The following is a 57,018-nucleotide window of genomic DNA, read 5'->3' as shown; positions in this document are numbered from 1 at the left end:
AGTTCCACATCCGGACGGGCCAACGCCAGCGATCGCAGCCACTCTTCGATATGCCCCAGCTCGGTACGTTCGGCGCGCAGGAACTTGCGCCGTGCCGGCACGTTGTAGAACAGTTCGCGGACTTCCACGGTGGTTCCCGGCGCATGCGCACGCGGCAGCACCTCGCCGAGCTTGCCGCCTTCGATCTGCAGCGCCGAGCCGTGTTCGTCCTGCGCGCGCCGGGAGGCGAGCGTGAAGCGGCTCACCGATGCGATGGACGGCAGGGCTTCGCCGCGGAAGCCGAGCGTGGCCACCGCTTCCAGGTCGTCCAGGCTGGCGATCTTGCTGGTGGCATGGCGGGAAACCGCCAGCGGCAACTGCTCGGCGGCGATGCCACTGCCGTTGTCGCGGATCCGGATCAGCCGTACACCGCCTTCTTCCAGTTCGATATCCACGCGGGTGGCGCCGGCATCAATGGCATTCTCGACCAGCTCCTTGACCACCGATGCGGGCCGCTCGACCACTTCGCCGGCGGCGATCTGGTTGATCAGGATCTCCGGCAGCGGACGGATGGTGGCGCTCATGCGCCACCCCACGGACAGGCAATGGAGGCGGGAGGGTTGGGGAGGGAAACGTGTGCTGACTTCATCCGCCGATGATAGCGGATGGCTGGCTCCCGCCGCGCCGCGCGCCGGTAGTGACGGCCGCTGGCCGTCAGTGCTCCACCGCTTTGCCGCTGCGCTCGCCGAGCGTGGCTCGGCGCTACCGCTTCGCCGTTCGCCTGCGGTAGTGACGGCCGCTGGCCGTCAATGCTTCTCCGCTTTGCCGCTGCGCTCGCCGAGCGTGGCTCGGCGCTACCGTGTTCCGGCGGGGTTACTTGCTGCCGCCGGCCACGGTGCTGGCCGCTTCCATCTCTGCCTGTGCGCGCGCGGCGTACAGGGTTCCCGGCGGCGGCTGGCGGGTGAAGAACACATTGACGCCATCCAGCACGGCCGCCGCGATCTTGCGCTGGTAGGCAGGATCCATCAGCCGGCGCTCTTCGTCCGGATTGGAAATAAAGGCGGTTTCCACCAGCATCGCCGGCATGTCCGAAGTGCGCAGCACGGCGAAGTTGGCGCGTTCGATGTTCGGCTTGTGGTTGTTGCCGATCCGCTTCAGCCCGCCCAGCACATGGCTGGCGGCATCTTCGGACGCCTTCATGTAACCGCTCTGGGCCAGGTCCAGCAGCACGTTGGCCAGCGTGCCTTCGGTGCGCTGCAGGCTGACGCCACCGATCAGGTCGGCCGCGTTTTCCTTGTCCGCCAGCCAGCGGGCGCGCTGCGAGGACGCGCCCTTGGTCGACAGCACATACACCGACGAACCCCGCGCAGCGCGGTTTTCCGCGGCGTCGGCGTGGATCGAAATGAAGATGTCCGCCTTCGCCGCACGCGCTTTCTGCGCGCGCATCGGCAGGGGAATGAACACATCGCTGTCGCGGGTCAGGTAGGCCTTCAGGCCGGGGGTCGAGTTGACCTGGCGTGCGAGTTCGCGCGCCACCGACAGGGTGATGTCTTTCTCACGCTTGCCGCTGGGACCGACGGCGCCCGGATCCTGGCCACCATGGCCGGGATCGATGGCCACCACCAGCGACCGCATGCCCGGCTTCATGCTCACGCGCGCAACGTCGCTCGGCAGGCTGGGGCGTGGCGCGACAGGGGCGGCTTCGGGCGGCTGCGACGTGTTGCCGGAAGGCGCCGCAACGGCGGCAGCACCGGTTCGCGTCGGCAGGGTGCCGGCGATGGTGGTGCGCACGGGTGCCTGGGTCGGCTGGCCGGCCAGGATGGCCGCCGGTGACGGCGTGGCCGCTTCGGTGCCTGCGCCGGTTCCGGCGACGGTGGCCGTGGTGGTGCTCGGTAGCGTGGCCGGTGCGGCCGGCGCAACGGCGACAGCCGTGGCCTGCTGCTGGACCTGTGCGGTGAGCAGTGCGGTGGCCCGCGCCGCATCGCTGCGGGTTTGCGCGGTATTCACTGCCGTAGCCGGCGGCGGCGCGGCAACCGGCGTGGCTGGCGTAGGCGTCTGCGCAGGCGCGGTCGCCGGGGACGGCGTGTTGGTTGCCGTGGCCGGCGCATCGCCGGGCCATTCGATGACCAGCTTGGACTGTCCGCCCTGCTGCTGCATCTGCGGCTTGAACGGCGCCACCTTGTCGGCCAGGTCGAACACCACCCGGAAGGTGCCCGGGACCGGCTGTCCGGTACGTACCGCGGTGACCACGCCCTGGGCGGCCGGCAGCTTCAATCCGCGCACCGCGGAAGAGTCCGGGAAATCCACCACCAGCCGGTTGGGACCGGACAACGCGATGGTCTTGTAGCCGCCAGCACCGGCCAGTGAAATCTCGGCCCGGGTACCGGTGGCCCCGGCATCCAGGCGCACCTGGTTGATCTCACCCGCCCACGCATCGGCACCCGCCAGGGCGAGTCCGGCGGCAGTGCACAGAGCAAGGGTTCGGATGGTTAAGCGCATGGCTCAGGATTCAATCACTGCGCTGAACAGATTGCAAACCTTTTCCCTTAATAATCCGTAACTTTCATCGGTTTGTTATGGTCGATCTACAGAAAGCGAACCTAACTCGCCTCCCTCACACAATCGCTTCACCCAGGCTTCACCAGAATCGCTCAGCGGAATGAGACTGGCGCGGCGACCCGTGCCGGCCATCTGCAGTTCCAGGCGCAGATCGGTCGCCGGCAGTGCCCCTGCCCCGCGTTCCGGCCACTCCACCAGCCACAGCGAAGCGGTGCCCTCGTCCAGGCCCAGGAAGTCCAGTTCCGCCGCGCCCCCGATCCGGTACAGGTCCATGTGCCACGCCTCGCTGCCATCGGCCAGCGGATAGCGCTCCACCAGCGTGTAGGTGGGGCTGCGGATCGCACCGGTGACGCCGAGTGCGCGCAGCAGCGCGCGGGCGGTGGTGGATTTACCCGCGCCCAGGTCACCCTGCAGTTCCAGCAGCGCCTGCGCCGGGCGGGTGGCCGCCAGCGCCTGGCCCAGCAGGTCGGTGTGTTCGGGGGTGGGGAGATGCAGTTCAAGCATGGACAGGATCCGGATTGCAGAGCCGGCGCAGCGGCGCCAGCAGGTCGGTGGGAAGCAGGCCGCGCTGGCCGTCGGCGGCAGCCACGTCGCCAGCCAGCCCGTGCAGCAGGGCGCCGCCGGCTGCTGCCTCGAACGGCGCCAGCCCCTGGGCACGCAGGGCGGCAATGATGCCGGTGAGCAGGTCGCCCATGCCACCGACCGCCATGCCGGGATTTCCGGCGCCGATCACTGCGGTCCGCCTGCCCGGCGCTGCCACCAGGCTGCCAGCGCCCTTCAACACCACCACCGCATGGAAGCGATCGGCCAGTGCAGTGGCGGCGGCGAACCGGTCGGCCTGTACGGCAGCCGTGGTGGTGTCCAGCAGGCGTGCTGCCTCACCGGGGTGCGGGGTGAGGATCGCCTGCGGCAGAGCCTGCGGAGCGCGCGCCAGCAGGTTCAACGCATCGGCGTCCACCACCAGCGGCTTGCCGCTGTCACGTGCATCGTGCCATAGCGCCTGCGCCCACTCGTCCTGCCCCAGCCCGGGACCGATCGCCACCACGCTGGCCCGTTGCAGCAGTGCCTGCAGGTCCGCCTTGCAGTCCACCGCATGGCTCATCGCTTCGGGTAGCCGAACCAGCGCCGCGCCGATGTGGTCGGCACGCGTGGCCAGGCTGGCAAGGCCCGCACCGGCTCGCAACGCGGCGTGTGCTGTCATCAACAGTGCACCGCCGCTGCCATGGTTGCCGCCCACGCACAGCACGTGTCCGGACGTTCCTTTGTGCGCGTTGCGGCGACGCGGCGGCAGCAACGCCGGCAGGCGGTCGCTCTGCCAAAGGTCGGCCGACGCCTGCATGCCGTCCCATGCGGACGCCGGGACCGGCAAGGGCGCCAGGGCGCACTGGCCGGCATGTTCCAGTCCGCCGCCGGTATGCAGGCCACGATGGGCAGCCAGGAACTGCAGCGTCACCGTGGCGCGCACCGCCACGCCCGGCGCACTGCCGCGGTCGGCATCGATGCCACTGGGCACATCCAGCGCCAGCACCGGCGCGGCCTGCGCGTTGATCGCTTCGATCAGCGCCTGGGCCGCGGGCCGCGGCGCCTGCCGCAGGCCGAGTCCGAACAGCGCATCGACCAGCACATCGGCCGTCGGCAGGCTGCCATCGAATACGCTGCTGTGCCCGCCCGCCTGCTGGAACCCGGCGGCCGCCTGCATGCACAGGGCCGTCGCCGGCGCCGTGCCCGGCAGGGTCAGCACGCTGACCTGGCGGCCGGCCTGCAGCGCGTGCAGCGCCAGCACGTAGCCATCGCCGCCGTTGTTGCCCGGCCCCACCACCACGGCGATGTGCCGGGCATCGGGCCAGTGCTGCAGCAGGCAGTGCCACGCCGCCTTGCCGGCGGCGGCCATCAGCGACCAACCGCCGTCAGCGGCCAGCGCGGAAGCGCGCGCATCCAATGAACGGGCGGCAGCGGAATCGAACAGAGCGGAAGGGTCCAGCATGCAGGGATTCTATACTTGTGCGCATGCATCCCGATTCCCCCACCCTGCCCGCCGGCCTGGATCCGGCGCTCGCCGTCCAGCGCATCCGTGCACTGGCGCGTGCGCATGGCTTCCAGCGCTGCGGCATCGCCGGGGTGGACCTGGCCGGAGACGAGGCGCACCTGGCCGACTGGCTGGGCCAGGGGCTGTACGGCACGATGGACTGGATGGCGCGGCACGGCACGTTGCGTGCGCGGCCGGCCGAGCTGCTGCCCGGCACCGTGCGGGTGATCTCGCTGGGCATGGACTACAGCCACAAGGACGACACCGAAGCCTGGGCCACGCTGGCCGATCCCGGCCGGGCCTACGTCGCGCGCTACGCGCTGGGCCGCGATTACCACAAGCTGATGCGCAACCGGCTGCAGAAGCTGGCCGCGCAGATCAGCGGTGAAGTGGCCCCGCTCGGCTTCCGGGTGTTCGTCGATTCGGCGCCGGTGCTGGAACGTGCGCTCGGTCGCGATGCCGGCCTGGGCTGGATCGGCAAGCACACCTGCCTGATCGATCGCCACGGCGGCTCGTGGTTTTTCCTCGGCGAGATCTACATCGACCTGCCGCTGCCGATCGACCAGCCGGCCAGCGCGCACTGCGGCACCTGCACCCGCTGCATCGACGTTTGCCCCACCCAAGCGATCATCGCCCCGCAGCGGCTGGATGCACGCCGCTGCATTTCCTACCTCACCATCGAACATGATGGTGCCATTCCCGAGCCGATGCGTGCGCTGATCGGCAACCGCATCTACGGCTGCGATGACTGCCAACTGGTGTGCCCCTGGAACAAGTTCGCAAAGCGCACCGACGAAGCCGATTTCCGCGCGCGCAACAACCTGGACCGCGCGCGCCTGGATGAGCTGTTCAGCTGGGACGAAGCGGAGTTCCTGCACCGCACCGAAGGCAGCCCGATCCGCCGCAGTGGCCATGAGCGCTGGCTGCGCAACATCGCCGTGGCGCTGGGCAATGCGCCCACGTCAGCGCAGGTGGTGGAGGCGCTGACGACCCGCTGCACGCACGATTCGGCGCTGGTGCGCGAACACGTGCAATGGGCGCTGGAGCAGCACGGCGCGGGGTGATCGCCTGCGTCCGACGTGCGACCATGGTGGCCTGATCCGGATTGACCCGTTGAGTGCCCATGCAGCAGCGCAGCATCGATGTCCTTACCCCCAGCCAGCTCAACACGCTGGCGCGTGACCTGCTGGAAGGCAGTTTCCCGGCGATCTGGGTAGAGGCCGAACTGGGCAGCGTGGCGCGTCCCTCGTCGGGCCATATGTACTTCACCCTGAAGGACGCACGCGCGCAGCTGCGCGCGGCGATGTTCCGGATGAAGGCGTCCACGCTGCGCTTTGTGCCGCGCGAAGGCATGCGCGTGCTGGTGCGCGGCCGGGTCACGCTGTACGACGCACGGGGCGAGTACCAGATGGTGCTCGACCACATGGAAGAAGCCGGCGAAGGTGCACTGCGCCGCGCCTTCGAAGAGCTGAAGGCACGGCTGGAAGCCGAGGGCCTGTTCGACCCGGCGCGCAAGCGCCCGCTGCCCGCCCACGTGCAACGCCTTGCAGTGATCACGTCGCCGACCGGCGCGGCGGTGCGCGACGTATTGAGCGTGCTGGCGCGCCGCTTCCCGCTGCTGGACGTCGACCTGCTGCCGTCGCTGGTACAGGGCGATTCGGCAGCGCCGCAGCTCACCCGCCTGCTGCAGGCCGCCGATGCCAGCGGCCGCTACGACGTGATCCTGCTGACCCGCGGTGGCGGCTCGCTGGAAGACCTGTGGGCGTTCAACGATGAAGCGCTGACCCGCGCGGTGGCCGGCAGCCGCACGCCGGTGGTGTCCGCGGTGGGTCACGAAACCGACTTCAGCCTCACTGATTTCGCTGCCGACCTGCGCGCCCCGACCCCGTCGGTGGCCGCCGAACTGCTGGTGCCCGACCAGCAGGACCTGGCACGCCGCCTGCGCCGTGACGCCGCGCGCCTGCAGCAGCTGCACCGGCATGCGCTGGCCCAGGCGATGCAGCGCGCCGACCGCCTGCTGCTGCGGCTCAACGCCTGCAGTCCGCAGGCCCGGCTGCAGCTGCTGCAGCGGCGTCACGCCGACCTCGGCCGGCGCCTGCAGGCGGTCCGCCAGCAGCAGGGGCAGCAACGCACGGCGCGCCTGCGGCATGCAGCAGCGGTGCTGCGAGGCTTCCATCCGCAACGCCAGCTGGAAGGCCTGCAGCGCCGCCTGCTGGCCCTGCGCGGCCGCCCCGAGGCGGCAATGCAGCGCCAACTGCAGAACGACACGCTGCGCCTGCGTGGCCTGGCCCGTTCAATGGAAGCGGTCAGCCCGCTGGCGACGGTATCGCGTGGCTACAGCATCCTGACCCGCACCGACGATGGCCAGCTGGTCCGCAGCGTCGGTCAGGTCCAGCCCGGCGACGCCCTGCAGGCCAAGGTCGGCGATGGGGTCATCGACCTGCAGGTCACCCGCACCCGCTGATCACGGCCGCTGGCCATCTGCTCGGTAGTGACGGCCGCTGGCCGTCTTGCCCTCAATGACGGCCGCTGGCCGTCTGCCGCCCTACTGCCGCGCCTGCTCGCAGAACCGCTCGCGGTATTCCATCGCCTTCGGCATCAGCGCCTGCAGGTTCTGGATGCGCGTGCCCGGATTGGGATGGGTCGAAGAGAACTCCGGCTGCGACTGCCCGCCGCTGGCCTGGCCCATCCGCTCCCACAGCGGCACCGCTTCGCGCGGATCAAAGCACGCCGCCGCCGCCAGCATCAGGCCCACTTCATCGGCCTGCGTTTCATGGCCGCGTGCATACGGCAGCAGGTAGCCGTAGCCCATCGCCGCCATCACCATCTGCTGCTGTTGCGGGTCCATGCCACTGGCCGCACCGGCCATCTGGCCGATCTGGGTCAGCTTCTGCTGCGCCATGCGCTGCGCACCATGGCGCAGCAGCGCATGGGCGATCTCATGCCCCATCACCACGGCCATCGCATCGCGGGTCTGCGCCACCGGCACCAGTCCGGTATACACCGCCATCTTGCCGCCCGGCAGGCAGAATGCATTGGCCTGGTCGGACTGGATCACGTTGACCTCCCAATCGAACCCGCGCGAAAAATGCCCCGGCTGCAGCCCATGCTCTTCGGCCAGCGCGGTTTCCACCACGTCCACCTTGGCAATCAGCCGCTGGGCGATCTCACGCACGTCGCGCGACACCGGCGCGTTCGGGTCCAGCGGGCGTTCCTGCGCGAGGATCTCCTGGTAGGCCTGCAGGCCCAGAGCCTTTTCCTGGTCCACGTCCAGGGTGCTGTCGATCAACACCGACTCGCCGGTGTACGGATCCACCGACCGGTTGGAAAACCAGTAGAAGGCGGCATAGCCGGCGAAGGCCAGCAGCACCAGCCAGCGGACATTGCCGAACAGGCCGCCGCGGCGCGGGCCCTGCTGCGAAGAACGGGAGAAAGGATCGTTGCGCATCGACGTGCGTCCTGGCCAGGCCCGCCGGGGCCGGCGGGTAACGGCTCATCCTAGCCCAGATGCGGTGCAGCTCAGATGCCGCGCACCAGCCGGAAGCCGATCCGCCCGCTGGTGGTGTCTGAATCCTGCGATTGCCGCCAGGCCGCGCGGGTCTGCTCGGGGGCATTGGCCCAGTTGCCGCCGCGGATCACCCGCGCGCGGCAGCCCGGATTGAACCAGGCCGCGCCGTCGGACGGCGCACGCCGGTAACTGGCATGCCAGCAGTCGGCGACCCATTCGCTGAGGTTGCCGCCCATGTCATGCAGGCCCCAGGCATTGGGCTTGAACATGCCGACCGGCGCGGCGCCCCAGTAGCCGTCGCCATAGCCGATGAAGGCATTGGCCCAGCGCCGCCCGGTGGGCGAAACGTCCAGGCTGCCGGTGAAGTTGCCCGAATCCGGCGGCGGCACCCCGGCATCACCCCACGGATAACGGCCGGAGGACCCGGCCCGCATCGCATATTCGAATTCCGCCTCGCTGGGCAGCCGGTAAGAGCGCCCGGTCTGCTCGGACAACCAGTTCGCATAGGCTTCGGCGTCACGCACGCTGACATGCATCACCGGCTGGTTGGCCAGCGCGCGTGCGCCGTCGTAGTCCGATTGCCAGTCGACCCCGCTACGGCGGATGAAATTGCCGCTGCGCTCGTCGTAGACGATCGAATGGCCGCGCCGGGTGGCCCGCGGGCGCGCATTGGCCGCCTTCACGAAGCGCGCGAAATCGGCCACGGTCACCTCGGTCATGGCCATCGCGAAGCCCCGTTCGAAGCGCACGTAATGCGAAGGCCGCTCGGCGTCGCTGGCACCGGGTTCGTGCAGCCCGGCGCCCATCTGGAAGCCACCGTGCGGCACCACTTTCATCTGCGGTCCGCGCCCCCCATCGCGCAGCGGATCACTGAACACCTGCCCGGGGCGGAAACTGCCGTAATGCGTGGCCAGCTCGATGCGCTCGCGCAGCAGCGCCACATCGGCGTTGCCCGGCAAGGCGATGCGCATGGCCTGCTCCAGCTTCTCACCGGCCGGCTTCAGGCCCTGCGGTGTCGCCAGGTCACGCAGTCCCTGCGCACGCAGGGTGGCAAGCGTCGCCGCGCGGATCCCCTCGATGCGTTCGAAGGCATCGGCAATGGTGGGGGCGGCATCGCGCACCTTGCTGGCTTCGGCCAGCCAGGTACCGGCGGCGGCGAAATCGCCCGCCCGTGCGGCGATCTCGGCGCGCCCGATCAGTCCACTTTCAGCCGCTGCCAAGCCCTGTCGGGCCCGGGCATTGTCTTCATCCAGGGCGAGTGCTTCACGGAAATTGACCAGTGCACCGTCGCCATCCTCGCCGATGCGCCCGGCGCGCAGGTCGTCTTCGCCCGCGCGGTTGAACGCCACCGCGCGCTGGGCGACCTCGACCTGGCCCTGCAGCGCACGCGCCTGCGCGTTGTCCGGGGCAATGGTCAGCAGCACCAGCGCGATCTGCGCCGCCTCGGCCAGCGCCACCCGCTGTTGCTGCGGTTGCGCCAGCAACGCCCTGGCCTGCCCCAGCAGCTGGCGCTGCGCCCGCTGCAGGCCATCGCGGGCACGACGGTCCTGCGGATCCTGCTCCAGCAGCGCCAGCCACAGCGGAATGGCCGATTCGCTGGTTTCGAACAGCTGGCCCTCGCGCAGGGCCTGTTCGGCGCGTCGGCGCGCATCGGCGCGCTCGCCGGGGTCAAGGGTCACCGGGGGCGGCGTCCAGCGCTGTATGGTTTCGGCTTCATCCTCGCCGCCGATGGTCACCGTGGCTTCGCCGCCGGCCCGGGCAGTCTGCGCACGCGGCGCCGGCTCGGCCGCTGCGGCCGCCGGTGCGCGGGCCGCCGGCGATGGCTCACCGCACCCGGTCGCCCCCAGCAGGCACAGGGCGGGCAACAGCAGGTACGGGCGCAGCAGACGCAAAACCAACTCCTTCAGGCCGGGGTGCCGGCCGACGTTAGGCTATTCTCCCCTTCCTGAGCAAACGCGAGAAGTCGAACGCCCCGTGGCAACCTGGATCAACACCCCCGCAGAACTGCAGGCGCGGCAACAGCTGCGTCCCTCCCGCATCGGCCTGGACACCGAGTTCATCCGCGAGCGCACCTTCTGGCCGCAACTGGCCCTGGTGCAGATGGCCGTCGGCGACGAGGTCCTGCTGATCGATCCGCTGATCCCGGGCATGCCCGAGGCGCTGGCGCCGTGGCTGACCGATACCTCCATCATCAAGGTGATGCACAGCGCCAGCGAAGACCTGGTGGCGTTCAAGCACACCTGCGGCGTGCTGCCGCGGCCGCTGTTCGACACCCAGATCGGCGCGTCGCTGGCCGGTATCGGCGGTGGCATGGGCTACCAGAAGCTGGTGCAGGAGATCACCGGCGTGACCCTGGAGAAGGGGGAAACGCGCTCTGACTGGATGCGCAGGCCCCTGTCGGATTCGCAGCTGCAGTATGCCGCCGACGACGTCGAACACCTGTTCGCGCTGCACGATGCCATCGTGGCGAAGCTTGAAGCGCAGGATCGCCAGCAATGGCTGGCCGACGATGCCGAACGCCTGCTGGCCAGCGTGGAGCATGACGAAGACCGCTGGCCGCACCTGGGCATGCGCTCGGCGCAGTTCCTGGATGCACCGGCACAGCGCCGGCTGCTGCGCCTGCTGCGCTGGCGCGACCAGCAGGCACGTGCCAGCGACCGTCCGCGCAGCTGGATCCTGGACAATGAACTGGCGGCCACCCTCGCCCGCGTCCCACCGGTGGACGAAGCGGCGTTGGGCAAGCTGTTCGACCAGTTCCCGAAAGCACCGCGCAAGCTGGCAGGTGCGGTGTGGCAAGCATTGAACACCCCGCTGGACGATGAAGCCGATGCGCCGCAGCTGCTGCAGGCCACCGATGCCAACAAAAAGGCGTTGAAGAAGCTGCAGGAAGCGGTAGCGCAGGTGAGCCAGTCACTGGGCCTGCCCGATGGCGTCCTGGCCTCGCGCAAGCACCTGGAAAGCTACCTGGAAAACCGCACCTGGCCCGCTCCGTTGGCCGGCTGGCGGCAGCAGGTACTGGAGCCGAAGCTGCAGCCGCTGCTGCCCTGACCGCTTTGCCGGATGACGGCCAGCGGCCGTCACTACCGGGTGGCCACGCATCTGCTGGATGACGGCCAGCGGCCGTCACTACCGGGCAACGAGCCCCAGGTAGTGACGGCCGCTGGCCGTCAACCTCATTGCCGGTGCCGCGTCACCAGTTCACGTTCACCGAAACACCCACGGTGCGCGGCTCGTTGTACACCGCCGCCATGTAGTTCTCGATCACGCCCTTGAGGTTCTTCTCGTTGGTGATGTTGCGCGCGAACAGCGCCACTTCGTAGGCGCCGTAGCCGCCGGAGTAGCCCAGCTTCAGGCCGCCTTCGAAATCGCCCTTGGAATTGAACTCGGCCGTGTCGTACAGCACGAAGCTGGTATAGCCCTGCTTGTTCCAGTCGGTGGACACGAACACGGTGGCTGCATCGCTGACCGGGAAATCGTAGCGGGCCGCCAGGTTGATGCCGTACTTCGGCGCGTTCGGCAGCGGGTTGCCGTTGATCTGCGCGAAGGTATTGGCACCGACCTTGATGGTCGGGTCGTTCACGGTACACACCACCACGCCGTTCAGCGCACACACCTGGGCGTACACCCGGTCATCCTGGATCTCGCTGTGCAACAGGCTGACGCCCGCACTCAGGGTCAGGTTCGGAATCGGACGCAGTTCCATGTCCGCTTCCAGGCCGTAGGCACGCGCCTTGTCCGCGTTGAACAACACGCCATTGCCATCGGAATCATTGCCGTTGAGCTGGATGTCGTTGACCTGGTAGGTGAAGGCGGTCGCGTTCAGGCGCAGGCGGTTGTCCCACAGCGTGCTTTTGACGCCGGCTTCCCACGACAGGATGGTCTCCGAATCGGCGGTGGTGAAGTCCGAGTTGAACACCGCCGAGCGGCCCTGGATGGTCGGTCCGCGGAAGCCGCGCGCGACCTTGGCGTACACGCCCACCTGGTCGTTGATCTGGTACATCGCGCTCAGGTCCCAGCTCGGCGTGGTGTCGCTCATTTCCACATCCGTGCGGCCGCGATAGGTCACCGCACCGGCCGCGGTGTCGGCGGTCTTCAGCAGGCGCGTGCGCTTCTCATCGCGGGTCTGGCGCAGGCCCGCGGTGAGCGTCAGCTGGTCGGTGGCCTTGTAGCTCAGCTGGCCGAAGCCGGCAACGGAGGTATTGGTATTGCGCAGGCGCACCCAGTTGTTGGGATTGCGCGCAGCACCCTGCAGGAACCAGCCGCGCTGGTAGAAGTCCGTGATGTCACGGCCGTCGAAGTAGAACAGGCCTGCCTGCCAGCTCAGGCGATCATCGCCCACGCTGGCCAGACGGACTTCCTGGGTCCACTGGTCGAGGTCGCGCACCTGGCCCATCGACTGGCCGAAACCATTGGCCACGCCGTTGACAGGGAAGTTGGCCGCCGCGCCGCCGTCGGTGTCACCGCGGCTGTAGCCGGACGTGGTTTCGTAGGCGGTGATCGAGGTCAGTTCCACCGCGCCGAAATCGTAGGTCGCCTTGAGCGAGCCACCATAGGTCTTGTAGGCCTGCGGGTTGTTGGCGGCCTCGTCGTAGGCCACGCGGTCGCGCGCGGCGATCGGCTGGTTGGAGCCCTTGACCATGCCACCACGCAGGAACAGCGTGGAGGTGCCTTCGTAGTCCCGCGCATGCGCGGACGCCAGCACGGAGAAGTTGTCGGTGGGGGTCAGCAGCAGCTGGGCGCGCACATTGCGGTCGTCGAAGCCGCCCATGGCATCCTTGCGCGGCGCCATCGTGCCATCGGCACTGGGACCGGCATAGGTGTTGTCCACGTAATCATCGCGGTGCTGGTACAGCGCCGACACGCGGAACGCGGCGACCTCGTTGATCGGGCCGCCCAGGCCGGCATCCACGGCGACGCTGTTGTGGGTTCCGTAGCTGGCATTGACCCGGCCGCTGGCCTCCTGGCTCGGCTTGATGCTGTCGAACTTGACGATGCCGGCGGTGGTGTTGCGCCCGAACAGCGTGCCCTGCGGGCCACGCAGCACTTCGATCTGGTCCACGTCGTAGACCGGGTTGGACTTCAGCACCACGTGTTCCAGCACCACGTCGTCCTGGATGATGGACACCGGCTGCGAGGCACCCAGATAGAAATCGATGTTGCCCAGGCCACGGATGTAGAAGCGCGGGAAGATGCGCCCGGTGGTGGTCTCGGCATAGAAGCCCGGCACCCGCCCGGACAGTGCCAGCAGCGTGTCATCGCCGCCGGCGGTGTAGTCGCGCAGCTGCTCGCCCTGCACCACGCCGACCGACACCGGCACGTCCTGCAGATTCTGCTCGCGGCGTTCGGCGGTCACGGTGATGGCATCCAGCGCGGTGGCGCTGGCCGGCGTGGCAGCCTGCTGCGCGAAGGCCGGTGCGACCAGACCCATGGACAACGCGGCGCATGCCAGCGCCAACGGATGACGACGGAAGATTCGGTGGTTCAGATGCATGTACGGGGACTCGCGGGAGCGTCCGTGCGGCCTGCGCGAGCCGGGCGGATCAGGAAATCAAAGCGCGCAGGCGCACAGTATGGCGGCCACGTTGCAATCCCGTGGCAGCCGCTCCCCCTTGCCGCCGACCTTACGCTGCCACCACCGCCGCGCGCGCCAGCACGAAGCGCGCCGCCGCTTCGCGCAGCGACGCCGCTTGGGCGGTCATCGACTGTGCCGAGGCAGACGTCTCTTCCACCAGCGCCGCGTTCTGCTGGGTGACCCCGTCCATCTGCACGATGCTCTGGTTGACCAGTTCGATGCCGGCGGCCTGCTCGCGCGATGCCAGCGCGATGCCGCCGATCGCCGTGCCCAGTTCTCCGACCGCGGTCACCACCTGCTGGATCGTCTCGCCGGCCCGCGCCGCCAGCGCACTGCCGGTGCCGACCTGCTCCACCGATTCGTCGATCAGGCCCTTGATCTCACGCGCGGCCTGCGCCGAGCGCTGCGCCAGGGTGCGCACTTCACTGGCCACCACCGCGAAACCACGCCCTTCTTCGCCCGCACGGGCCGCTTCAACCGCCGCGTTCAGCGCCAGGATGTTGGTCTGGAAGGCAATGCCATCGATCACCGTGGTGATGTCGGCGATGCGCCGCGAAGACGCCTCGATCAGGCGCATGGTGCGCTCTACCTCGGCCACTGCCTCACCGCCCTGCGATGCCACGCCGGTGGCCTGCACCGCCAGCTTGTCCGCACGCACCGCGTGGTCAGCGCTCTGGCGAACCGCCGCGGTCATTTCTTCCATCGATGCGGCCGACTCTTCCAGGTTGGCCGCCTGCTGTTCGGTCCGGCGCGACAGGTCTTCGCTGGCCGAGGCGATTTCCGCCGCCGCCGCCGACACGCCATCGGCCGAGCGCTGGATGCCAGCGATGATCGTGCCCAGGCTGGACACGGTCTGGTTGGCGTCGTCGCGCATTTCGGCGAACACGCCCTGGAAATCACCTTCGATACGGCTGCGCAGGTCGCCCCGCGCCAGGTTGCGCAGCAGGTCCGACAGCGCCGCCAGGTTGTGGTCGGCCGTGGTCATCAGGGTGTTCAGCCCTTCCACCATGACCCGGAAATCATTGTCGAACGCTTCGGCGTCACCACGCGCACTGAAGTCACCGGCCGCAGCGGCCGCGACCAGGCGCTTGATCTCGCCATTGATGGCCTGCAGGCGGGCGCGCACGCCGTTGACCGACGCGCTGATCCGGGCCTTCTCGCCCGGCAGTTCCGGCATCGAAGCCGACAGGTCACCGGCAGCATATTCCTGCACCAGTTCGACCATCTCCAGCGTGGTGCGCACGTGTGCATCGACCAGCGCATTGGTGCCCTCCACCATGCCGCGGAACGCGCCCTGGAACGCGCTGGAATCGATGCGGTGGCTGATGGTGCCTTCGGCGTGGTGCTGGGCCATGCGATCCTGCGCGGCGGTGACATCGCGCAGGGTCGACTGCATCTGACGCATGGACGACAGCAGGCGCCCCACCTCATCCGGGCGACGCTGCGGGATCTCGCGGTCCAGCCTGCCCGCCGCCACGTCTAGTGCCACCTGTTCGGCCTGCTGCAAGGGACGAGCCAGCAACCGGCGCATGGCCAGCACGGTCGCGCCGATCACCGCCAGCAGCGCCAGTGCGGAAATGCCGGCGATCTGCAGCAGCAGCGTGCGCAGCACGTCCTGCAGCACCGACACCGGCTCCATGCCCAGCACCATCCAGCGCCACGGCGCATGCGCCTGCGCGGAAACGAAATAGCCGCGCGTGTCCTTGCCATCGGCGCTGCGCACCTGCAGCGTGGCCGATGCCTGGCGGCCTTCCAACAGCGCCTGCAGCAGCGGCAGGTCTTCGGCCACCACGCGCTCGCTGATCTTGCCGCCTTCACCGGCGGGCGCTGCGATCACCTTGCCAAAGCCCTCGCCGGGCCGCGTATCGATGGCCATGAAGTAGCCATCCTTGCCCAGCGTGGAATCACGCAGGCTGGCCTTCAGCGCGGCCAGGCCAGCGGACTGGTCCTGACCGACGAAGGCGATGCCCACCACCGCGCCGGCCGCATCCTTCAGCGGCATGTAGTGCGTCATATAGTCCGTGCCGAACAGGTGCGCCGGGCCACTGAAGGCTTCGCCGGCGATGATCTTCGGATACGCCAGGTGGGCACGATCGAGCTTGGTGCCCAGCACGCGCTCACCGGCGGCATTACGCAGCGAGGTCGCCACCCGCACGAAGTCATCGCCATCGCGCACGAACACCGTCGCCACGCCGCCGGTGGAGGTGGCAAAGCGATCGACTGCCGCATCATCCAGCGCCAGCGGGCTGCCACCGAACATCAGCTGCGGGGCAACCTGGCCGGCCACCTCCACGCTGCGCGCGGCATCCACGGCGGCATCGCCGGCCGGCAGCGAGGCGCGGAACAGTTCAGCCATGTGGGCGGTGCTCTGGCTCAGGCTGCGGTCATACAGCGCCACCGAATCCCGCATCAGGCTGGCCGAGGTGTCCAGCCCGGCCTGCACGCGTGTCTGGTAACTGGCGGCGGTCTGCCGGTAGATCAGCAGGGCCAGCAGCACGAAGGCAGCGGCGGTGATGGCCGCAAGCAGGATCGCCAGACGGGAAGAAATGGACAGCGTGGAACCGGTGGCGGCAGAAGTCGTCATCGAGAGGCACTTGATAGGAAGGGGGAACGCGTGTCGGGCGTCACACTTTTAACGGCACCGAAGTGGTCCGCTTTAGGGTGGATCGATCAAATTTTCGACAGCGTTCAGCCTCCAAGCGATTGATTTTTCGCATAAAGGAGCTGAAAACGGTTACACGGCGTCATGATCAAGCCGACAGCACGACCCGCCCGAAGCCGCTTTCGTCATCGAGCGCCCTGATCGCGTGCAGCTGATCCAACCGCAGGTCACGCACGCCATCGGCGCTTTCCAGGCGCAGGAACTCTTCCTTGGCCGGCGTGCTCACGGTGGTCAACGCACGGCCTTCCACCTGGGTGCCGTCGGTCAGCTCCACCTGCAGGCGAAGCCGGCGCAGGCAGGCGATCTCCAGATGGTCATGCAGGTCACAGGAAATCGGGCGGTAAGGTTCCATCGGCTTTCCAGCGTTGGCTGCACGGGCACGTGACGTCACACTTTCGGTCCGCACGCGCGGGCTTGGCAAGCATCCGGCAGTTGGATAGACTCAGGTCCACTGTGGGGCCATAGCTCAGCTGGGAGAGCGCGTCGTTCGCATCGACGAGGTCAGGAGTTCGATCCTCCTTGGCTCCACCACGAATTGGAACGGAAAGCCCCGGGATCGCTCCCGGGGCTTTTTTCGTTCAGGCCGGCTCGCCGCTGCCATCCTTGCGCACCGGCTTCTTCGAGTGCGCATCACGAATCTGCTCGTCCTGCTGGCCGGGACGCTGCTTGGCCACATCATCCTGTCGCTGGTCCTGCTGGCTTTCTTCTACGCCGGCGCGGTCTTGCTGACTGTTCTTTTCGGTACCCATGCTGCGTGCCTGCTCGTTGTGGTGTGTCGTGGTACTCCACGCTATCGGCGCCGCCGTGATGCGCAGATCACGAGCCCGCGGCCGCCCGTTCAGCCCGGTTGGCCCTGTCACCTGCGCGCGGCACCGTGGCGGCCCTCACGGGAACACCGCTCAGTCCAGCTTGACCACCAGCTTGCCGAAGTTGCGTCCCTGCAGCAGGCCGAAGAACGCCTCCGGCGCCGCCTCCAGACCGTCCACGATGTCTTCGCGGTACTGGATGCGCCCATCGCGCAGCCACTGCGCCATCTCTGCCTCGAAGCTGGGAAACAGCGCGGCGAAATCGGTCTGTATGAAGCCCCGCACGGTCAGCCGCTGGCGCAGCACCTGGCTGAAGAAGTCCGGCAGGCGGTCCGGCCCCGGCAGCACCGCACCCCGCGCGTTGTAGGTGGCGATGGTGCCGCACACCGGCACGCGCGCGAAGTCATTCAGCAGCGGCAGCACGGCATCGAAGACCTTGCCGCCGACGTTTTCGAAATAGACGTCGATGCCCCCGGGAGCGGCTGCACGCAGTTGCTCGGCGAAGCCGTCGGCGCGATGGTCCAGCGCCACGTCGGCACCCAGCGTTTCCACGTACGCACGCTTGTCCGGACCACCGGCAATGCCAACCACACGCGCACCCTGCTGCTTGGCCAGCTGCAGCACGGTGGCGCCTACCGGACCACTGGCCGCGGCCACCACCAGCGTTTCCCCCGGCTGCACGCGGCCAATCTCCTGCAGGCCCGCGTAGGCGGTGAAACCCGGCATGCCATGCACGCCCAGCGCAGTGCTGAGCGGCAGTCCGTGCGCCTGCAGGCGGCGGCTGATGCCGGCCCCGTCCACCACCGCGTGGGTCTGCCAACCGCCCGATGCCACCACCAGCGCGCCCTGCTCCAGCCCATCATGGCGCGAGGCCAGCACTTCACTCACCGTGCGCCCTTCCATCACCGCATCCAGGGCCACCGGCGCAGCATAGGACGGGCCTTCTTCCATGCGCCCACGCATATAGGGGTCCAGTGACAGATAGCGGTTGCGCAGCAGCACCTGGCCCGGCTGCAGGTCGGGCAACGCGGCCTGCTCGCGGCGGAAGTTAGCCGCGGTCGGTGCGCCCTGCGGGCGCGATGCGAGGACAATGCGATCGGTGGTGAGGGACGAGGGGCTCATGCGCTGCATCCGTTCGGTAAAGGAAGTGACCTTCGACGGTACGCGCAACGCAGCGCGCATGGGGCCCTGAAAAACCAGCGTCCCATTGCCGTGCACGCTGGCGGCAACGAAGGATCAAGCACTTGCGGGCGCATGGGCAGTGCGGAGACACCATTGTGAAGTTTTTTGTTCAAAAGGCTTGCCGAAACCGCGTGACCTCCGTAATATGCGCCTCCTCGGCAGCGACATCGCTGCCAACGAAACAAGTGGCCGAGTAGCTCAGTTGGTAGAGCAGGGGATTGAAAATCCCCGTGTCGGCGGTTCGATTCCGTCCTCGGCCACCATTGTTTTTGAAGGGTCTGCAGAAATGCAGGCCCTTTTTTTTTTGCCTGCTGCACGGATTCTGCACGGGTGGGCAGTGCGACCCGCCCTCCCCGGCCAGGTCGTCAGGCGGAGCCGCGTTGAATCGGCTGCACCCGCAACTGGATGCCCAGCGCGCGCACCACGCCCAGCACGTTGTCCAAGTACAACGGACGCGACCCGCCCAGCTGCCGTCGCAGGGCATCGTCGCTCAGCCCGCATTCGCGCGCCACGTGGCCGATGCCATGCAGTTCGGACACCAGCAACAGCGATCGCGCGAAGGTCGTTTCATCGTAGTGGATCATGTGCAGGCGATCGTCCAGGTAGTCGGCCATTTCTGCTGCATGCCGGTTTTCCAGTTGCGCCTTTGCGGACTCGTAGGGCGTCATGCCTGCCTCCACATCGCATCGGCCGACGAGCGCACCAGTTCGCGTCCGGAGACGATGAGCTCTTCGATCATGAACATGCCGAATCCTGCGTCCGACTGCATTTCCTGACGGCTCAGGTGCACCGCATGCAGCACTTCGAAGATCGACGCCAGCGCCTGCAGGGTACGGATAGGCACGGCGACCTGCGCGGTGCCTTTGAGCTCTGGATGGCAGCCGCCTCCCGCCTGCGGCGAATCGGACGACGTGCGCGGCAGAAGCCGCAGGTGCGTCACACGGTGTTGGTTGGTGCGCGAGGTTTCGAACGCTTCCAGCCGCCGTTCGAGGCGTTCGATGAAGTGCGGCGGGAAGTCCTGCATCCGCTCGCCCATCAAGGCGTACAAGCGCTTCGCGCTGAGGGGATAGTGCGATTCCATTGCATACCTCACAAGGCTTGAGGCCACCTGCGCCAAGGCGTCAGGTGGCGGGCGATGCGGGTTGCCATACCGGAGAAGATTTCAAAAAAGCCCGGCGGATCAGGGATCCCCCACATCGCCCGCCGTATGGCCGGCGCGCGATGCAGTGCATTCTCCGCCGTGCCCAAGGGGCAAAACAGAGGCAAATGAAATCTTCCTGTCAGGATGGCAATCCCGGCTGGCGCTCTTCGTCGCCAGCAGCCCCATAGCAGCAGCGACGGCCGTCTACGTACATGGGCGAAGCTGCAAAAGCGTCGCGATGCGAGCACATCAGTCGAACCATCGGCCGCATTCCGGGCCAGTTGCGCCACTTATACGCAACATATACGATTCGTATATTCCCCAAAGAGTCCCGTCCATGGGCATCGTCAACATCGACGACGAACTGCACGACCAGCTTCGCCGCGCCTGCACCGTCAGCCATCGCTCGATCAACGCGCAGGCCAACTTCTGGATCAGGATCGGCATGCTCTGCGAACTGCACCCGGAACTGAGCTACCAGCAGATCGTCGCCGAGCAGTTGCGCAGCGCCGGCGTGCAGACACCGCGGCTGGCCGAGCGGCACACATGATCAAGTCCGCGCAGGAAATCGAAGTGATGGCCCAATCCGGCGCATTGCTGGCCCAGGTGTTCGACCACCTGGACACGCTGGACCTGCGCGGCCGCAGCACGATGGACATCAATGATCTGGTCGAGCGGATGATCGTGGAGGACCTGCAGGCGCGCCCGGCCAGCAAGGGCCAGTACGACTTCCCGTACGTGCTCAATACCTCCATCGACGACGTGGTCTGTCATGGCGTGCCCTCGGCCGACGACGTGCTGCGCGAAGGGCAGATCGTCAACCTGGACATCACGCTGGAGAAGAACGGGTTCATCACCGACTCCAGCACCACCTATCTGGTCGGCGAGGTCCCCTACCCTGCACGTCGGCTGGTGCAGGCCACCTACCAGGCGATGTGGAAAGGCATCGCCGCAGTCCGTCCCGGCGCGCATACCGGCGACATCGGCCATGCCATCGCCCGTTTCGCACGCGAACAGGGCTATACCGTGGTCAAGGAATACTGCGGCCATGGCATTGGCCGTGACATGCACGAAGAACCGCAGATCCTGCACTACGGGCATCGCGGTAGCGGCGTGGAGCTGCAGGAAGGCATGGTGTTCACCATCGAACCGATGCTCAACCAGGGCAAGGCGGCGATCCGCCACCAGCCGGACGCCTGGCCGGTGCATACCCGCGACGGCAAGCTGTCGGCACAGTTCGAACACACCGTGGCGGTTACCGCGACCGGCGTGCGTGTGCTGACCCTGCGCAGGGGCGAGCGCGCGCCGAAGGATCCACCCAAGAGAGAACGCGTCTAGCCCGCACTGAGGCGATCGCTATTTCGCAGCAGGAGAAGAGGATGCGACCCCTTCAATCAGTGACGGCCCGGAAGCCGTAAAGTGGGGCAACTGCGGATGCTGAACATCGACTTGGCCACTACGTTTCTACACATCTTCCTGTCCGCCCTGGCCATCGGCGTGCTGGCTCGGGAAATACTCGTCTACTCGCTCAGAAGACGTGATAGGGAGCAATGGGTTCGCTTAGGATCCACGGAATTCATGGATCGGAACTGTCTCTTCTCCCGCTACCCTTACAAGGGCTGGAAAACCGTCTACCGCAGCAGTCAGTTGGCAATCAAGGTGATCCACGTGATCTTCGCCATCTGCCATGTAGTGATTCTTGGGTCGCTGGTGTCAGCCTTGACGCTGCTTTTGTTGGAGCTATGACCTGCAGCGGCTTCCCGCGTGTCCCCGCCCAAGGCGACGACACGCAGCGGCCCTGGATCAGGCCGGACCGAACCCGCGGGTGGTCTTCTTCTCGTTCTTGTCCGCCTTCTTTTCCTTGGCGGTCTTGGCAGGCTTCTTCTTCTGCTCTTTCTTCTTGTCCAGACCCTTGCTCATTGCGGCATTCCTTTTGTCGGTAGCGACGGCGCGAGCATGCCACATCTGCCACCTGCCAAGGCGCCGGGACCCCTTTCGCGACGTGTTTCACGTCACCCTCGACGCGGCAACCGCTAAGCTCGGGCCGTCGCCACACGAGCCATGCCGATGCCAACCCTGCCTGCCCTTCGCCGCGCCTGTGCCCTTGCCCTGCTGCTGCCCCTGGCCAGCCTCGCCCACGCCGCCGAACCGGTGCGCGCGGTGGCCGCGCTGGACATCGACCGCTATGCCGGGCAGTGGCACGAAATCGCTCATCTTCCGGTGTCCTTCCAGAAGAAATGCGTCGGCGACATCACCGCGACCTACGGGCTGCGCAGCGATGGCCGGATCTCGGTGCTCAACGGCTGCCGGGTCGAAGACGGCACGCGCATCCAGGCCGAAGGCGTCGCGCGCCCGGTCAAAGGCGAACCGGGTCAGCTGGAGGTCCGCTTCGCCCCGGACTGGCTGTCATGGGTGCCGCTGGTATGGGCCGATTACTGGGTGATCGCGCTGGACCCGGACTACCAGTGGGCCGTGGTCGGCGAACCGGATCGCAAGTACCTGTGGATCCTGTCGCGCTCGCCAAGCATGGAACGCGGGCAGTTCGAAGCGCTCAAGGCCCGCGCCGAAGCGATGGGCTACGACCTCGCCCCACTGAAGGTCCTCGCGCCGCTGCGCTGATCCAGCGGCCACGCTGCACGCGGCCCAACCACGCCTGACGCCCCTGCGCCCGCCCGCTGCCCCTGGCTGCGGCGCGCGTTAATCTTGGCGTTCAGGTGAATGCCTGTGCACGCCACCATACGCCGTAGTATCTTTCCCTCCACGCACCCCTTCCGCGAGGACCTGCGCCATGCTCCGCCGCTTCCGTTACACCCTGATCGTCCTGTCCGTCCTCGCCCTTGCCGCCTGTGGCGAAGGGGTGGTCAAGCGCGTTTCCGAACCCGCCAGCAGCCTGCAGCAGCTGACCGTCAACGCCGATGGCAGCTGGAAGGTCGCCCTGCGCCTGCAGAACTTCAGCTCCATGCCGATGCGCTTCGATGACATCGCGCTGAAGCTTTCGGTCGGCGATGCCGAGGCCGGCACCCTGACCGCCAAGCCCGGCGTGTCGATCGGCGGCGCATCTGCCGATGTGATCGAACTGCAGCTGCAGCCGGCCGCCCAGGCCCGCCTGATCGTGGCCGACGCGCTGGCCAGCAACCACACGCTGGCCTACACGCTGGAAGGTTCGGTCGCGGCCACGCCGGAAGAAAAGAAGCAACGCACGTTCCAGATCAACAACCGCAGCACCCTCAACCACGCCCCGGGCCTGCCCGGCGTACTGCGCTGAGGCGACGCCCCGTCATCGCCCCGCCACGCCCCTGCCCCCTGATCGAGATGCTTCAACGATGAGCAGCTATACCGCCCCGCTTTCCGACCTGCGTTTCGCCCTGCATGACGTGCTCAAGGTCGAACCGCTGTTCGCCCGCCTGGGCTTCACCGACGCCACCGCCGATGTGGTCGATGCCGTGCTGGAAGAAGCCGGCCGCTTCAGCGCCTCGGTGCTGGCACCGCTGAACAGCGTAGGGGATGAAGTGGGGTGCGTGCTCGACCAGGCCAGCGGCGAGGTCACCACCCCGCCCGGTTTCAAGGCCGCCTACGACCAGTTCGTCGAAGGCGGCTGGACCGGCCTGACCGCCTCGCCGGAAGTGGGTGGACAGGGCCTGCCGCACACCCTGGGCGTGCCGCTGAACGAAATGATCAACGGCGCCAACCTGGCCTGGGGCAACTTCCCGCTGCTGTCGCATGGCGCGATCGAGGCGCTGAAGCAGCATGGCGAAGCCTGGCAGCACGACGCCTTCCTGAAGCCGCTGATCGAAGGCCGCTGGACCGGCACCATGTGCCTGACCGAACCGCATTGCGGCACCGACCTGGGCCTGCTGAAGACCAAGGCCGAACCGAACCCGGACGGCAGCTACCGCATCACCGGCACCAAGATCTTCATCACCGCCGGCGAGCACGACCTGACCGACAACATCGTGCACCTGGTGCTGGCCAAGCTGCCCGATGCGCCCCCGGGGGCGAAGGGCATTTCGCTGTTCGTCACCCCGAAGTTCAAGGTCGACCGCGAGGGCACGGTCGGCGAGCGCAATGCACTGCGCTGCGGTTCCATCGAACACAAGATGGGGATCAAGGGATCGGTCACCTGCGTGATGAACTTCGATGGCGCCGAAGGCTATCTGGTCGGCCAGCCGCACAAGGGCCTGCAGGCGATGTTTACCATGATGAATACCGCACGCCTGGGCGTGGGCCTGCAGGGTATCGGCCTGTCCGAGCGCGCGTACCAGAACGCGCTGAAGTATTCGCGCGAGCGCCTGCAGTCACGTTCGCTGAGCGGGGCCAAATTCCCGGACAAGCCGGCGGACCCGATCCTGGTACACCCGGATGTGCGCCGCATGCTGCTGACGATCAAATCGCTGGTGGAAGGCAGCCGCCTGCTGGCCCTGCACGCGGCGACCCTGATCGACGTGGCGCATAGCGCGCAGGATGCGGCCGAACGCGAGCGCGCCGACACCCTGGTGAGCTTCCTGACCCCGATTTCCAAGGCCTGCCAGACCGAATGGGGCATCGAGAACACCTACAACGCGCTGCAGTGCTTTGGTGGCCACGGCTATATCCGCGAACACGGCATGGAGCAGCTGGCCCGCGATGCGCGCATCACCACGCTGTATGAAGGCACCACGGGCATCCAGGCGCTGGACCTGATCGGCCGCAAGACCGCGTCCAGCCAGGGCGCGGGACTGAAGCTGTTCCTGGCCGAGATCGAGGCGTTCGCCAAGGCGCACGAGGGCGATGAGGCGCTGGCCGAGTTCATCGCACCGCTGCGGGCCAAGGCCGCCGAATGGGGTGGCCTGACGCTGGACGTGCTGAAGCGCGCGGCAGCCAACCCGGACGAACTGGGCGCCGCCAGCCATGATTACCTGTTCTATTCCGGGTATGTGGTGCTGGCGTACTGGTGGGCCCGCAGCGTGGCGGCGGCCGACGCCAGCAGCCAGACGGCCGCGTTCAAACAGGCCAAGCGGGAGACCGCGCGGTTCTATTTCGCGCGCGTGTTGCCGCGCACCTTGGGCCACGCCGCCGCCATCCAGGCCGGCGCGGATTCGTTGATGGCGATGGACGACGCGCGCTTCGGCGCCTGAGCCGGAGCAACGGCATGACGGCCAGCGGCCGTCACTACCGGGGATCGGTAGCGCCGAAGGCAGCGGCAGGAGCCGCTGCCAACGTCGCTTGCGACGGCCCGCAGGGTGCCGGTCAGGACTACCGGCATGGCCGTGCTCGGCGAGCGCAGCGGCAAGCAGCGTGACGACCAACGGTCGTCACCCACCACGGCAGGAGACCCACCCAGCCAGCGTGTGACGGCCAGCGGCCGTCACTACCGGCTTGGGGGAATACACAAAATGCAAACATTCGGGTATAAGCTGTTATCCCGATGGAGACAGACACTACACGCTTAGGTCTGATCACTACCGGAGCTGCCTTTCCCGCTCCGGACGCCGGGTCATCGCCCGAGCCCAGCCCCCTGCACCGCCCCGGCAGCGTCCGCCTGTTGTCCCTGGATGCCCATGGCCGGGTCCTTGACTGGATCAACTGGCAGGATGCGTCCTGCCTGTATGCGCGTGGCGCGGTGGCCTGGACCCTTGGCGACCCGTGCCTGCATATCCACGGCGGCACCAACCGGCTCAGCGGGCTGCGCAGCGGACTGGACCTGCATCCGATCATCGCCACCCGCGGCCATGCCCGTTCGCGTGCCCCCGATCCCACCCCCAATCTCACCAATGCGGCGCTGTTCGCGCGCGATGCGCATCTTTGCCTGTACTGCGGCCAACAGCATTCGCGACCCGTTCTCACCCGCGACCACGTGATGCCGCTGTCCAAGGGCGGGCTGGATGTGTGGGAAAACGTGGTCACCGCCTGCTTCCACTGCAACTCGCGAAAGAGCAACCGGACCCCGCAGCAGGCCGGCATGCCCTTGCTGGCCGTGCCTTTCCGGCCGAGCTGGATCGAACACCTGATCCTTTCCAACCGCAACATCCTGGCCGACCAGATGACGTTCCTGAAGGCGCAGCTGCCGAAGAAGTCCAAGCTTTCGGCCTGACTGCGCGCGGCTGCAAACTCACTGCGCGATCACGCGTGTCGGGGTCTGCTTGCTCCACCCCGGTTTGAGCGCGAAAATAGCCGGTCAGCACAAGTACGAACATGATGATCGACTCTGCCCGCTATCCCCGCCTCTCGCGCATCCAGACACCGGAAGAACTGCGCACGTTCGACGAATCCGAACTGAGGGCCATCGCCGACGAATTGCGCGCCTACCTGATCGAATCGGTCGGCCGCAGCGGGGGGCACTTTGCTGCCGGCCTGGGCGTCATCGAACTCACCGTGGCGCTGCATTACCTGTACCAGACGCCGCACGACCAGCTGGTCTGGGACGTAGGCCACCAGACCTACCCGCACAAGATCCTCACCGGCCGCCGCGACCAGATCCACACGGTCAAGCAGAAGGACGGTGTGGCCCCCTTCCCCAAGCGCGAGGAAAGCGAGTACGACACCTTCGGCGTCGGCCATTCGTCCACCTCCATTTCCGCCGCGCTGGGCATGGCGATCGCACGCCAGCGCGAAGGCGATGACCGTCGCGTGGTGGCAGTGATCGGTGATGGCGCGATGACCGCCGGCATGGCCTTCGAAGCGCTGATGCACGCCGGTGGCATGGAGCCGGAGCCGAACCTGCTGGTGATCCTCAACGACAACAACATGTCGATCTCCGAGGCGGTCGGCGGGCTGACCAAAGTACTCGGCCGCGCCACCGGCAGCCGTACGCTCAACGCGCTGCGCGAAGGTGGCAAGAAGATCCTCGGCGACAAGCGCAACAACCCGGCGCGCTTCGTCAAGCGCTGGGAAGAACACTGGAAGGGCATGTTCGTGCCCTCCACCATGTTCGAAGAGATGGGCTTCCACTACACCGGCCCGATCGACGGCCATGACATGCCGGCGCTGTTGTCCACGCTGAAGACGCTGCGGACACTGAAGGGCCCGAAGCTGCTGCACGTGCTGACCACCAAGGGCAAGGGCTACGAGCCGGCCGAAGGCGACCAGATCGGCTACCACGCGGTCGGGCCGTTCGACCCGGTCAAGGGTCTGGTGGCCAAGGGCGGCGCCAAGAAGCCGACCTATACCGATGTCTTCAGCGACTGGCTGTGCGACGCCGCCGCCGCCGAACCGCGCCTGCACGGGATCACCCCGGCGATGCGCGAAGGCTCCGGCCTGGTGCGCTTCAGCCGCGAATACCCGGAGCGCTACTTCGACGTGGCCATCGCCGAACAGCACGCGGTGACCCTGGCCGCCGGCATGGCCACCCAGGGCGCCAAGCCGGTGGTGGCGATCTATTCGACGTTCCTGCAGCGCGCCTACGACCAGCTGGTGCATGACGTGGCGATCCAGAAGCTGGACGTGCTGTTCGCCATCGACCGCGCCGGCGTCGTCGGCCCGGACGGCGCCACCCATGCCGGCAACCTGGACCTGAGCTTCCTGCGCTGCGTGCCGAACATGGTGGTGATGGCTCCGTCCAACGAAGCCGAATGCCGACAGATGCTCAGCACCGGCCTGCAGTACGCCGGCCCCGCTGCGGTGCGCTATCCGCGCGGCAGTGGCACCGGCGTGGACGCTGGCACCGATCTGTCCACCCTGCCGATCGGCAAGGGCGAGATCCGCGTGGAAGGCAGCCGCGTGGCCCTGCTGGCCTTCGGCAGCACCGTGCCGGCGGCCGAGGAAGTGGGCCGTGCACTCGGCCTGAGCGTGGTCAACATGCGCTTCATCAAGCCGCTGGACCGCGAGCTGATCCTGCAGCTGGCCGCACGCCACGAGGGCTTCGTCACCATCGAAGACAACGTGGTGGCCGGCGGTGCCGGTTCGGCCGTGGCCGAACTGCTGAGCGCCGAGGACGTACTGAAGTCGATCCTTCACCTTGGCCTGCCCGACGGCTTCCAGCATCACGCCAGCCGCGAAGACCTGCTGGGTGAAGCCGGCATCGATGCGGCGGGGATCCGTGCAGCCGTACTGAAGCGCTGGCCGACCCTGCAGGCCGGCAGCGCGCCGCTTAGCGCGGCCGGCTGACCCCGGTCGCGACGGCCGCTGGCCGTCATGCCTTGCCGGGTGGGTGATGACCGTTGGTCGTCACGCTCTTGCCGCTGCGCTCGCCGAGCACGGCTCGGCGCTACCCCGCCGGGTGGGCCGCTGACCCCGGTAGTGACGGCCGCTGGCCGTCATGCCTTGCCAGGTGGGTGACGACCGTTGGTCGTCACGCTGTTGCCGCTGCGCTCGCCGAGCACGGCTCGGCGCTACCCGCAACCGGCTCATCCGCGCGATCAGCGCACCATGAACTGCCCACGGCAGCCGTTGCTGACCCACACACCGTTGCGGTCCCAGCCCCAGCTCTGACCTTCGATGCAGGCCGTGCCGGACTTCTGCTTCACCAGGCGCGCGTCCTGGCGGATGGTGACGTTGCAGCGACGCTGGCGACGGTCGTTGGAATCGCAGTCGATCACCTGCCCCGCCGAACCCCAGCCATTGCCATTACCGCCATGGCCACCGCCCCAGTTGCCGCCGCCATGCCCGGGACGCGAGGGGCGTCCACGTTCGCCGACGAACTCCGCACGGCAGCCATTGCTGACCCACACCCCGCCCCGCGACTGGCCCCAACTGCGGCCTTCCACGCAGGCGGCACCAGAGAGCTGGCGGACCAGGCGGGGACGGCCATCCAGGCGGCATTCCTGATTGCGGTTCTTCACCGATTCACAGCGGATCGTGCCGCCGTTGTCGCCGTAGTAGCGATCGTTGTCACGGTACTGCGCACTCGCGGTTCCGGCAGCGCCGGCGCCCAGCAGCAGCGGAAGACAGACGGCCCACAGCGTCGAAGGGCGGCGCGAAACAGACAGTTCCTGGGTCATCGTGGTGCGTCCTGGTGTGGCGGTGTGAGCCGAGCATGGCGCAAGTCCGTTGCGCCGCAAAGATGGCGCGCGCGGTCTCGGTCGCCGCCCATTCAAGTAGGCAAGCGAAAGCTGAATGGGTTCACTGGATTCCGACTCCGACGCCCCGGCGTCAACCGTAGCTGACGGTATCGACGAAGGTGTCGCTGACCTCAACGCGCACCGAGCAGGTCTGCCCGGTACGGGTGTGCAGCTCACGGGCCAGCGCATCGGCGAAGTCGAACGCCGCACTGCCCTCGTGGAAGGAAATGGATTCCGGCTTCTGTGGATGCAGCACGCGCCAATGGCGCTGCTCGTTCTGGACGCGGATCAACATAGGGTCTCTCTCCATGATCGGACGGGTTGCCATGAAGGCCGACGATCGCGGGCAGCTACCTTGCCACCGCTGTGCTTCGCCTGACCCATGACACCAATGGCCCCCGCCAGTCAGTGAGGCTAGGGCATATCTGACGCCCATGGCATCAGGGTTTTCTGAATTTTCAGCCCAACTGCAGGGCGTCCACGGCTCCGCCGAACGCACCTACCTCCACCGTTACGCATGCGCCCGTCCGGCCGTGGTGCTCCAAGGCCAGCGCTGCGGCGGCGTCAAAGGCTTCCCTGCCGCAGAGGAAATCCCGCGACAGTCCGTCGTGGGGATGCACGAGGCGCCAGTGGCGGCTGATGTTCTGGACAAGAATGACCATGGCAGGGCTCCAACGGGGCAGGAACGGAGGCGCCGATTGCGACAGCGCCGATGGAATCCAGCCTAGGTGGCACACCCCCGCAGCCCCATCGGTCCCGTCTGAATTGCCCCGCCCTCACATGACTGACGCCGTTCACAACCGCTCTTCCGTGACGCTTGTCACGGAGCGTTAACCATTTCACACTACGTACACCTTAGGGGGCCCCTTCCACATGCGCACCTTTCTGTACCAGCGTCCTTCCCTGCTCAAGTATTACTTCGGCGCCAGCTATGTGATCCTCGTCGAGGAGCTGATCCGCGCCACGCTGTTCTGACACGGCGGTGGACGCCGCGCCCGGCGCATTGAACAATCACCGGCTTTCCTGCCCGCGTGAGAGTTCCATGTCCGACCTGCCTGCCCTGCCCGTCCTGCAACCCGGCCGCTACCGCCACTTCAAGGGCGGCCTGTACGAAGTCGTGGACGTGGTCCGCAGCAGCGAGACCCTGCAGCCGTTGGTGCTGTACCGGGCGCTGTATGGCGAAGGTGGGCTGTGGGTGCGCCCCTACGCGATGTTCGTCGAGCACGTGCAAGGCGCGGACGGCAGCCAGCCGCGCTTCGCCCGCCTGGACGATTGACCGGCCGGCCGCTGCAGCCCCATGATCCGCCCATCTCCTGTTGGATGCTCCGATGCGAAGCGCATACCTGGCCGCGGTGGTTTGTACCGCTCTCTTCGCCAGCAGTCCGCTGAAGGCCCAGCAGGCCGACGAACCGCCGTCGTTTGACCGCCCGGGGATCGGCCTGGGCACCGGCATCGTGCCGCGCGGCGCGCTGGCACTGGAGCTGGGCCTGCCCTCCTATGAGCGCGACCGCGATGCCGATGGGCTTCGCACCGAGCAGCTTTCCGGCGATGTTACGCTGCGCACCGGTCTGTTTGAACATTGGGAAGTGCAGTTGTCCGGCTCGCCCTGGCAGCGCCAGCGCAGCCGCCTGCCCGGCACGGACAGCACGCGCACGCGCGGCGGCGGCGATACTCAACTCGCCCTGAAGTGGGCAGTGCCGACCAGCCGCGATACCGACCGTTGGGCACTGCTGGCGTCGGCCACGGTCGCGCGCGGCGATGCAGCGTTCAGCGAAGGGCGACAGTACGCGCTGGCGGGCAGCTATGAACATGACTTCAGCGACCAATGGACCGGCGCGCTGTATGCCAGCCACAGCCGCGGAGACGGTGAGCGCAGCACGGTATGGTCGCCCAGTGTGTCGCTGGCCCTTACGCCGCGCCTGTCCGCGTTCCTGGAGGCCGGTGTTACCAAGGCGCGCGGAGCACCACGGGAATCAGTGGCCGGTGGCGGGCTGACCTGGATGTGGACCGATCGGGTCCAGTTGGATGCATCGGTGGATGCCGGGCTGGATGACGAGAGCCCGGACCTGCAGGCCGGTCTCGGGATTTCCGCCTATTTCGATTGAGAATGAAGCCGACGCGCAGTGCGTCTGCCGTCGGCTGTTCTCCTGCGGCACCGATCAGGGTCGGCGCCGACAAGGCGTCGAAGACGCTCAGCGTTCCCGGTGATTCACCACGGTGCGAACATCGTGATTCCTACGATCACCAGCACCACGGCCAACGCAATCATCAGGTAGTGGCTCTGACGCCAGGACGGTTTCGGTTTTCCAGGGGTATTCATGAGTGCTGCTCCAGTGCGTTGGCTTACACGCCCAGAGTGCGGCAACGCCAGCATCGGCACAGTGCACGCCGCGTGCAGGCCGCGTCAGCACCGTGCGCTCCACCGCCGCAATGAAAAGGCCCGCGTCTTTCGGCGCGGGCCTCGTGTTCAACGCATCACGTGCGTGTTACTTGCGGGTACCGTCCAGCCAGTTCGGTCCCTTGTTCTTCAGGAAGAAGATGTAGACCACCAGCGACACGGCGATGACCGCGGTGATGTAGATGACGAACTCATCGACGCGACCGGCCTTCAGCGCGCCCTGGTACAGCAGCGGCGCGGTGCCGCCGAACAGCGAGTTGGCCAGCGCGTAGCCCAGGCCGACACCGAGGGCGCGGATGTGGGCCGGGAACAGTTCCGCCTTGACCACCGCATTGATCGACGTATAGCCGGTCAGGATCACGAAACCGGTCGCCAGGATCAGGAACGCCGACAGCGCCGAAGTCTGCTGCGGCAAGGCAGTGACCAGGTACCAGGTGTACAGCACGCCACCCACGCCGAAGAACACCAGCAGGCTCTTGCGGCCGATGCGGTCGGACAGCAGTCCGCCCAGCGGCTGCAGCAGCATCAGGAAGGTCAGCACGCCCAGGTTGATCCAGGTACCGGTGATCACGTCATCGCCGGCGAAGGCGGTCTGGATCATCTTCGGGCCGTTGATGGTGTAGGTGTAGAACGCCACCGTACCGCCGGCGGTGATCAGGAAGCACAGCAGCAGCGGACGCCACTGGTTGACGAACAGTTCGCGCATCGAACCGCTGGCCTTGGCCTTGCCGTCCTTCGCCGCTTCGATGGACTCCGCGCTCAGCGATTCATCCATCGTGCGACGCAGCCAGAACACCACCAGAGCACCAATGCCGCCGATGCCGAACGCCACGCGCCAGCCCCACTCGGACACGTGCGAGGTATCCCACGACAGCAGCATCACCAGCAGCACGGCCTGCGCCAGCACATGGCCACCGACCAGGGTGACGTAGTGGAACGAGGACAGGAAGCCGCGCCAGCCGGGGACGGCCGCTTCGGACATGTAGGTCGCACTGGCGCCGTACTCGCCGCCGGTGGCAAAGCCCTGCAGCAGGCGTGCGAACAACAGGATCACCGCCGCCCAGATGCCGATGGACGCCGCGGTGGGTGCGATGGCGATCAGGAAGGAACAGGCGGCCATCACGCTGACCGACACGGTGAGCGCCAGGCGACGGCCGTAGCGGTCGGCGAAGCGGCCGAAGTACCACGCACCGATCGGGCGCATCAGGAAGGTCGCCGCGAAGATGCCCCAGATGTACATCGTGGAGTTCTTGTCGTCGGCCGAGAAGAACTGCGATTCGAAGTACTTGGCGAACACCGAGTACACGTAGACGTCGTACCATTCGACCAGGTTGCCGGCCGAGCCTTTCAGCGTGTTGGACACCGAGCGTTTCAGCGCAGCGCGCTCCGAAACCGGCGATGCCGCAGTGGATTGGGAAATACTCATGGGGGGAAACGGCCCTCAGGTTGAGCCCCCGGGAGGGGCATTGGATCCGGCACCCATCAACGACGCACCATGGCGCGGTTGGCAGGGTTACCGAGGCAAGTACCTTACCTGAGGACGAGGTGAAGCGCCGTTACACCTTCGGGCTATGGCGTTTCCTGCCGATGCCGTCCGCGCAGCGCATGCGATTCGGCTGAATACGCGACAGATCAACGCGTGGACACCACGTTGATGCGTAAAGGCGCATTCTGTCGTTCGTTACCACCGCGTGAGCACCGAGCCTCTCTGCCCATGACGCAGTTGTCAGAGGAACTGAAAGCCCAGGAAAGAATGACGGCTGTCGGCGCGTTGCAGGTGCTGGATGCGGCAGCGGGCGCATCACTGGACCGTATCACCCAGCTGGCGGCGTTCGCCTTCGACGCTCCCGTCGCCTTCGTATCGATCGTCGGCGTGGATACGCAGCGCTTCATATCGCAGGTCGGCCTGCAGATCACCGGCACCGATATCCGCTCTTCGATCTGCTCCTACACCATCGCATCGCCGGACGTCATGGTCGTACCCGACCTGGCCGCTGACCCGCGGTTCGCACACAATGAACTGGTCTGCGGCGCTCCGCACCTGCGGTTCTACGCCGGGGCACCGCTGATCGCGAAGAACGGTGTCGCCATCGGCGCTGTGTGCGTCATGGGGCCGACGCCGCGCGATCTGAGCGAAGACGATCGCCAGCACCTGAAGACGTTGGCGGCGATGGCGATGAGCCAACTGGAACTGCGGCGCCTGTCCGGTCGCCAGGACCCGGTCAGCGGGTTGTCGAACCGCCATCAGTTCCATATCGATTATGACGGCCTGGTAGCGCGCGCCAGCGCAGGCACCATGTACGCGGTGATGCTGGACGTACTGGATGTGCCGCGGCTGGACGAAGCCGGCCAGGCACTGGGCATGCCGCCACTGGAAGCGATGCTGCATCGTTCTGGCGTGCGCCTGCGCGTCGCGCTGGAAGACATCACCGATGTCTACCATGTTGGCGTGAGCCGCTTTGCTTTTCTCATCGACCTGCCGACGCAGGACGACGTCGAAGCCCTGCTGCTGGAGCTGAAGCAGCGCATCATCCGCCCGGTGATGGCCGCAGCGGTACCGATGTCGCCGCAGTTCCATGCCGGCATCTGCGCCTTCGATCCCACGACCGACAGCAGCAACGACGTGCTGCGCAAGCTGCTGGTCGGCGTGCAGGCGGCGATCAGCACGCGCAAGGATTTCTGCTGGTATTCCGAGCGCCGCGACGAACTGCTGCGGCGTGGCTACCGGCTGGCGGCCGATGCCGAACGTGGCCTGCGCCGCGAAGAGTTCTACCTGCTGTTCCAGCCCCGCGTGGACACCCTGACCGGCAAGGTGGTGTCCGCCGAAGCATTGATCCGCTGGAACCATCCGCGGCTGGGTCCGGTCGGGCCGGCCGAGTTCATTCCGGTGTTCGAGCGCACTGCGCTGATGCCGGCGGTCAGTGGCTGGGTGGTGGATGCGGCGCTGGACCAGTTGGCGGCCTGGCAGCGCGATGGCATACCGCTGTGCCTGTCGATCAACCTGGCCGCTTCGGACCTGTCCACCGAAGGCATGGCCGAACGCCTGCTGCAGAAGCTGGCCGCACGTGACCTGCCGGCGTCCCTGCTGGAAATCGAGATCACCGAGGGCGAATGGCTGCGTGCCAATACCGTCGCCGGTGAGCAGCTGGCGCGCCTGGCCGGCGTGGGCGTGCGCGTGGCGATCGATGACTTCGGCAGTGGTTACAGCAACTTCGGCTACCTTTCGCGTCTGCCGATTTCCACCATCAAGATGGACAAGTCACTGGTGGACCACCTGGCCGATGATCCGGGCGCGCGGTTGAAAGCCAAAGCCATCATCGAACTGGCCAAGGGGCTGGGTTACACCACGGTCGCCGAAGGCGTGGAAAGCATGGAGCAACGGCAGGTGCTGACCGAACTGGGCTGCGACCAACTGCAGGGGTATCTGTTCGCCGAACCATTGGCGGCGGAGGCCCTGGCGGCGATGGTGGACGCCTGACCGCCCCGCCGCGGTAGTGACGGCCGCTGGCCGTCATGCTCCTGCTGCCCGGCCGCTGCGCTCGCCGGGCACGGCTCGGCGCTACCGATGATCCATCACGTTTTCGAACCACAAAAAAGGCCCGCGCAGTGCTGCACGAGCCTCCTCTTTCATCACAGTGGTCGGGACGGCCGGATTCGAACCGACGACCCTCTGCCCCCCAGGCAGATGCGCTACCAGGCTGCGCTACGCCCCGAATATCTGCGATGTTGCCCCGCCGTTGAAGCGGGCCGTGAAGTATAGCGGATCAACGCGAAAAAAGAATCAGCGGCGAAGCAGTTGCAGCACTTCTTCCAGTTCCACGCGGACCTGCTTGATGATCTGCTGGCTGAGCGCGGCTTCGCCACGCGCATCGGCGCCATCCAGCCGCAACCGCGCACCGCCGATCGTGTAGCCCTGTTCGTACAGCAAGCTGCGGATCTGCCGGATCATCAGCACGTCATGGCGCTGGTAATAGCGACGGTTGCCGCGGCGTTTGGCCGGCTCCAGGCTGGGAAACTCGGTTTCCCAGTAGCGCAGCACGTGCGGCTTGACGTCGCACAGTTCACTGACCTCACCGATGGTGAAGTAGCGCTTGGCCGGTATCGGCGGAAGCTCTCTGTTACTGCCCGGATCCAGCATACGCTTCCACCCTTTCCTTGAGCTTCTGGCCCGGACGGAAGGTGACTACCGTGCGGGCGGAAATCGGAATTTCCTCACCGGTCTTCGGGTTGCGACCCGGGCGCTGGTTCTTGCGCCGCAGGTCGAAGTTGCCAAAGCCGGACAGCTTTACCTGACGTCCATGTTGCAATGCTTCACGCAGCACATCGAAGAACGCGTCGACGAATTCCTTGGCTTCACGCTTGTTCAAGCCGACTTCGTCGAACAGTTTTTCGGCCATTTCAGCCTTGGTCAGTGCCATCGCCTGCTTACCCCTGGGTGCTGCCCGCTCAACCGCGGATCCGGGCGTGGTGTTCACGCTCGATGGCGGCGACCACCTCGGTCACCACCGCGTCCACGTCGCGGTCCGTCAGAGTGCGCGACTTGTCCTGCAAAATCAAGCCCATAGCGAGACTCTTGAAGCCCGGCTCGACCCCCTGCCCGACGTACCGGTCGAACAGGTTCAGTTCGCGCAGCAGCGGCCCGGCGGCCAGCCTGACCGTGGCCGCCAGATCGGTCCAGGCAACCGCATCGGGGGCCAGCACGGCCAGGTCGCGGCGCACGGCCGGGAACCGCGACAGCTCGCTGGCACGCGGCAGTTCACGGGCAGCCAACGGCGCCAGGTCGAGCTCCAGCGCGTACACGTCCACGTCGATGTCCATCGCCTTGGCCAGGCGCGGGTGGATCTGGCCGATCCAGCCCAGGCGCACCTCGCCGCGGTACACATCGGCCGAACGCGCCGGGTGCCCGTACGGCTGCGCCGAGGGCTTGAAGGTCAGCTCGGCACCGCTGGCGGCGGCCAGGGCTTCCAGGTCGCCCTTCAGGTCGTGGAAGTCCACCTTGCGCGCGGCCAGGCCCCACTGCTCGGCATCGGCATCACCACACACCACGGCGGCCACGCGCTGGGTTTCCAGCGGCGCCGGCGCCCCCTCACCGGCCTGCGCGGCGAACGCACGGCCGATCTCGAACAGGCGCACGCGACCGGCCTGGCGGGCCACGTTGCGGCCCAGCGTGGCGACCAGGCCCGGCAGCAGCGCCGGACGCATCACCGCCAGTTCGGCCGACAGCGGATTGGCCAGCGGCACCAGGTTGTCGACCAGCTGCCACTGCTGCAGCAGCTGCGCATCGACGAAGGCGAAATTGATGGTTTCCTGCAGCTCGCGCGCCAGCAGCTGGCGACGCACGCTGAGCTCTTCCAGGCGGGTTTCGGTGGGCATCGCCACGCGCGCGGCACCGCCGGGCAGCGTGGTCGGGATCTGTTCGTAGCCGTGGATACGGGCCAGTTCTTCGATCAGGTCTTCTTCGATGGCGATGTCGAAACGACGGCTCGGCGCGGTGACCTGCCAGCCTTCGCCCGCTGCCACCACGTCCATGCCCAGCGCGCGCAGGATGCGCTCCACTTCGGCGTCGTCGATGGTGATGCCCAGCACGCGGGTGATGCGTGCACGGCGCAGCGCGATCGGCGACGGCGACGGCAGGTCTTCCGCGCGCAGTGCTTCGGTCACCGGTGCGGCGGTGCCACCGGCCAGTTCCAGCACCAGCGCGGTCGCGTGCTCGATGGCCGCGCGCGGCAGCGCCGGATCCACGCCACGTTCGAAGCGATGGCCGGCATCGGTGTGCAGGCCCAGCTTGCGGCCGCGGCCCATGATCGCCGCCGGCGCGAAGTGCGCCGCTTCCAGGAACACATCGGTGGTGGCATCGGTGACGCGGGTGTCGAAGCCGCCCATCAGGCCGGCCAGGCCGACCGGACGGTCGGCATCGGTGACCACCAGGAAGCTGTCGTCCAGCGCGGCATCGCGGCCATCGAGCAGCTTCAAGCTTTCGCCCGCGCGCGAGCGGCGCACGCCGATCGGTCCGCTCAGCGTGCCAAGGTCATAGGCGTGCATCGGCTGGCCCAGGTCCAGCATCACGTATTGGGTGATGTCCACCAGCAGCGACACCGGACGCACGCCGCTGCGGCGCAGGCGTTCGGCCATCCACAGCGGGGTCCTGGCGGCAGCGTTGACGCCTTCGATCACACGGCCCAGGTAGCGCGGCGCTTCGGCGCCGGCATTGAGCTCGATCGCCAGTTCACGCGCGCCGGTGGCCGGCACCGCATCGGCGGCGAACGGCACCACCTGGCTGCGGGTGGCGGCCGCCACATCGAAGGCAATGCCACGCACGCTGAAGCAGTCGGCGCGGTTGGGGGTCAGCTTGATCTCGATGCTGGCGTCGGGCAGGCCGAGGTACTCCACCAGCCCCTGCCCCACCGGGGCATCATCAGGCAGTTCGAACAGGCCGGAGGCATCGGAATCCAGACCCAGCTCCTTGGCCGAACACAGCATGCCGTTGGAATCCACGCCGCGCAGCTTGGCCGCGCCGATCTTCAACGCACCGATCTGCGCACCGACCATCGCCAGCGGAGCGACCAGGCCCGGACGCGCGTTCGGCGCGCCGCAGACGATCTGCAGCAGTTCGCCGCGGCCGGCATCGACCTGGCAGATCTGCAGGCGGTCGGCTTCGGGGTGGCGCACGGCGTCGACGATGCGCGCGACCACCACGTGGTCCAGGCCACCGCCGAGTGCGTCGACCTCTTCCACTTCCAGGCCGATGGCGGTCAGCACGGCGCTGAGCTCATCGCGCGAGGCGGTGGTGGGGACGTGGCTGCGCAGCCAGTTTTCGGAGAATTTCATGTTGTTCCGTCCTCGTTGACGACCAGCGGTCGTCACTACCGATAGTGTTTACGCGAACTGGCGCAGGAAGCGCACGTCGTTCTCGAAGAACGCGCGCAGGTCGTTGACGCCATAGCGCAGCATCGCGAACCGCTCCACGCCCAGGCCGAAGGCGAAGCCGGTGTAGCGCTCCGGATCGATGCCGACGCTGCGCAGCACGTTCGGATGCACCATGCCGCAGCCCAGCACTTCCAGCCAGCGGGTGCTGCCATCGGGCTGCTGCCAGGCAATGTCCACTTCCGCGCCGGGTTCAACGAAGGGGAAGTAGCTGGGACGGAAACGCATCTCGAAATCGCGCTCGAAGAACGCGCGCACGAACTCGGACAGGGTGCCCTTGAGATCGGCGAAGGTGGAGTGCTCGTCCACCAGCAGGCCTTCGACCTGGTGGAACATCGGCGAATGGGTCTGGTCGCTGTCGCTGCGGTAGACCTTGCCGGCGGCGATCATGCGCAGCGGCGGTGCGTGCTCGCCCATGTAGCGCACCTGCACCCCGGAGGTATGCGTGCGCAGCAGGCGGCCATCGCCGAAGTAGAAGGTGTCGTGCATCGCGCGCGCCGGATGGTGCGGCGGGAAGTTCAGCGCTTCGAAGTTGTGCCAGTCGTCTTCGATTTCCGGGCCTTCGGACAACTCATAGCCCAGGCGACCGAAGATTTCGGTGATGCGCTCCAGCGTGCGGGTCACCGGGTGCAGTCCACCGCGGCCCCCACGACGACCCGGCAGGGTGATGTCGATGGCTTCAGCGGACAGGCGCGCATCCAGGGCGGCGTCTTCGAGCACGGCCTTGCGCTCGGCCAGCGCAGTGGTCAGCGTGTCGCGCGCGCGGTTGATGGCTTCGCCGGCGGCCTTGCGCTCGTCGGCCGGCAAGGCGCCAAGCTGCTTCAGCTGCGAGGTGATGCTGCCACTCTTGCCCAGCAGGGCCACGCGCAGCTGTTCCAGCGCATCGGGGCTCTGGGCGGCAGCCACATCGGCCAGTGCCTGGGCGGTCAGGGATTGGATGTCACTCATGGGGTGCCGGAACCTCGGGTCGGATATGCCCTCGCGATGCGCGAAGGGCCGACCCCCGTCGCCACCGCTGTCCGGCCGCCGCGCGCTGCGCTGGCCACCGCACAAAAAAGAATGGGGAAGGACTTGCGCCCTTCCCCATGCATTGCCTTACCTGCGGGCGTTGCGTCAACGGCAACGACCGAGGAGGACTTATGCCGCCAGAGCGCCCTTGGCCTTTTCAGCCAGCGCGGCAAAACCGGCCGCGTCGTGCACGGCGATGTCTGCCAGCACCTTGCGGTCCAGGGTGATGCCAGCCTTCAGCAGGCCGTTCATGAAACGGCTGTAGCTCAGGCCATTGATGCGGGCCGCGGCATTGATACGGGTGATCCACAGCGAGCGGAAATTACGCTTCTTCTGCTTACGACCGATGTACGCGTACTGCTGGGCCTTGATGACGGCCTGCTTGGCAACGCGGAAGACCTTGCGACGGGCATTGTAGTAGCCCTTCGCCAGAGTCAGGATTTTCTTGTGGCGGCGACGCGCCTGTACGCCACGCTTTACTCGTGCCATGTGTTAATTCCTCAGAGGTAAGGGAGCATGCGGTCCAGACGGCCGGCGTCTTCTGCGCGGACGTGATTCGTCTGACGCAGGTTACGCTTACGCTTGGTCGCTTTCTTCGTGAGGATGTGGCTACGGTTGGCGTGGCCGCACTTGTACTTGCCCGAGGCGGTCTTGCGGAAACGCTTGGCCGCCGCCCGGTTGGTCTTGATCTTGGGCATTGCTATGTCCTTGATGGGATTTGACCCTGGTTTCTGACTGATCTGGCGGTGGCCTGGGCCACTCTTTCCGTCCTGCCATGATCCGCGTACGACCCCTCCTGATGGGTCGAGCCGGCAATCATACAGGGGAAATGGGGCTTGGGCAACGCCCCGGCACGCCATGACGCTGGCCGGTGGCCGGAAAAGCAGAAAGGCGCCATCGGCGCCCTCCTCCCGTTGCATTCAGCTGCCAGGCGCCCGCGAAGGGCAGCCCGTGCGGCCTTATGTCTTCTTCTTCGGAGCAATCATCATCACCATCTGGCGGCCTTCCAGGCGCGGACGGGATTCGATCACGATGTCCTCGCCCAGATCGGTCTCGATCCGGTTGGCCATCTCGCGACCCAGTTCCTGGTGGCTCATTTCACGGCCACGGAAGCGGATGTTGACCTTGATCTTGTCGCCCTCTTCGAGGAAACCGCGCATCTTGCGCAGCTTGATCTGGTAGTCGCCCTCGTCCGTGACCGGACGGAACTTCACTTCCTTGATCTCGACCTGCTTGCTCTTCTTCTTGGCTTCGCTGGCTTTCTTCTGGGCTTCGAACTTGAACTTGCCGAAGTCCATCACCTTGCACACCGGCGGATCCGCCTGCGGCTGGATTTCAACCAGGTCCAGGCCTTCTTCCTCGGCCATCGCCAAGGCTTCGTCGCGCGTCAGCACGCCGATCATTTCGCCGTCGCTGCCGATCACGCGTACGCGCGGCACACGGATTTCCTGATTCTTGCGATTCTGTTTATTGTCAGGGGTACTGATATTGCAATCTCCCAAGGGTATCGAACCGGCCCGCGCGCCATTGCGCACGGACCGGACCTTTGATTACGCGCCCTCGGCCTGCAGCCGTTCAATGAAGGCCTGGAGACTCATGCTGCCCAGGTCCTCGCCGGAACGCGTACGCACCGCCACGGCGCCGTTTTCCTTTTCGCGGTCACCAATGACCAGCAGGTACGGCACGCGCTGAAGCGTGTGCTCGCGAATCTTATAACCGATCTTCTCATTACGCAAATCGGCGCTGACGCGGAAGCCTTGATCCGCAAGGCTTTTGGTCACCGCAGAGACGTATTCAGCCTGCGCATCGGTGATGTTGGCCACCACCACCTGGGTCGGCGCCAGCCAGGCCGGGAACTGGCCGGCGTGGTGTTCGATCAGGATGCCGATGAATCGCTCCATCGAACCGACGATCGCCCGGTGCAGCATCACCGGGTGCTTCTTCTGGCTGTTTTCATCCACGTACTCGGCGCCAAGGCGGCCGGGCATCATGAAATCGACCTGCATGGTGCCCAGCTGCCAGGTACGGCCGATGGCATCCTTCAGGTGGTACTCGATCTTCGGGCCGTAGAAGGCGCCCTCGCCCGGCAGTTCCTGCCATTCCACGCCGCAGCTGGACAGCGCCGAGCGCAGCGCGCCTTCGGCCTTGTCCCAGGTCGCGTCATCGCCCAGGCGCGATTCCGGGCGCAGCGCGATCTTGATCTGGATCTCTTCGAAGCCGAAGTGCTGGTACACCGCCAGCGCCTGCTGGTGGAAGGCGGTCACTTCCGCCTCGACCTGGTCTTCGGTACAGAACACGTGACCGTCGTCCTGGGTGAAGCCACGCACGCGGAGGATGCCGTGCAGCGCGCCGGAGGGCTCGTTGCGGTGGCAGGCGCCGAACTCACCGTAGCGGATCGGCAGGTCGCGGTAGCTGTGCAGCCCCTGGTTGAACACCTGCACGTGACCCGGGCAATTCATCGGCTTGAGCGCGTAGGTACGCTTCTCCGACTCGGTGAAGAACATCGCGTCCTGGTAGTTGTCCCAGTGGCCCGATTTCTGCCACAGCGACACGTCCAGGATCTGCGGGCAGCGCACTTCGCCGTAGCCGGTGCTGCGGTACACCTTGCGCATGTACTGCTCGACCACCTGCCACAGCGCCCAGCCCTTCGGGTGCCAGAACACCAGCCCCGGCGCCTCTTCCTGCAGGTGGAACAGGTCCTGCTGCTTGCCGATGCGGCGGTGGTCGCGCATCTCCGCTTCTTCGATGCGCTTGATGTAGGCGTCGAGCTGCTTCTTGTCGGCCCAGGCGGTGCCGTAGATGCGCTGCAGCTGCTCGTTCTGCGCGTCACCACGCCAGTACGCACCGGAAATGCGGGTCAGCTTGAAGGCCTTCAGGAAACGCGTGTTCGGCACGTGCGGGCCACGGCACATGTCCACGTATTCCTGGTGGTAGTACATGCCCATCGCCTGGATGTCATCGGACATGTCCTCGATCAGGCGCAGCTTGTAGTCCTCGCCACGGGCCTTGAAGATCTCCACGACTTCGGCGCGCGGGGTGACCTTCTTGACCACGTCGTAGTCCTGCGCGATCAGCTCGCCCATGCGCTTTTCGATCGCCGCCAGGTCATCCGGGGTGAACGGACGCTCGGACTGGATGTCGTAATAGAAGCCTTCGGCGATGACCGGCCCGATCACCATCTTGGCGTCCGGGTACAGCTGCTTCACGGCATGACCGACCAGGTGCGCGCTGGAGTGACGGATGATCTCCACGCCCTCCTCGTCCTTGGCGGTGATGATGCGCAGGGTGGCGTCCTTGGCGATCACGTCACTGGCATCGACCAGCACGCCATCGACCGAACCGGCGATGGTGGCCTTGGCCAGGCCGGCGCCGATCGACTGGGCCACCTCCATGACGCTGACGGGATGTTCGAATTCGCGGCGGCTGCCGTCGGGAAGGGTGATCGTGATCATCAGGATGGCTTCATGCTGTGCCCGCGCAGCGGGCTGGAATGCGGATCCGGGCTTGGCCCGGGCAATAAAAAAGCGCCACGACGGCGCCTGGAGGGGGCCTTCGGGTGCAGGTCAGCAGGGGGCGATGGTAGTGCTCATGTCACACGCTCGGCCGGCGCTTGGCGCGGGCCACCTGGATCCAGTGGGTTGGCTGTGGTCGATCTTAAACCAGCGCGGCACAAAGCCCAAGCGCAGCGCAGGCAGCCGCCTGAATAGCGGATACTGGATCGCGTAAAAGTCAATGATTACCATACGCGTGCGTTGTGTTGCCTCCCTGCCCTCCGGATCCCCGATGACCCCGCTTTCCGTTCGTCGTTCCACGTCATGCCCGGCCGGAGCTGCACGCTGATGCAGGTACCCACCATCGGACTGTCCTCGCTGGGCTTCTGCTCGCTGGCGCTGCTGGCCACCGCGCTGTCTTCGCTGGCGTTCTATGCAGCCTCCCCGCACTGCCGCTGGCCGCGCCTGCACCGCGCCGGCCGCCTGGGCCGCGAGATCGGCACCGTGGCCGCCGTGGCCGGGCTGTGGCTGTGGATGGCCAACCTGGGCGTCGGCGCCGGGCTGGTGGTCGCCCTGTGCGTGTGGATGGCCACCGCCATGCTGCTGCCCAGCCTGGCCGCCTGGCACCGTCCGGCCGCGTTGCCTGCCAGGAAGCCGCGCTGATGTGGCCGCGCGCGTTTGCCGGACTCATCGCCGGCCTGTTCGTGGCCGCGGCAGTCACCGGGCTGGCGGCGTGGTTGCCGCCCGGCCCGTGGGCCACCGCGCTGGTGCCGAGCCTGATCGCCTTCATCCCGCTGTGGATGCTGGCGGCGGTATGGGCCTTCAGCTTCCGCAGCGGGACGCGCGCCTGGATCGTGATGAGCGCCTGTGCCGCCGGCGGCTTCCTCCTGTTATGGCTGCTGCGCCTGACCGGCGCGGTGCAATGAGAATCACCGCATGAAGTTCAGCTCGCAGACCCTGCGCACCTTCACCACGCTGCATACCTGGGTCGGCCTGGTGGCCGGCTTCGCGCTGTTCGTGGCCTTCTACGCCGGCGCGCTGACGGTGTTCCACCACGACATCCCGCTGTGGCAGACGCCGGCATCGGTGGACCAGCCCGCGGCGACCCTGGCCGACGCGCAGCGCCTGCTGGACGGCGTGCTGGAGCGGCATCCCGCCGCGCGCGCGCACATGGGCATGACCTTCCCCGGCGGTGACCATCCGCAGCCGATCGCCTACTGGCAGGACGCCAAGGGGATCTGGCAATACGCCTGGCTGGACCACTACGACGGCAGCGTCACCCCGCCGCAGACCGGCCTGGCCGAACTGATCAATGAACTGCATTACACGCTGGGCCTGCCGGTGGCCGGCATCTACCTGATGGGCATCGTCAGCCTGCTGTACGGCGTGGCGCTGCTCAGCGGGCTGGTGATCCACCTGCCGAAGCTGGCCGGCGACCTGTTCGCGCTGCGCCCGGGCCGCAACCTGAAACAGTTCTGGCAGGACGCGCACAACGTCATCGGCGTGCTCAGCCTGCCCTTCCACCTGATGTTCGCGGTCACCGGCGCGCTGCTGTGCCTGGTGTTCCTGCAGATGGCCCTGCTCAACCCGCTGATCTACGACGGCAAGCTGCTGCAGGCAGTGCCGTCGGCGATGGACACCGCGCCGGTACGCCCCGCCAGCGGCGCGCCGGGCACCGCGGTGAAGCTGGCCGACCTGCATGCACGTTCGCTGCAGGTGGCCCGCGACCAGGGCGTGCAGGGCTTCGAGCCGGCCTACCTGAAACTGGCCAATGCCGGCGACGCCAACGCCACGATCGAGATCACCGGCGAATCCGAAGGCACGCTGGGGCCGGCCGGCGCAGTCGCCTTCGATGTCGCCAGCGGCCGCCTGCTGGCCAGCCAGTTGCCGGGCCGCCGCGATGCCAACCACGCCACCCTGAGCGCGGCCTATGCGCTGCACTTCGGTGAGTTCGGCAACGGCGTGGTGGCCTGGCTGTACTTCCTGCTGGGCCTCGGCGGCGCCTTCCTGTTCTACTCCGGCAACCTGTTGTGGATTGAATCGCGGCGCAGGCGCCGGCAGCTCGAACAGGGCCGCGCGCAGGTCAACATGGCACGTGCCACGGTCGGGGTCTGCATCGGCCTGGTGGTGGCGATCTCGGCCGCGTTCGTGGCCGCACAGGTGCTGGAACGCGTGGCACCGCAAGCGGTGGATGCCGGCATCCGCTGGGTGTGCTTCCTGACCTGGGGCGCGTGCGCCGCATGGGCCGCGCTGCGTCGCCCGGCGCAGGCCGCGCGCGAGCTGCTCTGGGCGGCCGCCGTGGTCACTGCGCTGGTGCCACTGGCGCATGGCGCGCTGAGCGGCTGGTGGTGGTGGACCAGCGCCGGGCACGGTCACTGGGCGCTGTTCTGGGTGGATGCGGTGGCATTGGCGATGGCGGTCGGTCTGGCCGTCGTGGCGCGGGCCACCGCGCGCCGCGCCCGCGATGGCGAACCGAACAGCGTCTGGGCCGATCCGCGGTGAGTTCCTCAGCGGATCCGGGCGACGGTACCGCCAGCACGTTGCGCGAACACGCCCATGCGCTGTTCGACGCAGGCGAACTGCACGCTGCCGACGCTGCGTTCGCCCGCCTGGCCGCGCAGCATCCCGATGACGGCGCCCTGCACTACATGCGCGGGCTGGCCAACAAATATTTGCGCGACTGGAGTGCATCGCTGCAGCACAACCTGCGTGCGCAGGCCCTGGAGTCCGACTTCGACCCTGCCAGTGCATGGAATGCCGCCATCGCCGCGACCGGGTGCGGCGATTGGGAACAGGCGCGGCGTCAGTGGGCCCGCTGTGGCATCGATATTCCCGCCGGCGACGGTCCGATCAATGCGGATTTCGGCATTGCCTGCGTGCGCCTCAACCCGTGGGCCGATGGAGAAACGGTCTTCGTCCAGCGCATCGATCCGGTTCGTGCCCGCTTGTTGAATGTCCCGCTGCCGGAATCCGGCCATCGCTTCGCCGACATCGTGCTGCACGATGGCGCGTCCACCGGCACGCGCTGGTCGGGCGAGGCCGACGTACCGGTGTTCAATGCGCTGCAGGTTCTGGAACGCTCCGACCATCGCACCTTCGCGGTGTTCATCCAGTGCCCGGACGCCGATGCACTGGAGCAGCTGCAGCAGGCCACCCTGCCCGGTATCGGCTACGTGGAAGACTGGACCCTGTCGATCCGCCACCTGTGCCTGCGCTGCAGCTACGGCGCGCCGCACACCCACGAACGCGACGATGCCGACCTGGAGGAGGCCGGCAACGATGACTGGCACCCCGAGCGCAGTCTCGGCATCGGCGCACAGGGACGCACCGCGGTGATGCGCCTGCTGGGTGACTGGGCGGCGGCGGGAGTCGGCCGCCACGTGGATTCGGTCAGCGCATGCGATAGCGAGCTGCCGCTACCGGCCCCGGGCCGCGCATGGTGGCGCGGCATGGACGAAGACGACGCCTCGCCCTGACCCGCACCGCTGCCTGGCACGCAACCCATCTGGTTCATGACCACGCCGTGCTCAAGTACGCTCGTCGATCCAGTCCAGAAGATGCGGCGCGATCACCGGTGCCACCCGCGCACGCAGTGAGGGGCTGATGGGCCGGAAGGTGCGATTGACGAGCTGGAAGCCCAGAATGCACGCTCCGGCCGACCACTTCGCACTTGCCCGGCCCCGTCCGATCGGCCGTATGGACGACAGCTGGTGAGATGCCTGACTGCAGGTGTCGATGACATCGAAGTTGTTCTCCCGTCCCAGCACCTTGTACTGCCTGTTCCGGGATGTCCGCAACTGCATGGAAACAAGCCCCTGTATGGACCGCCAGTGCGTGGACACCTGCACCACGGCCTCGCCCTCGGCGAGGCGATACGGACTGGACCGCTCGGCGAGCTGGCCTGCCACCAGTTCCTCGCCGTCGGCGTACTCCATCCGGACGCCATCGAGAAAACCAACCTCTATGTTCTGCACGCGCCGCAGCGTGATCTCCACCGAACGCAGCGGCGACGTCGGGGCTTTCCAGCCGGGAATGGCGTTGCGGTCGAGCTCACTACCATCCCATACCCCGATGACGCGGCTGTAGAGTTCGCGATCAAGGATGACCGGGCTGCGCTCGGGATATTTTTCCGCATCGAAGGCGTGCCAGGTGTCGCGTTGGTCCAGCGCACAGAGCTGCAGCCTGGTGCGACGCTCCAGCAATTGGGAAAGCGGCGCACTGCCCGTTTTTGGATTTGCGCTGCGCACTCTCGCATAGGCTGCCTCTGCCTCACGATCCACGTACTCGGTGTACTGCGCGATTGCTTTCTTCTGCTGGCTCAGCAGCTGCTCGCGGAAGGCAGCGTTGAAACCCAGCGCATCGGCTTTCAGCACCATGTCGCGCAGCAGTGCGAGATGAAGGCTTGCGCCTGTCGCGTAGAGGGGCAGCAATGCCTCGCGCTCGCGGTCGAGCGTGAAGCGCGGCAACGTGGCGACAAAAAGGGAATTGGCCGCGATGCTTTGTGCCCGGATCGCGTTCAGGTCACCCGATTTGACAGCATTGCCGTAGAGCTCGGCCACGTTGCTCAGCCCAATCAGATCGGCCCGGACCAGCGCGAACAGCGCTTCGGAGATGCTGCGATCCGTATAGGCGCGCCAGCACTCTTCCGCGCTCTGGCCTGCGCCTGGAATGAACAGGGCACCAAGATAGGACAGGAATCCGCCAACCACGGGCAACAGGTTCAGCCCGGCCAGAAGCGCTTCACGGATGGGGCCCCACGGCTCGGCGTCGTCGGCAAGGCCTGATGCCTGCCGGTGACCCGCCGCAGGCACGCCGAGCAGCTCAGACTGGGCCCATGTCGCGGGAACCAGCAGACCCGCCGAGGCGGCGCCCGCGCACTGCAGCCACATGCGTCGGGAAGGGTCCTGCAGCCCCACCGGATGGGGAAGGGGAAGCCTGGAAACAGGAAGTCGAGTCATGGAGATGCTCCGGTCCGGAGAGGTAGGTAGTGAGCCGTGAAGCACGTTGGTTCATGACGCGAGTCAGGGGGATCGCCCCCGGACCGCGCGCTGACCAGCATCGGCTTTGCTGGCCCTCTACGGACACAATCAAGCTATCTGCTGGCTGCTGCGATTCCATCCGTCGCAGATGAATCACCCGCCAGGCCGCTGCGCACTTCCTGCATTGCCAGATACGCGATCCGGGCAGGCGCCGCGTTCCACGCCAGACGACAGGCAAAGAAAAAGCGGGCCGAAGCCCGCTTTTTCATTCCAGCAGAAGCGTGGCGACCGATTACTCGGCAGACACGCCCTCGCCTTCTTCGACGGCCTTCATCGACAGGCGGATACGGCCCTGCTTGTCGACTTCCAGCACCTTGACCTTGACCACATCGCCTTCCTTCAGCACGTCGCCGACCTTCTCGACGCGGTCGCTGGAGATCTGCGACACGTGCACCAGGCCATCCTTGCCCGGCAGGATGGTGACGAAGGCGCCGAAGTCCATGATCTTGGCGACCTTGCCTTCGTAGATGCGGCCCGGCTCGACGTCCGAGGTGATCTGCTCGATGCGGGCCTTGGCAGCCTGCGCAGCGATGGCGTTGACCGAAGCGATGACGATGGTGCCGTCATCCTGGATGTCGATCTGGGTGCCGGTTTCCTTGGTGATGGCCTGGATGGTGGAACCACCCTTGCCGATCACTTCGCGGATCTTGTCCGGGTGGATCTTGATGGTCAGCAGGCGCGGCGCGTAGTCCGACAGCTCCTGGCGCGGTGCGGTCAGGCCGTGGGCCATCTCGCCCAGGATGTGCAGACGGCCGGCCTTGGCCTGCTGCAGTGCCTGCTTCATGATCTCTTCGGTGATGCCTTCGATCTTGATGTCCATCTGCAGGGCGGAGATGCCCTCAGCGGTACCGGCCACCTTGAAGTCCATGTCGCCCAGGTGATCTTCGTCACCCAGGATGTCGGACAGCACGACGAAGCGCTCGCCTTCCTTGACCAGGCCCATGGCGATACCGGCAACCGGGGACTTCACCGGCACGCCGGCGTCCATCAGGGCCAGCGAGGAACCGCAGACCGAGGCCATCGACGAGGAGCCGTTGGATTCGGTGATTTCCGACACCACGCGGATGGTGTACGGGAAGGATTCCAGCGACGGCATCACGGCGAGCACGCCGCGCTTGGCGAGACGGCCGTGGCCGATTTCGCGACGCTTCGGGCCCATCATGCGGCCGGTCTCACCCACCGAATAGGGGGGGAAGTTGTAATGGAACAGGAAGTTGTCCTTGTACTCACCGGAAACGGCGTCGATCACCTGACCGTCGCGGGCGGTGCCCAGCGTGATGGTCACGATGGCCTGCGTTTCACCGCGGGTGAACAGCGAGGAACCGTGCACGCGCGGCAGGATGCCGGTCTTCACGGCGATCGGGCGGACGGTGTCCAGCGCACGGCCGTCGATGCGGACCTTGGTGTCCAGCACCGAGTTGCGCATGGTGCTGTATTCCAGCTCGCCGAATTCCTTCGACAGCTCGGCCGGGTTCCAGCCTTCAGCGGCCACGCGGCCAGCCAGCGACTCGACCACGTCCTTCTTGATCGCCGAGATGGCGTCACGGCGCTGCAGCTTGTCGCGCACCTGGAAGGCTTCACCCAGGCGCGGGCCGATGGCTTCCTGCAGGGCGCTGATCAGCACGTCGTTCTTGGCCGGGGCGACCCAGGTCGACGGCTTGGTGCCGGCTTCCACGGTCAGCTCGTTGATCGCGTTGATGACCTTCTGCATTTCGCGGTGACCGAAGGTCACGGCGCCCAGCATCACTTCTTCGGACAGCAGCGCGGCTTCGGATTCCACCATCAGCACGGCGTTGGCGGTACCGGCGACAACCAGTTCCAGCTCCGAATCCTTCAGTTCGGTCACGGTCGGGTTGAGGATGTACTCACCGTTCTTGTAACCGACCTTGGCAGCGGCGATCGGGCCCTTGAACGGGGTACCGGCCAGCGACAGCGCGGCCGAGGCACCGATCAGCGCGGCGATGTCGCCGTCGATGTCCGGGTTCAGCGACATCACCGTGGCGATGATCTGCACTTCGTTCTTGTAGTCTTCCGGGAACAGCGGACGGATCGGGCGATCGATCAGGCGCGAAATCAGCGTCTCTTTCTCGGTCGCACGGCCTTCACGCTTGAAGAAGCCACCCGGGATACGGCCACCGGCGTAGAACTTCTCCTGGTAGTCACAGGTCAGGGGGAAGAAGTCCTGGCCCTCACGCGCGCTCTTTGCGGCAACGGCGGAGACCAGCAGCACGGTATCGTCGAACTTGACGATGACGGCACCGCCGGCCTGGCGGGCGATTTCGCCGGTCTCAAGCGTGACGGTGTGTTTGCCGTACTGGAAGGTTTTGGTGATTTTTGCCACGGAGGGTGTCCTTGGGATGCTGTCTGCGAATGGACCGTCGGCGACCCGTGCCGCCTGCGGGTGACCGGTCGTTCCGGTCTGAATGCGATGGGGATTACGGTGCTACAAAACAAAACCGCGGCGCATCGCTGCGCCGCGGAGGATTCGTTGCTTAGCGACGCAGGCCAAGCTTTTCGATCAGACCCTTGTAGCGGGTCACGTCTTTCTTCTTCAGGTAGTCAAGCAGGCTGCGGCGACGGTTGACCATCTGCAGCAGGCCACGACGGCTGTGGTGATCCTTCTTGTGGGTCTTGAAGTGGCCGGTCAGCAGTTCGATGCGGGCGGTCAGCAGGGCGACCTGGACTTCCGGGGAACCGGTGTCGGCGGCGCTGCGCTTGTTGTCTTCAATAACCTTCTGGGTGTCGATCGACATTTTCTTTTCTCTTCTGATGCGGGGCCAGCAGGAACGTGTTCACGCACCGCTTGGCTCGCCGTAGGCTGATGATGATCCTGCACGACGCAGGTTGCCCGTGAAAGGGCCGCAAAATTGTAACGGGAGCGCCCTCCCGGAACAAGGTCCGGGACTGAATGGCCCCGGGGAATGTCACAGATTGAAGCGTCGCTGGGACGCCAGCAGGCCGCTTTCATCGACCTGACCCAGCCCGCAGGCCGCGCCGTCGGCGCCATGCACCACCACCAGGCCTTGCGGCCAGCGGGTATCGCGCTGGCGCTGGCCGAGGCAGAAGCGGGCCGCCTGCTGTTCATCCAGGTCGACCCGGGGATAGTCCACCAGACCGGCCGAAAGCGGCAGCAACAGGGCATCCATGCCGGTTTCATCACCGGAATCGGCCAGGCTGCGCAGCTGGTCGAGGGTGACCATCGCCGGTTCAGCGAACGGCTCCACCCACAGGCGACGCAGTGCACTGATGTGCGCACCACAGCCCAGCGCCTCGCCGAGGTCGCGGGCGATGCTGCGGATGTACGTGCCGGACCCACAGGTCACGCGCAGCCGCAGGCGATCCGGCTGCTGCTCCAGTACCTCGATGGAGCGCACTTCCACCTCGCGCTCGGGTGCTTCGATGGCATCGCCGCGACGCGCCTTCACATACAGCGGTTCACCGCCCTGCTTGAGCGCGGAATAGATCGGGGCACGCTGGCGGATATGGCCTGTCAGCGCGGCAAGCGCGGCCTGCAGCGTGTCGGCACTGATCTGCGGTACCGGGCGCTGCAGCAGCACCTGGCCTTCGGCGTCATCGGTGTCAGTGGTCTGGCCAAGCACGATGTCCGCGTCGTAGGCCTTGGCCGAGCCGAGCAGCAGCCCGGCGATCTTGGTGGCCTCGCCGAAACACAGCGGCAGCAGGCCGGTGGCCAGCGGATCCAGGCTGCCGGTGTGGCCGCCCTTTTCAGCACGGAACAGGCGACGGGCGACCTGCAGGGCCGCGTTGGAGCTCATGCCGCTGGGCTTGTCGAGCAGCAGGATGCCGTCCAGGCGACGGAATTGAATGCGGGGTTTCATCGGGGAACGCCAACTTCGGTAGCGCCAAGCCACGCTCGGCGGTCATGATCCGGGAACGGCTGCGCAGTCACCGAGCAAGGCTCAGCGCCGCGCGGGGATCATTCTTCGTTGCTTTCGCGCTTCTTTTCCGCCGCGACGGTGTCGGGCAAATCACGCAGCAGGTTGTCGATGCGCTCACCGCGATCGACCGAATCGTCGTAATGGAAATGCAGCTCAGGCACATGGCGCAGCTTCATCGCACGCGCCAGCTCCATGCGCAGGTGCCAGGCCAGTTCCTTCAGGCCCTTCATCGCTTCTTCGGAGCGCTCGGCCATCAGCGCGGTCACGAAGATCTTGGCATGGGACATGTCGCGGGTGATTTCCACATCGGACACGCTGACCGAGGGCAGCCCGTGTTCGCGCACGGCGTTGTGCACCAGGGTGCCAAGTTCGCGGCGGATCTGGGCGGAAACACGGTCGGTTCGATGGAAAGTCTTGGGCACGCGGCAGGGCTCTTTTATTTGGGGGGTGACACGGTACACGGTGATGCCTTGAAGCAGGACCGGGCCTTTCGGCCCGGTCCCTTGCAGCCTTACAGGGTGCGCGGCACTTCGATACGCTCGAAGCACTCGATCTGGTCACCCGGCTTGACGTCGTTGTACGCCTTCACGCCGATACCGCACTCGGTACCATTGCGGACTTCGTCGACGTTTTCCTTGAAGCGACGCAGCGATTCCAGCTCGCCCTCGAACACCACGACGCTGTCGCGGAGCACGCGGATCGGCTTGTTCCGCTTGACGATGCCTTCCACGATCATGCAGCCGGCGACAGCGCCGAACTTCGAGCTGCGGAAGACGTCGCGGACATCGGCGATACCGATGATCTCTTCGCGGATCTCCACGCCCAGCAGACCGGAAGCCACCTGCTTTACCTGGTCGATCACGTCATAGATGATCGAGAAGTAACGCAGGTCCACGCCGTTGGATTCAATGATGCGACGGGCCGAAGCATCCGCACGCACGTTGAAGCCGATCACGGTGGCCTTCGAAGCGACCGCCGAGTTGGCGTCCGATTCGGTGATGCCGCCCACGCCGGAGTGGATCACGTTGATGCGGATGTCGTCGTTGGACAGACCGACCAGCGCCTGGCTGAGCGCCTGCACCGAACCCTGCACGTCGGCCTTGATGACCAGGTTGAGCACCTGCTGGCCCTCGCCCTTGCCGAGCGTGGCCATGATGTCTTCCATGCGGCTGCCGGCAGACTGCACCAGGCGCGATTCACGGCGCTTGGTTTCGCGCTGCTGCGCCACATCCTTGGCCAGGCGCTCGTCTTCGACCACCACGAAATCATCGCCTGCTTCCGGCACGCCGGACAGACCCAGCACCTGCACCGGAATCGACGGACCGGCCTGGTCCGGCTGCTTGCCGGTTTCGTCGAACAGCGCACGCACGCGGCCGTACTGGATGCCGCACACCAGGTAGTCGCCCTTCTTCAGCGAGCCCTGCTGCACCAGCACCGTCGCGACCGGGCCACGGCCCTTGTCCAGCGAGGATTCGATGACCACGCCGCTGGCGCGGCCGTCGGCCACGGCTTTCAGTTCCAGCAGTTCGGCCTGCACGGAAATGGCTTCCAGCAGGTCGTCGATGCCGAGACCGGCCTTGGCCGAGATTTCCACCATCTGGATGTCACCACCGAAGTCTTCGGAGACGACCTGCTCGGTGAGCAGTTCGTTCTTCACGCGCATCGGGTCGGCACCGGACTTGTCGATCTTGTTGATCGCCACGATCAGCGGCACGTTCGCCGAACGCGCGTGCTGGATCGCTTCCTTGGTCTGCGGCATGACGCCGTCATCGGCAGCCACCACCAGCACCACGATGTCGGTCAGCTTGGCGCCGCGGGCACGCATCGAGGTGAAGGCAGCATGGCCCGGGGTATCCAGGAAGCTGATCACGCCCTTCGGCGTTTCCACGTGGTAGGCACCGATGTGCTGGGTGATGCCACCCGCTTCGCCGGTGGCGACCTTGGTGCGGCGGATGTAATCCAGCAGCGAGGTCTTGCCGTGGTCGACGTGGCCCATGATGGTGACCACCGGCGGACGCGAGACGGCTTCGCCGCGCTCTTCACCGGTAGCGGCCAGCAGCGCCTCTTCGACGTCGTCATTGCCAGCGCGGACCACGACGTGGCCGAGCTCTTCGGTCACCAGTGCCGCGGTGTCGTGGTCGATGCTCATGGTGATGGTCGCCATGACGCCCATCTTGAACAGCGCCTTGACCACTTCGCCGCCCTTCAGGGCCAGCTTGGCGGCCAGGTCGGCGACGGTGATGCTGTCGCCGATCGCCACTTCACGCACGACCGGCGCCGTCGGCCGCTCGAAGGCGTGCGGACCACTGTTCTGGCTGCCGCGGCTGTCGCGACGACCCGGCTGCGGACGGCTGCCCGGACGGCCACGGTTGTTGTTGTTGTTGCTGTTGCCACGGCGCGCACGGTCGGCGGCGGACAGGTGCATCTGGCCGGCGAAACGATCGCCACCCGGACGGTCGGTACGGGCCGGACTGCGGTTGTTGCGGTCATCCGAACGCGGCGGTGCGGCGCCACGCGGCGGCGCGGACGGGCCCCCGGCCGGCGGACGCGCGGCACGCGCTGCGGCCGGCGCGGCATCGGCAGCCGGACGCGCGGCAGCCGGACGGCTGGCAGCAGCGGCTTCGGCGGCCTTGGCGGCGATGGCGGCTTCTTCAGCGGCCTTCTTCTCGGCCTCGGCGCGTTCCTTGGCGGCAACTTCTTCCTCGCGCTTGCGCACGATGGCTTCATCGCGCAGGCGGTCCTTCTCCGCCAACGCTGCCTGTTCATCAAGATTGCGCTGGCGGGATTCCTCCAGCTTGCGCAGGATGTCGGCGCGCTCCTCATCCGGGGTCATGCGCGCGGCCGCCTTGTCGTAGGTGCGCTTCTGGCGCACTTCCACGTTCACGGTGGTCTTGCTGCGACCCGCGTTCACCGTCACTTCCTGGTGCTTGCGGCGGTTCAGGGTGATCTTCTTGGAAGCCTCGGTGGCTTCTTCGACGGCCTGCTCGGGCTTGCCGTGGGCACGGCGAAGGAAGCCCAGGAGCTTCACCTTCTCGGTGCTGGTCACGACCTGTTCGGGACCGCTGAACTTCATGCCGGCACCCGCCAGCTGTTCCAGCAGTTTTTCAACCGGTGTATTGACCAGTTCGGCAAGCTTGCGGATGGTGGTTTGCTGCGACATTCGGATCCTATGATCTTGAGGGCGCCCCCCCGTTTGTGGAGGTAGCGCGGATTCTACGCCCTGATCGGCTCAGGGCCCTGTTCATTGCCGGCTCATTCGCCGCGTTCCAATCGGGCGATCTCCTCGGCGCGGGCAGACAGGATCAGCGCCGCGGCGCGCTCCTGGTCCAACCCCTCGATGCCGAATTCAACCACCTCGTCGGCAGCCAGGTCCGACAGGTCCTCACCGGTGCGCACGCCATGGCTGGCCAGGGCGTAGGCGGTAACCTCGTCCATGCCTTCCAGGGCCAGCAGGTCGTCGGCAGGAACGCCGTCTTCCAGGCCTTCTTCAACGGCCAGCGCCTCGTTGAGCAGCGCGTCACGGGCACGTGCGCGCAGTTCTTCGACGATGTCTTCGTCGAAGCCTTCCACCGCCAGCAGTTCGCCGACGGGTACATAAGCGATTTCTTCGACGGTACCGAAGCCTTCGCTGACCAGGATGCCGGCGATTTCCTCGTCCACTTCCAGCTTGTCCATGAACAGCTGGCGGGCCGAGGTCTGCTCGGCTTCGGACTTGGCAGTGACCTGGTCCTGGGTCATCACGTTCAGCTGCCAACCGGTCAGTCGGCTGGCCAGGCGCACGTTCTGGCCGCCCTTGCCGATCGCCTGGGCCAGGCGGTCTTCGGCGACCGCCAGGTCCATCGAGTGCTTGTCTTCATCGACGATGATCGACTGCACTTCGGCCGGCGCCATCGCGTTGATGACGAAGTTGGCCGGGTTCTCGTTCCACAGCACGATGTCCACGCGCTCGCCATTGAGCTCGTTGGACACGGCCTGCACGCGCGAACCGCGCATGCCGATGCACGCGCCGATCGGATCGGTACGGGTGTCGTGGGCCAGCACGGCGATCTTGGCGCGGTCGCCCGGATCACGTGCGCAGGCCATGATTTCCACCAGGCCTTGGCCGACTTCCGGCACTTCCAGCTTGAACAGTTCGATCATGAACTCCGGCGCGGCGCGGCTGATGAACAGCTGCGGGCCACGCGGTTCGGAGCGCACTTCGGCCAGGTAGCCGCGCACGCGGTCACCGGCACGCAGCACGTCGCGCGGAATGCCCTTGTCCTTCGGGATGAAGCCCTCGGCGTTGCCGCCCAGGTCGACGAAGATGTTGCCGCGCTCGGCGCGCTTGACCACACCGGTGATCAGTTCGCCCACGCGATCCTTCCAGGCATCGACGACCTGCTGGCGCTCGGCTTCGCGCACACGCTGCACGATGACCTGCTTGGCGGCCTGGGCGGCGATACGGCCGAAGTCCGGGTTTTCGATCTGTTCTTCGACGTAGTCACCCACGTCGACGCCTTCGGCTTCGTCGATGGCGTCCATCAGGCGGATCTGGCGGTCCGGGGACTCCATGACCACGTCGTCGGCCACCACTTCCCAGCGGCGGAAGGTCTGGTAGGTGCCGTCCTTGTGGTCGATGACCACGCGCGCCAGCACTTCCTCGTCGGGGTAGCGCTTCTTCGCCGCCGAAGCCAGGGCGGCCTCGATCGCGTCGAAGATCACTTCACGCGGCACGCCTTTTTCATTGGCGACCGCGTCGACTACCAGCAGAAGTTCCTTGCTCATTGGCTCACTCCGCGCGCGGCTTCTTGGCCGCAGGCTCGTTGGATGGATTTTTGGTCGGCTTCGGACGCTTGGCCGGACCGGTCGGCTTGCTCGGGGCCAGCCCCAGCGCCACCCAGTCGGGCATGATGCGTGCCTTGTCGATGTTGTCAGCCGACACCACCAGGGTGGTCTTGTCGACGGTGAAGCTGATCGTGCCCTGCTCCGCATCGACCGAATCGATCCGGCCCTGCAGGCGGCGACGATTGTCCTGCGGCAGCTTCAACTGCACCTTGGCGTTCTGCCCCAGGTGCTGGCCGAACTGGGCCAGGTTGAACAGCGGGCGATCAACGCCCGGCGAAGACACTTCCAGCGTGTAATTGCCGCTGATCGGGTCTTCGACGTCCATCTGTGCGGACACTTCGCGACTGACGCGCTCGCAGTCCTCGACGTTGATGGTGCGCTCGTCCTGCTCGGCGATCAGCACGTCGATGTACAGACGCAGCGTGGCACCGCCGGGTGCGGGCAGATATTCGACGCCCAGCAGCTCCAGGCCCAGCGCATCGACGGTGGGGCCGAGCAGATTCGCGATTTCGGTTGCCTTGTCGCTCACAGCCTGCCTTGTTGTTGAATGTGGAAGAGATCCGGACCGCAGTGGGCCCGTTCCGGAAATGCAAAAGGGCCCGCTGGGCCCTTTGTCCGGTGAAATCCGGTCATTGGATTCCGGCCGCAGGGCGCGCTGACGCGATCCCCTGCGAAGCCCAGCTTCTGGTCGAAGCCGGTGGCGGGATGGGTGCGCTCCATGCAGAGCCAACCATCAGATATACCGCCAGCCCGCTGATGATAGACCTTGCACCGGGTTGGTGCAAGCTGCACGCGGCGTTGCGCGCCCTGAAACGAGAAAAGCGACTCCGTTTCCGGAATCGCTCTCGTCTGATGCCTAGTTGGTAGCGGGGGCAGGATTTGAACCTGCGACCTTCGGGTTATGAGCCCGACGAGCTGCCAGACTGCTCCACCCCGCACCAGAAGCGGAATTATGCAGCATTCTGCTGCGCTGCGCAAGCCCTGTTCGACTTTTCCTGCTGGGCCGGGTGGGCGAACGGGTGAGACCC

General features: G+C 66.6%; 51 protein-coding genes and 4 tRNA genes (1 of these 55 only partly in view). 20 read left to right on the top strand and 35 right to left on the bottom strand.

The features are described from left to right. From mutL to ABB28_RS07230, 4 genes are all read right to left on the bottom strand, one after another. A protein-coding gene (gene mutL, locus ABB28_RS07245) for a DNA mismatch repair endonuclease MutL (protein WP_057507992.1) crosses the window boundary here: on the bottom strand, positions 1-563 show its start. The gene continues 1,300 nt to the left of window position 1, outside the view; only the first 563 of its 1,863 coding nucleotides appear in the window; its start codon is at positions 561-563; its stop codon lies off the left edge, out of view. 289 nt (positions 564-852) lie between these two features. Further along, positions 853-2,478 carry an N-acetylmuramoyl-L-alanine amidase gene (locus ABB28_RS07240; RefSeq protein ID WP_057507991.1) on the bottom strand — a complete coding sequence of 542 codons (1,626 nt, stop codon included), beginning with the start codon at positions 2,476-2,478 and terminating at the stop codon, positions 853-855. Between the two features lie 75 nt (positions 2,479-2,553). Then, positions 2,554-3,042, bottom strand: coding sequence for a tRNA (adenosine(37)-N6)-threonylcarbamoyltransferase complex ATPase subunit type 1 TsaE (gene tsaE / locus ABB28_RS07235; RefSeq protein ID WP_057507990.1), 489 nt, complete (start codon positions 3,040-3,042; stop codon positions 2,554-2,556). Then, on the bottom strand, positions 3,035-4,522 hold the full coding sequence (locus ABB28_RS07230) for an NAD(P)H-hydrate dehydratase (protein ID WP_057507989.1): 1,488 nt from the start codon (positions 4,520-4,522) through the stop codon (positions 3,035-3,037). The genes tsaE and ABB28_RS07230 overlap by 8 nt, the downstream gene beginning before the upstream one ends. A gap of 23 nt (positions 4,523-4,545) precedes the next feature. Here ABB28_RS07230 and queG point away from each other — a divergent pair, with 23 nt between their 5' ends. Both queG and xseA read left to right on the top strand, forming a co-directional pair. Next, complete coding sequence (gene queG / locus ABB28_RS07225; protein WP_057507988.1) at positions 4,546-5,628, top strand: tRNA epoxyqueuosine(34) reductase QueG; 1,083 nt, start codon at positions 4,546-4,548, stop codon at positions 5,626-5,628. 59 nt (positions 5,629-5,687) lie between these two features. Then, positions 5,688-7,028, top strand: a complete 1,341-nt coding sequence (xseA, locus tag ABB28_RS07220) for an exodeoxyribonuclease VII large subunit (RefSeq protein WP_057507987.1) — start codon at positions 5,688-5,690, stop codon at positions 7,026-7,028. Positions 7,029-7,109: 81 nt separating this feature from the next. On the opposite strand, the gene ABB28_RS07215 is transcribed toward xseA, so the two are convergent. Further along, positions 7,110-8,012: a M48 family metallopeptidase gene (locus tag ABB28_RS07215; RefSeq protein ID WP_057507986.1), complete on the bottom strand. Its 903-nt coding sequence runs from the start codon at positions 8,010-8,012 to the stop codon at positions 7,110-7,112. Between the two features lie 71 nt (positions 8,013-8,083). Next, positions 8,084-9,964: a formylglycine-generating enzyme family protein gene (locus tag ABB28_RS07210; RefSeq protein ID WP_425479533.1), complete on the bottom strand. Its 1,881-nt coding sequence runs from the start codon at positions 9,962-9,964 to the stop codon at positions 8,084-8,086. Positions 9,965-10,046: 82 nt separating this feature from the next. Here ABB28_RS07210 and rnd point away from each other — a divergent pair, with 82 nt between their 5' ends. Next, positions 10,047-11,120: a ribonuclease D gene (gene rnd, locus ABB28_RS07205; protein ID WP_057507985.1), complete on the top strand. Its 1,074-nt coding sequence runs from the start codon at positions 10,047-10,049 to the stop codon at positions 11,118-11,120. 142 nt (positions 11,121-11,262) lie between these two features. On the opposite strand, the gene ABB28_RS07200 is transcribed toward rnd, so the two are convergent. From ABB28_RS07200 to ABB28_RS07190, 3 genes are all read right to left on the bottom strand, one after another. Next, on the bottom strand, positions 11,263-13,563 hold the full coding sequence (locus ABB28_RS07200; RefSeq protein WP_057507984.1) for a TonB-dependent receptor: 2,301 nt from the start codon (positions 13,561-13,563) through the stop codon (positions 11,263-11,265). A 130-nt stretch (positions 13,564-13,693) separates the two neighbouring features. Beyond that, entirely contained in the window at positions 13,694-16,228 is a 2,535-nt protein-coding gene (locus tag ABB28_RS07195) for a Cache 3/Cache 2 fusion domain-containing protein (RefSeq protein ID WP_057507983.1), read from the bottom strand. Positions 16,229-16,394: 166 nt separating this feature from the next. After that, positions 16,395-16,658: a Rho-binding antiterminator gene (locus tag ABB28_RS07190; protein ID WP_057507982.1), complete on the bottom strand. Its 264-nt coding sequence runs from the start codon at positions 16,656-16,658 to the stop codon at positions 16,395-16,397. Between the two features lie 103 nt (positions 16,659-16,761). Between ABB28_RS07190 and ABB28_RS07185 the strand changes: the two genes are divergently transcribed. Continuing rightward, a tRNA-Ala gene (locus ABB28_RS07185) sits at positions 16,762-16,837 on the top strand. A gap of 47 nt (positions 16,838-16,884) precedes the next feature. On the opposite strand, the gene ABB28_RS18190 is transcribed toward ABB28_RS07185, so the two are convergent. Next, the gene (locus ABB28_RS18190; RefSeq protein ID WP_170184005.1) at positions 16,885-17,055 is read right to left on the bottom strand and encodes a hypothetical protein; all 171 of its coding nucleotides are present in this window, start codon (positions 17,053-17,055) and stop codon (positions 16,885-16,887) included. Positions 17,056-17,205: 150 nt separating this feature from the next. Beyond that, on the bottom strand, positions 17,206-18,234 hold the full coding sequence (locus tag ABB28_RS07180) for an NADP-dependent oxidoreductase (RefSeq protein WP_057507981.1): 1,029 nt from the start codon (positions 18,232-18,234) through the stop codon (positions 17,206-17,208). 247 nt (positions 18,235-18,481) lie between these two features. On the opposite strand from ABB28_RS07180, the gene ABB28_RS07175 reads away from it, so the two are divergent. Continuing rightward, positions 18,482-18,557: transfer RNA gene (locus ABB28_RS07175), tRNA-Phe, on the top strand. A 102-nt stretch (positions 18,558-18,659) separates the two neighbouring features. Here the strand turns inward: ABB28_RS07175 and ABB28_RS07170 are convergent. Both ABB28_RS07170 and ABB28_RS07165 read right to left on the bottom strand, forming a co-directional pair. Then, positions 18,660-18,962, bottom strand: coding sequence for a helix-turn-helix domain-containing transcriptional regulator (locus ABB28_RS07170; RefSeq protein ID WP_057507980.1), 303 nt, complete (start codon positions 18,960-18,962; stop codon positions 18,660-18,662). Further along, the gene (locus ABB28_RS07165) at positions 18,959-19,330 is read right to left on the bottom strand and encodes a hypothetical protein (protein WP_152983414.1); all 372 of its coding nucleotides are present in this window, start codon (positions 19,328-19,330) and stop codon (positions 18,959-18,961) included. Before ABB28_RS07165 ends, ABB28_RS07170 begins: the two co-directional genes overlap by 4 nt. A 442-nt stretch (positions 19,331-19,772) precedes the next feature. On the opposite strand from ABB28_RS07165, the gene ABB28_RS07160 reads away from it, so the two are divergent. From ABB28_RS07160 to dxs, 8 genes are all read left to right on the top strand, one after another. Continuing rightward, positions 19,773-19,985, top strand: a complete 213-nt coding sequence (locus ABB28_RS07160) for a ParD-like family protein (RefSeq protein WP_057507978.1) — start codon at positions 19,773-19,775, stop codon at positions 19,983-19,985. Continuing rightward, positions 19,982-20,773: a type I methionyl aminopeptidase gene (gene map / locus ABB28_RS07155; RefSeq protein ID WP_057507977.1), complete on the top strand. Its 792-nt coding sequence runs from the start codon at positions 19,982-19,984 to the stop codon at positions 20,771-20,773. Before ABB28_RS07160 ends, map begins: the two co-directional genes overlap by 4 nt. A gap of 96 nt (positions 20,774-20,869) precedes the next feature. Beyond that, the gene (locus ABB28_RS07150; protein WP_057507976.1) at positions 20,870-21,181 is read left to right on the top strand and encodes a hypothetical protein; all 312 of its coding nucleotides are present in this window, start codon (positions 20,870-20,872) and stop codon (positions 21,179-21,181) included. Positions 21,182-21,502: 321 nt separating this feature from the next. Beyond that, entirely contained in the window at positions 21,503-22,054 is a 552-nt protein-coding gene (locus ABB28_RS07145; RefSeq protein ID WP_057507998.1) for a lipocalin family protein, read from the top strand. A 169-nt stretch (positions 22,055-22,223) separates the two neighbouring features. Beyond that, entirely contained in the window at positions 22,224-22,700 is a 477-nt protein-coding gene (locus tag ABB28_RS07140) for an LEA/WHy family protein (RefSeq protein WP_057507975.1), read from the top strand. Between the two features lie 58 nt (positions 22,701-22,758). Beyond that, on the top strand, positions 22,759-24,549 hold the full coding sequence (locus tag ABB28_RS07135) for an acyl-CoA dehydrogenase C-terminal domain-containing protein (protein WP_057507974.1): 1,791 nt from the start codon (positions 22,759-22,761) through the stop codon (positions 24,547-24,549). A 290-nt stretch (positions 24,550-24,839) separates the two neighbouring features. Further along, on the top strand, positions 24,840-25,505 hold the full coding sequence (locus tag ABB28_RS07130; RefSeq protein WP_057507973.1) for an HNH endonuclease: 666 nt from the start codon (positions 24,840-24,842) through the stop codon (positions 25,503-25,505). Positions 25,506-25,609: 104 nt separating this feature from the next. Then, positions 25,610-27,517, top strand: a complete 1,908-nt coding sequence (gene dxs / locus ABB28_RS07125) for a 1-deoxy-D-xylulose-5-phosphate synthase (RefSeq protein WP_057507997.1) — start codon at positions 25,610-25,612, stop codon at positions 27,515-27,517. A gap of 251 nt (positions 27,518-27,768) precedes the next feature. Here dxs and ABB28_RS07120 read toward each other — a convergent pair whose 3' ends face one another. The 3 genes from ABB28_RS07120 to ABB28_RS07110 all read right to left on the bottom strand — a co-directional run bounded on the left by ABB28_RS07120 (position 27,769) and on the right by ABB28_RS07110 (position 29,072). Beyond that, a complete protein-coding gene (locus tag ABB28_RS07120) occupies positions 27,769-28,350 on the bottom strand; it encodes a DUF3011 domain-containing protein (protein ID WP_057507972.1) in 582 nt (193 codons plus the stop codon). A 151-nt stretch (positions 28,351-28,501) separates the two neighbouring features. Beyond that, positions 28,502-28,705 carry a hypothetical protein gene (locus tag ABB28_RS07115; RefSeq protein ID WP_057507971.1) on the bottom strand — a complete coding sequence of 68 codons (204 nt, stop codon included), beginning with the start codon at positions 28,703-28,705 and terminating at the stop codon, positions 28,502-28,504. A 163-nt stretch (positions 28,706-28,868) separates the two neighbouring features. Beyond that, positions 28,869-29,072, bottom strand: a complete 204-nt coding sequence (locus ABB28_RS07110; RefSeq protein WP_057507970.1) for a hypothetical protein — start codon at positions 29,070-29,072, stop codon at positions 28,869-28,871. Between the two features lie 380 nt (positions 29,073-29,452). Between ABB28_RS07110 and ABB28_RS07100 the strand changes: the two genes are divergently transcribed. After that, complete coding sequence (locus tag ABB28_RS07100) at positions 29,453-29,686, top strand: DUF1653 domain-containing protein (protein WP_057507969.1); 234 nt, start codon at positions 29,453-29,455, stop codon at positions 29,684-29,686. A 52-nt stretch (positions 29,687-29,738) separates the two neighbouring features. After that, on the top strand, positions 29,739-30,515 hold the full coding sequence (locus ABB28_RS07095) for a transporter (RefSeq protein WP_057507968.1): 777 nt from the start codon (positions 29,739-29,741) through the stop codon (positions 30,513-30,515). 381 nt (positions 30,516-30,896) lie between these two features. Here ABB28_RS07095 and ABB28_RS07090 read toward each other — a convergent pair whose 3' ends face one another. Next, complete coding sequence (locus ABB28_RS07090; RefSeq protein ID WP_057507967.1) at positions 30,897-32,234, bottom strand: MFS transporter; 1,338 nt, start codon at positions 32,232-32,234, stop codon at positions 30,897-30,899. A 288-nt stretch (positions 32,235-32,522) separates the two neighbouring features. On the opposite strand from ABB28_RS07090, the gene ABB28_RS07085 reads away from it, so the two are divergent. After that, a complete protein-coding gene (locus ABB28_RS07085) occupies positions 32,523-34,286 on the top strand; it encodes a putative bifunctional diguanylate cyclase/phosphodiesterase (protein ID WP_245625304.1) in 1,764 nt (587 codons plus the stop codon). A 158-nt stretch (positions 34,287-34,444) separates the two neighbouring features. On the opposite strand, the gene ABB28_RS07080 is transcribed toward ABB28_RS07085, so the two are convergent. From ABB28_RS07080 to thrS, 9 genes are all read right to left on the bottom strand, one after another. Next, positions 34,445-34,521: transfer RNA gene (locus tag ABB28_RS07080), tRNA-Pro, on the bottom strand. A 68-nt stretch (positions 34,522-34,589) separates the two neighbouring features. Beyond that, positions 34,590-34,946, bottom strand: coding sequence for a MerR family transcriptional regulator (locus ABB28_RS07075; RefSeq protein ID WP_042612987.1), 357 nt, complete (start codon positions 34,944-34,946; stop codon positions 34,590-34,592). Continuing rightward, entirely contained in the window at positions 34,927-35,226 is a 300-nt protein-coding gene (locus tag ABB28_RS07070; RefSeq protein WP_042612988.1) for an integration host factor subunit alpha, read from the bottom strand. Before ABB28_RS07070 ends, ABB28_RS07075 begins: the two co-directional genes overlap by 20 nt. A 28-nt stretch (positions 35,227-35,254) precedes the next feature. Beyond that, positions 35,255-37,636, bottom strand: a complete 2,382-nt coding sequence (gene pheT / locus ABB28_RS07065; protein WP_057507966.1) for a phenylalanine--tRNA ligase subunit beta — start codon at positions 37,634-37,636, stop codon at positions 35,255-35,257. Between the two features lie 48 nt (positions 37,637-37,684). After that, a complete protein-coding gene (locus ABB28_RS07060) occupies positions 37,685-38,680 on the bottom strand; it encodes a phenylalanine--tRNA ligase subunit alpha (protein ID WP_057507965.1) in 996 nt (331 codons plus the stop codon). 189 nt (positions 38,681-38,869) lie between these two features. Further along, positions 38,870-39,229 carry a 50S ribosomal protein L20 gene (gene rplT / locus ABB28_RS07055; RefSeq protein ID WP_003484828.1) on the bottom strand — a complete coding sequence of 120 codons (360 nt, stop codon included), beginning with the start codon at positions 39,227-39,229 and terminating at the stop codon, positions 38,870-38,872. A gap of 11 nt (positions 39,230-39,240) precedes the next feature. Next, positions 39,241-39,438, bottom strand: a complete 198-nt coding sequence (gene rpmI, locus ABB28_RS07050; protein WP_002811096.1) for a 50S ribosomal protein L35 — start codon at positions 39,436-39,438, stop codon at positions 39,241-39,243. A 261-nt stretch (positions 39,439-39,699) separates the two neighbouring features. Further along, positions 39,700-40,242, bottom strand: coding sequence for a translation initiation factor IF-3 (gene infC / locus ABB28_RS07045; RefSeq protein WP_080335080.1), 543 nt, complete (start codon positions 40,240-40,242; stop codon positions 39,700-39,702). 48 nt (positions 40,243-40,290) lie between these two features. Next, a complete protein-coding gene (thrS, locus tag ABB28_RS07040) occupies positions 40,291-42,192 on the bottom strand; it encodes a threonine--tRNA ligase (protein WP_057507964.1) in 1,902 nt (633 codons plus the stop codon). Between the two features lie 387 nt (positions 42,193-42,579). Between thrS and ABB28_RS07035 the strand changes: the two genes are divergently transcribed. The 4 genes from ABB28_RS07035 to ABB28_RS07020 are packed head-to-tail and all read left to right on the top strand — an operon-like array spanning position 42,580 to position 45,707. Beyond that, positions 42,580-42,894, top strand: coding sequence for a hypothetical protein (locus ABB28_RS07035; RefSeq protein ID WP_057507963.1), 315 nt, complete (start codon positions 42,580-42,582; stop codon positions 42,892-42,894). Further along, a complete protein-coding gene (locus ABB28_RS07030) occupies positions 42,894-43,157 on the top strand; it encodes a hypothetical protein (RefSeq protein WP_057507962.1) in 264 nt (87 codons plus the stop codon). Before ABB28_RS07035 ends, ABB28_RS07030 begins: the two co-directional genes overlap by 1 nt. A gap of 10 nt (positions 43,158-43,167) precedes the next feature. Then, complete coding sequence (locus ABB28_RS07025; RefSeq protein WP_057507961.1) at positions 43,168-44,733, top strand: PepSY-associated TM helix domain-containing protein; 1,566 nt, start codon at positions 43,168-43,170, stop codon at positions 44,731-44,733. Then, the gene (locus tag ABB28_RS07020) at positions 44,730-45,707 is read left to right on the top strand and encodes a hypothetical protein (RefSeq protein ID WP_057507960.1); all 978 of its coding nucleotides are present in this window, start codon (positions 44,730-44,732) and stop codon (positions 45,705-45,707) included. The genes ABB28_RS07025 and ABB28_RS07020 overlap by 4 nt, the downstream gene beginning before the upstream one ends. Before the next feature lie 51 nt (positions 45,708-45,758). Here the strand turns inward: ABB28_RS07020 and ABB28_RS07015 are convergent, their stop codons facing one another. The 9 genes from ABB28_RS07015 to ABB28_RS06975 form a co-directional block, all read right to left on the bottom strand. Then, positions 45,759-47,189: an insecticidal delta-endotoxin Cry8Ea1 family protein gene (locus tag ABB28_RS07015; protein WP_152983413.1), complete on the bottom strand. Its 1,431-nt coding sequence runs from the start codon at positions 47,187-47,189 to the stop codon at positions 45,759-45,761. 313 nt (positions 47,190-47,502) lie between these two features. After that, positions 47,503-49,611, bottom strand: coding sequence for a polyribonucleotide nucleotidyltransferase (gene pnp, locus ABB28_RS07010; protein WP_057507958.1), 2,109 nt, complete (start codon positions 49,609-49,611; stop codon positions 47,503-47,505). Between the two features lie 151 nt (positions 49,612-49,762). After that, positions 49,763-50,023: a 30S ribosomal protein S15 gene (rpsO, locus tag ABB28_RS07005; RefSeq protein ID WP_057507957.1), complete on the bottom strand. Its 261-nt coding sequence runs from the start codon at positions 50,021-50,023 to the stop codon at positions 49,763-49,765. Between the two features lie 171 nt (positions 50,024-50,194). Beyond that, entirely contained in the window at positions 50,195-51,106 is a 912-nt protein-coding gene (gene truB, locus ABB28_RS07000; protein ID WP_057507956.1) for a tRNA pseudouridine(55) synthase TruB, read from the bottom strand. A gap of 98 nt (positions 51,107-51,204) precedes the next feature. Further along, on the bottom strand, positions 51,205-51,588 hold the full coding sequence (gene rbfA / locus ABB28_RS06995; protein WP_057507955.1) for a 30S ribosome-binding factor RbfA: 384 nt from the start codon (positions 51,586-51,588) through the stop codon (positions 51,205-51,207). Between the two features lie 89 nt (positions 51,589-51,677). Continuing rightward, positions 51,678-54,326 (bottom strand): translation initiation factor IF-2, encoded by a 2,649-nt coding sequence (gene infB, locus ABB28_RS06990; RefSeq protein WP_057507954.1) that lies wholly within the window; start codon positions 54,324-54,326, stop codon positions 51,678-51,680. Positions 54,327-54,418: 92 nt separating this feature from the next. After that, positions 54,419-55,930: a transcription termination factor NusA gene (gene nusA / locus ABB28_RS06985; RefSeq protein WP_042613002.1), complete on the bottom strand. Its 1,512-nt coding sequence runs from the start codon at positions 55,928-55,930 to the stop codon at positions 54,419-54,421. Between the two features lie 4 nt (positions 55,931-55,934). Continuing rightward, positions 55,935-56,519 carry a ribosome maturation factor RimP gene (gene rimP / locus ABB28_RS06980; protein ID WP_042613003.1) on the bottom strand — a complete coding sequence of 195 codons (585 nt, stop codon included), beginning with the start codon at positions 56,517-56,519 and terminating at the stop codon, positions 55,935-55,937. 332 nt (positions 56,520-56,851) lie between these two features. Continuing rightward, positions 56,852-56,928, bottom strand: a tRNA-Met gene (locus ABB28_RS06975). Positions 56,929-57,018: the final 90 nt, after the last annotated feature.

Origin of the sequence: Stenotrophomonas chelatiphaga (assembly GCF_001431535.1) — a bacterium.
GTDB classification, from domain to species: domain Bacteria; phylum Pseudomonadota; class Gammaproteobacteria; order Xanthomonadales; family Xanthomonadaceae; genus Stenotrophomonas; species Stenotrophomonas chelatiphaga.
Note: the sequence above shows the minus strand (reverse complement) of the source record. Positions and strands in the feature narration are given on the sequence as shown.

Bases quoted from the DNA above. Each gene is read 5' to 3' on its own strand.
- ABB28_RS07100 (WP_057507969.1), top strand. From the start codon at position 29,453: ATGTCCGACCTGCCTGCCCTGCCCGTCCTGCAACCCGGCCGCTACCGC.
- ABB28_RS07190 (WP_057507982.1), bottom strand. From the start codon at position 16,658: ATGGAACCTTACCGCCCGATTTCCTGTGACCTGCATGACCATCTGGAG.
- ABB28_RS07170 (WP_057507980.1), bottom strand. From the start codon at position 18,962: ATGACGCCCTACGAGTCCGCAAAGGCGCAACTGGAAAACCGGCATGCA.
- ABB28_RS07115 (WP_057507971.1), bottom strand. From the start codon at position 28,705: ATGTTGATCCGCGTCCAGAACGAGCAGCGCCATTGGCGCGTGCTGCAT.
- tsaE (WP_057507990.1), bottom strand. From the start codon at position 3,042: ATGCTTGAACTGCATCTCCCCACCCCCGAACACACCGACCTGCTGGGC.
- ABB28_RS07070 (WP_042612988.1), bottom strand. From the start codon at position 35,226: ATGGCACTGACCAAGGCTGAAATGGCCGAAAAACTGTTCGACGAAGTC.
- ABB28_RS07160 (WP_057507978.1), top strand. From the start codon at position 19,773: ATGGGCATCGTCAACATCGACGACGAACTGCACGACCAGCTTCGCCGC.
- pheT (WP_057507966.1), bottom strand. From the start codon at position 37,636: ATGAAATTCTCCGAAAACTGGCTGCGCAGCCACGTCCCCACCACCGCC.
- ABB28_RS07135 (WP_057507974.1), top strand. From the start codon at position 22,759: ATGAGCAGCTATACCGCCCCGCTTTCCGACCTGCGTTTCGCCCTGCAT.
- ABB28_RS07230 (WP_057507989.1), bottom strand. From the start codon at position 4,522: ATGCTGGACCCTTCCGCTCTGTTCGATTCCGCTGCCGCCCGTTCATTG.
- ABB28_RS07060 (WP_057507965.1), bottom strand. From the start codon at position 38,680: ATGAGTGACATCCAATCCCTGACCGCCCAGGCACTGGCCGATGTGGCT.
- dxs (WP_057507997.1), top strand. From the start codon at position 25,610: ATGATCGACTCTGCCCGCTATCCCCGCCTCTCGCGCATCCAGACACCG.
- nusA (WP_042613002.1), bottom strand. From the start codon at position 55,930: ATGAGCAAGGAACTTCTGCTGGTAGTCGACGCGGTCGCCAATGAAAAA.
- ABB28_RS07165 (WP_152983414.1), bottom strand. From the start codon at position 19,330: ATGGGCGAGCGGATGCAGGACTTCCCGCCGCACTTCATCGAACGCCTC.
- rpsO (WP_057507957.1), bottom strand. From the start codon at position 50,023: ATGTCGATCGACACCCAGAAGGTTATTGAAGACAACAAGCGCAGCGCC.
- ABB28_RS07140 (WP_057507975.1), top strand. From the start codon at position 22,224: ATGCTCCGCCGCTTCCGTTACACCCTGATCGTCCTGTCCGTCCTCGCC.
- ABB28_RS07145 (WP_057507998.1), top strand. From the start codon at position 21,503: ATGCCAACCCTGCCTGCCCTTCGCCGCGCCTGTGCCCTTGCCCTGCTG.
- ABB28_RS07030 (WP_057507962.1), top strand. From the start codon at position 42,894: ATGTGGCCGCGCGCGTTTGCCGGACTCATCGCCGGCCTGTTCGTGGCC.
- ABB28_RS07085 (WP_245625304.1), top strand. From the start codon at position 32,523: ATGACGCAGTTGTCAGAGGAACTGAAAGCCCAGGAAAGAATGACGGCT.
- ABB28_RS07130 (WP_057507973.1), top strand. From the start codon at position 24,840: ATGGAGACAGACACTACACGCTTAGGTCTGATCACTACCGGAGCTGCC.
- ABB28_RS07110 (WP_057507970.1), bottom strand. From the start codon at position 29,072: ATGGTCATTCTTGTCCAGAACATCAGCCGCCACTGGCGCCTCGTGCAT.
- map (WP_057507977.1), top strand. From the start codon at position 19,982: ATGATCAAGTCCGCGCAGGAAATCGAAGTGATGGCCCAATCCGGCGCA.
- ABB28_RS07200 (WP_057507984.1), bottom strand. From the start codon at position 13,563: ATGCATCTGAACCACCGAATCTTCCGTCGTCATCCGTTGGCGCTGGCA.
- ABB28_RS07240 (WP_057507991.1), bottom strand. From the start codon at position 2,478: ATGCGCTTAACCATCCGAACCCTTGCTCTGTGCACTGCCGCCGGACTC.
- ABB28_RS07015 (WP_152983413.1), bottom strand. From the start codon at position 47,189: ATGACTCGACTTCCTGTTTCCAGGCTTCCCCTTCCCCATCCGGTGGGG.
- rplT (WP_003484828.1), bottom strand. From the start codon at position 39,229: ATGGCACGAGTAAAGCGTGGCGTACAGGCGCGTCGCCGCCACAAGAAA.
- truB (WP_057507956.1), bottom strand. From the start codon at position 51,106: ATGAAACCCCGCATTCAATTCCGTCGCCTGGACGGCATCCTGCTGCTC.
- ABB28_RS07150 (WP_057507976.1), top strand. From the start codon at position 20,870: ATGCTGAACATCGACTTGGCCACTACGTTTCTACACATCTTCCTGTCC.
- ABB28_RS07090 (WP_057507967.1), bottom strand. From the start codon at position 32,234: ATGAGTATTTCCCAATCCACTGCGGCATCGCCGGTTTCGGAGCGCGCT.
- ABB28_RS07215 (WP_057507986.1), bottom strand. From the start codon at position 8,012: ATGCGCAACGATCCTTTCTCCCGTTCTTCGCAGCAGGGCCCGCGCCGC.
- ABB28_RS07025 (WP_057507961.1), top strand. From the start codon at position 43,168: ATGAAGTTCAGCTCGCAGACCCTGCGCACCTTCACCACGCTGCATACC.
- ABB28_RS07180 (WP_057507981.1), bottom strand. From the start codon at position 18,234: ATGAGCCCCTCGTCCCTCACCACCGATCGCATTGTCCTCGCATCGCGC.
- infB (WP_057507954.1), bottom strand. From the start codon at position 54,326: ATGTCGCAGCAAACCACCATCCGCAAGCTTGCCGAACTGGTCAATACA.
- ABB28_RS07120 (WP_057507972.1), bottom strand. From the start codon at position 28,350: ATGACCCAGGAACTGTCTGTTTCGCGCCGCCCTTCGACGCTGTGGGCC.
- queG (WP_057507988.1), top strand. From the start codon at position 4,546: ATGCATCCCGATTCCCCCACCCTGCCCGCCGGCCTGGATCCGGCGCTC.
- ABB28_RS07075 (WP_042612987.1), bottom strand. From the start codon at position 34,946: ATGCTGGATCCGGGCAGTAACAGAGAGCTTCCGCCGATACCGGCCAAG.
- ABB28_RS07195 (WP_057507983.1), bottom strand. From the start codon at position 16,228: ATGACGACTTCTGCCGCCACCGGTTCCACGCTGTCCATTTCTTCCCGT.
- ABB28_RS07035 (WP_057507963.1), top strand. From the start codon at position 42,580: ATGCAGGTACCCACCATCGGACTGTCCTCGCTGGGCTTCTGCTCGCTG.
- xseA (WP_057507987.1), top strand. From the start codon at position 5,688: ATGCAGCAGCGCAGCATCGATGTCCTTACCCCCAGCCAGCTCAACACG.
- thrS (WP_057507964.1), bottom strand. From the start codon at position 42,192: ATGATCACGATCACCCTTCCCGACGGCAGCCGCCGCGAATTCGAACAT.
- ABB28_RS07095 (WP_057507968.1), top strand. From the start codon at position 29,739: ATGCGAAGCGCATACCTGGCCGCGGTGGTTTGTACCGCTCTCTTCGCC.
- rpmI (WP_002811096.1), bottom strand. From the start codon at position 39,438: ATGCCCAAGATCAAGACCAACCGGGCGGCGGCCAAGCGTTTCCGCAAG.
- ABB28_RS18190 (WP_170184005.1), bottom strand. From the start codon at position 17,055: ATGGGTACCGAAAAGAACAGTCAGCAAGACCGCGCCGGCGTAGAAGAA.